This window comes from Nocardia sp. NPDC004068, from assembly GCF_042874315.1.
Classification (GTDB): domain Bacteria; phylum Actinomycetota; class Actinomycetes; order Mycobacteriales; family Mycobacteriaceae; genus Nocardia.
Map to the genome: position 1 here is coordinate 111,098 of NZ_JBIAMW010000008.1, position 57,671 is coordinate 168,768.

Here is a 57,671-nt window from a genome sequence, read left to right on the forward strand (position 1 = left end):
ACGTGTTCGGTTACGGCGGTGGGCAATTCGCCCTGCCCGAGCAGTGGTCCGGGGTGTTCCTTTACTACAACCGTGAGCTGTTCGCGCGGGCGGGTGTGGTCGCGCCGTCGAGTTGGGACGCGGCGTGGAGCTTCGACGAATTCCTCTCGGCCGCAACGGCTCTGACGCGGGGTACCGGACGGGACCGGCAGTGGGGTTTCGTCGACGGGTGGGTGCCCGCCTATTCGGCCGCCTGCTTCGGGATGAACAACGGCGTCGAGTGGTTCACCCCACCGGTCGCGCCGGTGCGCGCGAATGTCGGCGATCCGCGATTCGCGGCCGGGGTGCAGTTCTACGCCGACCTGGCGTTGCGGCACGGCGTCGCGCCGAAAGTCGCGGATCGCCAATCGGTTTCGGCCTACGACCTGTTCGCCAGCGGCCGGGCCGCCATGCTGCTCGGCGGTCACTGGCTGTATTCGGAGTTCGCCGAGCGCGCCGATCTGGACTTCGATGTGACCGTGCTGCCGGTGGGACCGCACGGCGGCCCGTCCGCGATCACCGATGTCGGCTGCACCGGACTGGCCATCGCCGCGGCCAGTCCACGGCGCGAACAGGCTTGGGAATTCGTGAAATTCGCGACCGGGCCGGTTGGGCAGGCGGTCATCGCGGAGTCCGGTTTGTTCGTGCCGGTGCTGCGTTCGGCCATGCGCTCGCCGGGTTTCCTTGCGGCGCATCGGCGTATCCGCAATCTCGCGGTGTTCACCGAAGGTCCGGAGCATTCCCGTCCGCTCGCGGTCACGCCCACGTGGGGCAAGGTGGAGGCGGTGTTGTCGCGGCAGTTCAGTCGGGTGTTGCGCGGCGCGGCTTCCGCGGAGTCGTTGGGGGACAGCGCTTCCGACGTAGACGCGTTGTTGCGGGAGCGAATATGACACCTCGTTCATCGCCGACGGCCTTCCCCCCGGTGCGGGCGCCGGTAGCTCATCGGCGCGCAACGGCGGATGGACCGAGGATGTCGGGGCGGCGGTCCGGCTTGGCGCGGCGGCGTGCCCGGGCCGGGGCGCTTTTCGTGCTGCCGAATATGACGGTCGTCGCGGTGTTCCTGCTGTTCCCGCTCGGCTTCTCGCTGTATCTCAGCTTCCAGCACTGGGATCTGTTCCGGCCCATGCGTTTCGTCGGATTGGGGAACTATCGGGAGTTGCTCGGCGACCCGCTGTTCGTCATCGCGCTGCGCAATACCGCGGTCTTCACCGCGCTGACCCTGGTGCCCACGGTCGCCATCAGCCTCGCCGTGGCGGCGGCGCTGAATCGAAAACTGCCGGGAATCGGGCTGTTTCGCACGCTCGCCTTCCTGCCGCTGGTCGCCTCGACCGTGGCCATGGCGGTGGTGTGGCGGTTCCTGCTCGCCACCGACGAGGGGCCGGTGAACACGATGCTGGGCTGGATCGGTGTGAAACCCGTTCCGTGGCTGAGCGATCCGGCCTGGGCGTTGATCTCGCTGAGCCTGGTCACGGTGTGGAAAAGCGTGCCGTTCGCGACGGTGGTGCTGCTCGCCGCCATGCAGGGCATCCCCGAAACGCTCTACGAGGCGGCGCGTCTCGATGGCGCGGGCGCGTGGCGGCGGTTCCGATCGATCACGGTGCCGCTGGTGCGCGGGGCGCTGTCGTTCGTCTTCGTCATCACGATCATCAACACCGTGCAGGCGTTCGACCAGGCGTACGCGCTGACCGACGGGAACGGCGGACCCGAAACGGGCACCTATGTCCTGGGAATCATGCTGTTCCAGAACGCCTTTCGCTTCTACGAGGTGGGTTACGCGGCCGCGCTGGCATGGGTGATCTTCGCGCTGCTGCTGGTCGCGACGCTGGTGCAGCTGTGGTTGTCGCGCCGGGAGGCCGAACAGTGGTGACCGACCGCGCGATCCTGCGCCGCACCCTGCGCGGGCTGCTCGCCTATGCCGTCCTGGTGCTGATCGCGTGGTGCGCGATCGGGCCGATCCTGTGGGCGCTGTCGACATCCCTGAAAGACGGTGGGCTGCTGAGTGATTCGAGCCCGATCCCGCCGCACTGGTCCAACTACGGCCGCGTCTTCGAGCTGCTTCCGCTCGGCCGGATGCTGCTCAATACCGCGGGCTACGCCGCGTGCGTCACCGCGGGCCAGGTACTGTTCTGCTCCCTGGCCGGATACGCCTTCGCGCGCCTGCGCTTTCCGGGCCGTGACCTGCTGTTCCTCGCCTATCTGACCACGCTGATGGTTCCGCTCACGGTCACCGTCCTGCCGCAGTTCCTGCTCATGCGCGCCCTCGGCTGGGTCGACACCCCCTGGTCGATGATCGTGCCCGGCCTGTTCGGTTCAGCCTTCGGCACCTACCTCATGCGCCAGTTCTTCCGCACGCTCCCCACCGAATTGGAGGAGGCCGCCATCCTCGACGGCTGCACCCCGTGGCAGACCTACTGGCGCGTCCTGCTGCCGCACGCCCGCCCCGCCGTCATGGTCCTGGCCGTCCTCACCTGGATCACCGTCTGGAACGACTTCCTCTGGCCCCTGGTCATGATCCAGCGCAACGACATCGCCACGGTCACGCTCGGCCTGGTTCGCCTCCAAGGCCAGTACCACACCCAATGGCCCCTCCTGATGGCCGCGGCCCTGCTCGTGCTGACCCCGCTACTGATCGTGTACGGATTCGCGCAGAAGGCGTTCGTGCGGGGGATGGCGCAGTCGGGGTTGGGGGGTCGGTGATCAACGGCTCTGGGAGCCGGGCAGATCCGGTAGGTCGGTCGGGTTGGTGCGCAAGGCCGCCTCGTAGCTGAACGCCAGCAGTTCGCGTGCCCGTAGGGTGTCGGGGTGGTCGGGGCCCAGCAGGCGTTCGCGATCGGCGGCGGTGCGGGCGTACGCCTCCACGGCCTCGCGGTAGCGGCCGGTCTCCTGGTAGACGTAGGCGAGGTTGTTGCGGGTGAGCATGGTACTGGGATGGTCCGGGCCGAGGGTGCGTTCGCGGTCGGCGAGGACGCGCTCGTACAGGTCGACGGCCTCGGCGGCGCGGCCGAGGCGCTGATAGGCGTAGGCGAGGTTGTCGCGGGCCTGCACGGTCACCGAATGATCCGCGCCCAGAACGCGTTCGCTGATGTTCAGCGCGCGCTGGTACAACTCCACCGCCTCGGTCATGCGGCCCGCGGCGGCGTGGTCGTCGGCGAGGTTGCCGAGAGCCTCGAGATAGTCGGGATGCTCGGTGCCCAGGGCGCGTTCGCGGGCGGCGAGCACCCGCTCGTCGAGTTCGGTGGCCTCGGGAATGCGGTCGGCCGAACGCAGTGCGGCGGCGAGACATTCGCAGGTGACCAGCGTGTTCGGATGCTCGATGCCGAGCACCCGCTCGCTGTCGAGCATGGTGCGCTGATACAGGTCGATGGCCTCGGACACCCGACCGGCGTCGCGGTAGGCCATGGCGAGATTGTGCCGGGCGGTCAGGGTGTCCTTGTGATCGGAGCCCAGCGCCTGGTCGGTGTCGGTGGCGGTCCGCTCGTAGAGATCGATCGCCTCCTCGATGCGGCCCGCGTGCCGGTAGGTGCGGGCCAGGCTGCCACGGAACGACAGCGTGTCGGCGTCGTGCGGACCGAAGGTGTTCTCGCTGTCGGTGAGGACGCGCTCGTACAGGTCGATCGCCTCGGCGAGCCGACCGGAATCCCGGTACGCGCGAGCGAGATTCCCGGCGGAGACGAGCGTGTCGCGATGCAGCGGGCCGAGGACGCGCTCGCGATCGGCGAGCAGCCGTTCGTAGAGGGCGATGACCTCGCCCTGCCGGTCGGTCGGCTGCGGCGGTTTCTCCTGTTTGGCAACGGGTTTCGTCTCCGCGACCGACGGGGGCGGGAGCTGGCCCGTCGGGCCGAGCGTGAGTTTCAGTGTGTGCGTGGCGCTTTCGGGCGACTCGGGACTGCCCGATCCGGCGACCCACAGCCGTGTCTCGCCCTGCTCGGAGCCGATCACCAGGTGGACGGTCAGTTCGATCGCCTGGGCGTCGAACTGGCGAGACCGGTCGGATTGGATGGGCAGCACATCCAGCTGCCGCGCCAGCGCTGTCAGGGCCCGTGCCAGCGGAACGGGTCGCCGATCCTCCACCGCGACCATCCCCTCTCCGGCGGCCGTCTCGGGCGGGCCGCCCCACCGATCCTAAAGCTCGTTGCGGGAAGTTGTCGGTGTGCCCGCATAAGCTGTGCAGGATATCGAAACACGTTGAAAGGCAACACCCATGAGCAACCCCCGGACTGTCGCCGACCCGGCCGCCGCCCTGGCCCCGGTCTGGCGGGAGGTTCTCATCGGCTCGCACCGCGCGCTCGTCGATGTGGTCTCCGGGATCGGGGGTGACCAGTGGCAACTGCCGACCCCGTGCGCCGACTGGACGGTCACCCAGGTGATTCAGCACGCGGCAGGCGACCAGCGCGCCTACGCCACCGCGCTGGGTGTCGGCACCGGGCCCGACTACGACCCCTTCGCCCCCTCCGGCAGTATCGATGGCCAGCCCGCCACCCTGGTGGCCACCGCCGTCGACGAGGCCGCCGCGGCCTGGGAGCGGGTCACCGACGACACCGCCGCCGTGCCCACCCCGCTCCCGCACGGAGAGCTCCCCGCTCCCGTAGCGGCGGTCATGTGCGGGTTGGATGCGGCCGTCCACGCGTGGGACGTCGCGGTCGCCACCGGGCAGCGTTCCCCGCTCACCGAGGAGATGGCCGAGGCGTTCCTGATCGCCGCGACGGGCCTGGTCGAACCGCTGCGTCAGTGGGGCGCCTACGCCGCCGTCGTGGCGGGCGAGGACACCGACACCGCGGTCCGCCGCCTGCTGCGCTACCTGGGTCGCGATCCTCGCCAGTGACCCCACCCGCGTAGACTCTTGCTCTCGTGAGTCTCACCCTCGGAATCGTCGGCCTCCCCAACGTCGGAAAGTCGACGCTGTTCAACGCGCTGACCAAGAACGACGTGCTGGCCGCGAACTACCCGTTCGCGACCATCGAGCCGAACGTCGGTGTGGTTCCCCTGCCCGACCCGCGCCTCGACAAGCTCGCCGAGATCTTCCACTCCGAGCGCATCGTCCCCGCCACCGTCTCGTTCGTCGACATCGCGGGCATCGTCAAGGGCGCCTCCGAGGGCGCGGGCCTCGGCAACAAGTTCCTCGCCAACATCCGCGAGGCCGACGCCATCTGCCAGGTCGTCCGCGTCTTCGCCGACGACGACGTCGTCCACGTGGACGGCCGGGTGGACCCCGCCGCCGACATCGAGGTCATCGAGACCGAACTGATCCTCGCCGACCTCCAGACCCTGGAGAAGGCCGTGCCCCGGCTGGAGAAGGAAGCCAAGGTCAAGAAGGAGCGCAAACCCGTCTTCGAGGCCGCCAAGGCCGCGCAGGACGTGCTGAACCAGGGCACAACCCTGTTCGCCGCAGGCTCGAAGGTGGACAGCGAACTGCTGAAAGAACTTTCGCTGCTGACGACGAAGCCCTTCCTCTACGTCTTCAACGCCGACGAGTCCGTCCTGTCCGACGACTCGAAGGTCGCCGAACTGAAGGCATCCGTAGCCCCCGCCGACGCCGTCTTCCTCGACGCCAAGGTCGAGGCCGAACTCCTCGAACTCGACGACGAATCCGCCCTGGAACTCCTCGAATCCATCGGCCAAACCGAACCGGGCCTACACGCCCTGGCCCGCGCGGGCTTCCACACCCTCGGCCTCCAGACCTACCTCACTGCGGGCCCGAAGGAGGCCCGAGCCTGGACCATCCACCAAGGCGACACCGCCCCGAAGGCAGCGGGCGTCATCCACACCGACTTCGAGCGCGGGTTCATCAAGGCGGAGATCGTGGCGTACGACGATCTGATCGAGGCGGGGTCGATGGCGGCGGCGAAGGCGGCGGGGAAGGTGCGGATGGAGGGGAAGGATTATGTGATGGCTGATGGGGATGTGGTGGAGTTTCGTAGCGGGTTAGCGTCTGGGAAGAAGTAGGCTGCGCGTATATCGCTGCAGGTAGAGCCTCTACTGAGCGCAGTCGGTGTCCGGGTAGGGCTCAGTGGTTTCGCCAGTGCCTTGCGCTAGCCGTGTCCTTGATCGCGCCGTTCGCATGCCATCTCCCAAGTTGCATGTAACCAGGAATCGACCAGTGCGTGCCGCCCCAATTCCAGCAGCGAGCCGCGCCCCACCGTATCAACATGTACCCGGTAAGTGGACTGTGTTATGTCGGAGCGATCTGGGCACCGAGCTAGCCTCGAGCCACCCACGCACCCCGTCCGCTGCTGCACAGCCCCCCGACGAACCAACGGGTGCACCCACTCGCAGCGACCTAGCGGATCGGAGTGAACCCCGGTGGCCACCGCGTGCTGTCGTCGAATCGCGCCCCATTGAAGGACGCCCCCTGGAGGTTTTCATTCCCCTCGGTCGTCCAGTCCTTCACGAAAACGACGTGGTCGAGTCGAGCTTCCGCATAGCCGGTGTCCTTCAGTTGCGCGCCTCTGAGGTTCGCGCCATCGAAGTAGACATTCCTCATATCCGCGCCCCCAAGGTAGGCGTCGCGAAGATCGGCCGCATTGAAGTTGGCATGCCTCAACCGAGCCTCCTGGAAGTTCGTACGCTGCAAGTTCGCGTCATCCAATCTCGCCGATTGCAGGTCTGCACCCCACAGGGATGCGTCACTCAGATTCGCCTCGCCTAGAGCGGCTTCGGTCAGATCGGCTTGTTCGAGTTCTGCACCAGCCAGGTTGGCGCCCCGGAGCTGAGCCCCTCGCAGGTTCGCATCCCTCAAATAGCCATTCGCGAGGCACGTCTCCGACAGATCGATCTTCTCCGTGCTGTGCGCGCCACGACGACCGATCACAGTCACCACAGCTTGGACATCGATCGGGAGCCGCTGGTCTTTGACCTTGCCGCAATCCGGCCCGATGGGTGAATGGCCTCGAACAAAGGAGCCGAGAACTTCGAAGATCGTTGGCCGATCGGCCGGCGAATCGCTCGCGAGCCGTTCAAGCAGATAGATCCCGCCTAGCCGAACGTCGACGGCGCTGTTCCCCAGCTGTTCTGTGGCCTTCGCGAATCGCTCAGTAGTCGCCGTCTGCCGAGCCAACCCGTATTGATCATTCGTCGCGTGCAGTGACTGGCTGGTGAACCACAGTGCCGCTAGCGCCGCCACCGTGGTCACTATCGATGCCAACTTCGCCCAGCCGCCCCAACCGAACAGCGCACGGGTAGTGCGCCGCATCCGAAAGGGGCGGGTGTTCGGACGGCGGAGCGAGTGGATGCGATTCAGTCGGCGCCGCGCACCAGCAGCCCCCGTTTGAGAAGTCACCGCACGATGGTCCGCCAAAAACGTTGCCGTGCCAACTCTTTCGATACTTGCCCGTGGTTGGGGAGGTGTGTCCTATACAAAGGTTATTCGGCTTCGTAATGTGACCAGAGCGCCGAACAGGGCGTTTGACGTGCAGATATTCGACGGCGCGGTGGTGGAGTTTCGGTTCAACGTGTAGTCGCGGCCGCTCCTACCCAGCGAGGAACTTCGCGATCGTCGCCGTCAGCCCCGCTGGCTGATCCAGCGGGATGCAGGTTCCGCTGTCCGCTATCTCCACCAGCTCGGCCTGGGCGAAGCTGTCCGCCAACCGCCGCCCGTGGTCTCTCGGCATGAGTTTGTCCCGTTCGGCCCAGATTACGAGGACCGGCTTGTCGAAGTCTGCGGCTGCGGCGGCCCAGCGGGACTTGTCCTCTGGCGTGTAGGTGTCGCGTAGGACCTTCGCGAGGTCTCGGCGGATGGCGGGGTCGGTGAAGCGGCGTTGCCAGTCGTCGGCCAGGTCGGTGGGTAGGGGGTGGACCGCGGTGACGTCCGAGGAGGCCGCTCGGCGGCGAATCCAGCTGCTGCGCAGGGCCGTTCCCATGATGTCGAGGGCGAAAGGGATGTGGGCCAGTCGGGCGAAAAGGCGGCCGGGCGCACCCGGAGGATAATTGTCGAACGCCTCGCACGCCGTCAGGACCAAGCGGTCGATGCGGTCCGCGCACCCCTCGGCGAGCATGACCTGGGCTGCGCCCCAATGGTTTTGGATCAGGGTTACCTCGCGCAAATCGAGAGCTTCGAGGAATTCCCCGACCAACCGAGCCAACCCCGCGACGGATAGGTCCGCGTCGGAGTGCATCGGGAGTCGGTGGGCGCCTAGGGGCATGGTCGGTCGTATGCAGCGATAGTCCGACTCCAATCCGGAGACCACCTCGCGCCAGACCCGGCCGTCCTTCATCGCCCCGTGCAGGAAGACCAGCACAGGACCCTCGCCCGAGTCGAGGTATTCGATGGGCCCGGCGGACAGTTCGACGATCTGGGTCGGCATCACACCTCCACAGGGGTGGTCGGTAGGTCGAAGCGCATGGGTTCGATGTTGCGGGAGCGGAGGATTCGCATGGGGGTGTAGCGGAGGATGGCGGTTCGGGTGGCGGCGGCTAGGGGGTTGTGGATTTGTTCGATGCGGCTTAGTTGGCGGGAGCCGGTGACCAGGAGGCGGGCTCGGGGGCGGCGGGTGTTCTCGTAGGTGCGGAGGGCGGTGGTGGGGTCCGGGGTGGTGGCGAGGTGGTGGGCCAGGACGTAGCCGTCCTCGATCGAGGATCCGGCGCCTTGGCTGAGGCTGGTCAGCATGGCGTGGGCGGCGTCGCCGACCAGGGTGACGCGGCCGGTGCCCCACTGGTCCAGGAAGTTCCGGTCCTGGGCGGGGACGCTGACTATCGCGTCGGGAGGGGTTCCGGCGATCACGGCGACGACCTCGTCCGCCCAGCCGTCGAAGGCGGTGACGATGCCCTCCTTGCCGCCGGTGTAGTCGCGAGCGATGTCCGGCGGGACGTTCTTGGTGCCCCACCAGTAGGCGCGGCCGCCGCCGATGTCCATCAGGCCGAAGCGCTGACCGCGGCCCCAATAGTGCCGCGCCGCACCGGTTTCCACGTTCGGATGCGTGAACGGGACCACCGCCAGCCAGCAGACGTACCCGTACTCCCGGACCGGTTCGGGGCCGGTCTGCTGGGCGCGGACGACCGAGCGGATACCGTCCGCGCCGACGAGCACATCGCCGCGGGCGGTGCGGCCGTCGGCGAACTCCGCGGTGACGCCGTCGTCGTCCTGGCGGTAGGAGATCAGCCGGGACCCGAGGTGCAGGGGAGTGTCGCCGATCGCCGCGCGCAGGGCCGTCATGACGTCGGTGCGGGCGAGAGTGACCGCGGGACTGCCCAATTCGCGGGACATGTCCTCGAACGGCAGGGCGCGCAGCTGTCTGCCGTCGGGGCGGTGGATGGTGAACTTCCGGGTCACCCGGCCGGTGGTCGTGAGGTCGATGTCGAGGGCGTGCAGCACCTTGGTGGCGTTGGACAGGATGCCCAGGCCCGTTCCGGTGTCGCGGAATTCCGGTGCGGCCTCGTGGATCTCGGCGTCGATGCCGTGCCGGCGCAGGGCTGCCGCGGTGGTGAGGCCGCCGATTCCGGCCCCGATGATCAGTACGCGCATCAGACGCTCCTCGACAGGATGAGATCGAGCAGGCGGTCCGGCAGCAGCCGGGCCGCCAGCGCGCCGACCGCGACGTCGCGGCCGACGCGGTAGCGGATGCGCGGGCGGCGGGCGGTGAGGGCGTGCTCGATGGCGCGGGCGACGTCGTCGGGAACGGTTCCGCTGGTCGTCGCGGTGGCGGTGTTGGCTTCGGCGAAGGCGGTGAAGCGCTTCCGGTACAGGGCGGCGACCGGTTCGGGGGCCTGGTCGAGGAGGCGGGCGGCCGTGGCGGCCTGTTTGTCCCAGATCGGCGTGGCGATCGCGCCCGGTTCGACGACCGAGACGCTGATCCCGAGCGGCGCCAGCTCCCGGCGCAGCGCGTCCGACAGCCCCTCCTTGCCGAATTGGCTTGCGGCATAGGCGCTCAGGTACGGCAGCGCGACGCGCCCGACGCCGGAGGTGACATTGACGATCCGGCCGCCGGTCGCCGCCGCGCGCAACAGCGGCAGGAACTGCCGGATCATGGCGGCCGGGCCGATCAGATTGACCTCCAGCTGCTGCCGCAGCTCATCGACCGGTACGCATTCCAGCGGCGCGGACACGCTGATCCCGGCGTTGTTCACCAACCCGTGCAGTCCGGCCGCGCCGACGTCCTCGCGAATCCGCTTGTAGGCGTGGACGATCGACTCCTCGTCGGTGACATCGATCAGCACCGGTCGCAGCCGATCCTCCGGCGCGTCGGTCCGTAATCGCTCGGCGGCCCGCTCATCGCGTACGCCCGCGAAGACGGTGAACCCCCGCCGTGCCAGATGCAGCGCGCTCGCCCGGCCGAGGCCGGTGGAACATCCGGTGATCACGACCGCTTTCCCGTTGTCGGCCACGGCTTCTCACTTTCCGCCCGGAACGGGCACGGCGTCGAGTTCGGCGGTCAGCACCCGCAGCGATTCGTCGGCCAGCTCCCGCGCCCGCTCCGGGCCGACCGCATCCTCGATATAGGTGAAGTTCCAGTGCAGCGCACCGTGACCGGTGTTGACGGTGGCGACGAAATAGCCGCTGACCGAGATGCCCGCGATGAACTGCGCGCCGGACAGCTCGTAGTCGCCGACACGGTCGGGGAAGTCGTATCGGCCGATATTGGACAGGCAGATATTGCCGGGGCCGCGGCTGTCCAGCAGGTCGACCGTGCGCGCGCTCGTCGCGACCGATGCGGGGCACAGCACCGGCAGCATGGCGATCTGAGCGAGATGCTGTCGCAGCCGCTTTCGCCGGGACAGACCGCGGTTGAGCCGCCGGGCGACCTCCCAGAAATCCGTACCCGGCCCGTAGCGCGGATACGACGGGACGGTGGCGACGTACGCGCCGACATCGTCCGGACCGACCGGCAATTCGCTACGGAAGTCGATGGGGGAGCCGATCCCGATGCGGCCGGACCGGCCGGGCGCGACGACGGTCCCGTAGGCGTGGGCCAGCGCCGCGACCAGCGCGCCGTGGACGGTGACGCCCTCGGCGCGGCAGCGGGCGGCGAGCGCGGCGAGCAGGTCGGCGTCGAGTTCCCGATGCAGCAGGCGCGACCGTCGCGCGGTGGCCTCGACCGGTCGCTGCGGCGTCAGCCGGTCGGGGCGGGCCGCCAGCGCGACCGTCTGATCGATCAGACCGTTGCCGAGGGCGGCGGCGAGCCCCCACGGGGCACGAAAACCCCTGGGCAGCAGCGCGTCCGGCGCGGGTAGGGCGGGACGCACCCGTGGGGAATCGCCCGCCGCCAGTTCCACCAGCCGCCGCAGGAGGCTCAGCGCCGTCGTCCCGTCGGCGATCACGTGCGAGATCGTCAGGATGAGATCGTGTGTCTCGGTGGCGGTCCCGACCGCGCTGCGGACATCGGTGAGGCGAGCGAGCGGCCGCTCCGTCGACGCCAGCGGCGTCGCCAGTTCGACCTCGTCCACCTCGCGTTCCCAGGTGGTCTCGGCCCCATCCGCGAGGCGCAGCGGTAGGCCGGGCAACGGCGCCGCGACGAATTCCGGCCCGGTCGGCCGATCCGCGATCGCGACCCGCAGCAGCGGATGCTCGCCGACCAGCGCGTCGGCCGCGGCCCGCAGCACGGCCTCGGGCAGCGGACCCCGCAGCCGGACCCGGGCGACCACGTTCAGTGTCGAGAGCTGGTCGCAGATCCGATACCAGCGTTCGCTCGCGCCGAGGGGACGGCGAACCTCGGTGACCATCACGACTCCCTACCAGGGGAACCGTCGACCGGGGCGGGTTCGAGCAGTTCGCTCAGCACCTCCGCCACGGCGGCGATGTGCGGTTCGGTCATCATCGACAGATGGTCGCCGGGGATCTCGCGAATGTCGAGGCCGCGCGGGGCCCAGCGATCCCAGCCGTTGCTCGCACTGCCGAACATGGTGCCCGCCAACCGATGTGCGTGCTCGAGACCGCTGGGCAACCCGTCCCGCGCCCGCAGCAGCGTGACGTCGCGGTCCAGCGGCGACATCCGATAGCCCAGTGTCGCTTCGAAATTGGCGTGGAACACCGCGTAGAGCCGCCGGACCAGCTGCGGGGAGCTGTCCTTGGGCAGGATGCCGTGGTCGACGGCCTGGCGCAGCACCGATTCGAACAGGTGCTCCCGGTCGGTCGCCGAGGTGTCGAAGTCGGTCTCGAGCGCGAGGTCGCCGCGGGCGTAGAAGACGAGTTCGCCGAAGAACCACAGAATGAGATCGCGTTCGGAGATCCGGCCCGGCGGCGTGTCGCCGAGGGCCATGGTGTCCAGCAGGATCAGGCGATCGACCTCGTCCTCCGGCAACTGCCGGGCCATCTCCAGGGCGACGTAGCCGCCGAAGGACCAGCCCGCGATGTGGTACGGGCCGTGCGGCCGGACGCGGCGGATCGCCTCGAGGTACGCGGCGGCCAGATCCGGCACCGAGGTCAGCGGCGTCGTGCCCGGTTCGGCCCCGGCGGCTTGCAACCCGTACACCGCGCGCGTCCCGCCCAGCCGCCGGGCCAGCGGCACATAGCAGATGACATTGCCGCCGATCGGATGGATCAGGAACAGCGGGACGTCGTTGTCGGCACCGCCGCGCAACGGCACCAGCGGGTCGAAGCCGCGGCGCGCGCCGCTGGTCCGCACGATGCGGGCCAGGCCCGCGGCGGTCGGGGCGGCGACGAACGATTCGAGCGGGATCTCGGTGTCGAACCGTTTGGTCAGTGTCATCGCCACCCGCATCGCGCCGATCGAGGTGCCGCCCGCGGCGAAGAAGTCGGTGTCGGCGCCGAACGCCTCGACGCCGACGAATTCGGCCAGCAGCGCGGCGATTTCGCGGACGAGGGCGTCGGCGGGCGGGGTGACGTCCGTCGGTGCGGCGGTGGTGTCGGCGAGCCGCAGCAACGCGGCGTCGTCGCGTTTGCCGCTGGGCGTCAGCGGAAGCTCGTCCACCCGGTGCACCCGGGCGGGGATCATGTGCGGGGGCAGCGTGCGGCGGAGGGCGCTACGGATCTGCTCCGGTTCCGGTGCGGCCGAGGCGGGCACGACGAATGCCTCCAGCACCGCATCGATGCCGTCGAGCCGCCGCGCGAGCACCGCCGCCGCGACCACCCCGTCGATCCGGGCGAGCGCCAGTTCGACCTCGGCACATTCGACCCGGTACCCGCGCACCTTCACCTGGGTGTCGGTGCGCCCGAGACAGACGATCGCGCCGTCGGGCATTCTCAGACCGAGATCGCCTGTGCGATAACGGATTCGGCCGCCGGGCGCGGCGACGAAGCGCTGGGCCGTCAGGTTGGGGCGGTGCTCGTAGCCCTGGGCGAGCCCACTGCCGCCGAGGTAGATCTCGCCGGGCACGCCGGACGCGACCGGGCGCAGGCGATCGTCGAGCAGTTCGATCGTCGCCCCGCCGACCGGGCGGCCGATGGGCGGCAGATCCGGGAAGCGCTCCGGGTCGGACATCGAAAACGCCGCCGCCACATGGCTTTCCGTCGGGCCGTACTGGTTCTCGACCACGACGCCCGGATTCGCGGCGGCGAGCGCCCGGATCTCGGGTGTGATCCGCAGCTGCTCACCGGACGACGCGAGCGCGGTCAGGCCGGTGGGGTAGCGGCCGGTCGCCTGTGCGGCCTCGGCGAAGGCTTGCAGGGCCACATACGGCAGATACAGTCGCGCGATGTCGTTCTCGGCCACCACCCGGACCAGTGCGGCGGGGTCGCGGCGCTGCTCCTCGGTGATCAACCGCATCGTGCCACCGCCCGCCAGCGTGCTGAAGATCTCCTGGAACGAGACGTCGAACGAGAGCGGAGCGAATTGCAGCGTCGTCGCGCCGCGGGCCGAGGTGTACGAATCATTTTGCCAGTCAACCAGATTCGCCAAACCGCGATGTGGCATCGCGACGCCCTTGGGCTCACCGGTGGAACCCGAGGTGAACAGCACGTACGCGACGGACTCCGGATGCGGTGCGGGGAGAACGGCATCGGCGGCGTCCGCGGCGAGCAGTTCGGCCGCGTCGGTCACGATCCGCACCGGCCGCGAGCGCGCGATCATCGCCTCGCGCCGCGCTTGTGGATAACTCGGGTCCAGCGGCACCACGGCGGCCCCCGCCCGCAGCACGCCGAGCACGACGGCGAGCGATTCCACCGCCCGCGGCAGGTGCACGGCCACGCGTGCTCCGGTGGTGACGCCGTCGGCGCGCAACCGCAGCGCCACGCGCTCGGCGGCGCGGTCGAGCGTGCGGTAGTCCCAGCTGGTCGAATCATCCACCACCGCGACCTTGTCCGGGTGCAGCGCCGCGGCCGCCTCCACGAGATGCACCGCGTCCCGGACCCGGGCCGCCTCCACATCGATGGGCCGGTCCGGCCCCCGGACCATGGCCTCGAGCGTGCCGATGAACAGCCGCGCGTACTGCTCGCACTGGGTGCGGCCGAGTGCGTCCCGCCCGGCGCAGATCCGCACCAGGATGTCGTCGGTGCGCGGATCCGTGGCGGCGGTGACCAGCAGCGCGAAGTTGGTCTCCTCGTGGATCCGGAAGTCGGTCAGTGCGAGGTCGCCGCCCTCCCGTGACCCCGAGAACACGTGGTAGTTCACGTAATTGAACGCCGTCTCGAACGGCACCCGGCCCAGATCGGCGATGATGGCGCGCAGCGGATACCGCCGATGCGCGTGACCGTCGCGCTCCTGCCGCGCGATCCGCCGGATGGCGGCGAGCCAGGTTCGGGCGGTGGGATCCAGGCGGGTGGGCAGGGTGTTGAGGAACAGCCCGGCCACCGATTCGCCGCCGGTCCGGGCCGGGCGGGCGTGCGAGACCACGCCGGTGGTGATGTCGTCGGACCCGGACAGGGCCCGTAGCGTCAGGCAATGCGCCGTCAGCAGTACCGATTTCAACGGGACGCGGTGCCGCGCGGCGAAATCGGGCAGCGTCCGGCGCAGCCAACCGGGCAGCACGGCCGTCACCTCGACCGGTCCGGCCGGGCTGGGCGGTTCGTGGGCTCGGGTGCTCGCAAGCGTCGTCGCCGTCGACCCGTCCAGCAGCTCCGACCAGTATCGGCGCGATCGCGCGTCGGCTTCGGCGGCCTGTTCGGCGCGCGCGTACTCGGCCAGCAGCGTCGGCGAATACGGGGTGTCGGCGACGGGTTCGACGTCGTAGCCGAGCCGGAACAGGTAGTCCTGCAACAGTTCTCGCACCAGATTCGCGACACTCCAGCCGTCCAGTACGGCGTGATGGAAGCGCAGGACCAGTTCGAAGCCGTCGTCACCGGGCACGACCTGCATCCGGAACAGCGGTGCCGCGTCGAGCACGTAGTCGTCGAAGTCGAGTTCGTCCTCCGGACCCACCCACAGCGTGTCGGGCACGTCGTGGTGGACGATCTGGATGGGAATCGAACGACCGGTGAGGTCGAAATCGGAGCGCAGCGCGGGCTGACGGCGGACCAGCTGGCGATAGGCGTCGCGAAACGCGTTCTCCCGCCACGGCATTCGCAGCCGGTAGCGGAAAACGTCCTTGTACAGGGTGGATTCCGCGCGTTCCACGCTGTGGTACAGCATGCCCAGCTGAAGGGCCGTCGCGGGGAACGCGTCCTCGACACCGGTGAGCGTGGCCCGATCGATGAGCGGAATCAGTTCCAGCACGGTCGAGACGCCCGTGTCCGGGGCCGGACCGTCGGCCGCCACGGCCGCGGCCAGATCGGCGATGGTCGGGCGGGTGAAGAACCGATCGATGTCGACGCGCAGCCCGCGCTGTTCCGCGGCGCTCCGAAGCCGTAGCGCCAGAATGGAATCGCCGCCGATGGTGAAGAAGTCGTCGTGCACGCCCAGATCGGCGGCGTCGATGCCCAGCACCTCCGCCCACACCGCGGCGACGGCGCGTTCGGTGTCGGTGCGCGGGGCCTCGGAGCGCTCCCGGCGGTGTTCCGGATCGGGCAGCGCCTTGCGATCGACCTTCCCGCTGCGGGTGAGCGGGAGCGCGGCCAGCCGCACGAAATGCGACGGGACCATATACCCGGGCAGGCGCTCGGCGAGGTGGTCGGCCACGGTTGCCGCCGTCGCCTCGCCGGTGTAATAGGCGACCAGAGTCGTCGCGTTTCCGCTGATCCGGGTGTGGACGATTCCCGTACCCACACCGGGGCATTCCCGTAGGGCGTTGTCGATCTCGCCGAGCGTCACGCGGTTGCCGCGGACCTTCACCTGGTCGTCGAGGCGGCCGAGGTATTCGAGGGTGCCGTCCGCGAGCCAGCGGACCAGATCGCCGGTGCGGTAACGTCGCCCGCCGGGGACACGTTCGTCGGCGATGAAGGCGGCGGCGGTGAGGTCGTCGCGGCCGTGATATCCGCGTCCGACACCGACTCCCGCGATATTGAGTTCGCCCGGCACGCCGAGCGGGCAGCGTCGACCGCGGTCGTCGAGCACCAGCAGCGCGATATTGTCGATCGGCCGTCCGATCGGCACCCGCACCGGATCGGCGGTGAGTTCGATATGCGAGACGTCGACGGTCGCCTCGGTGGGTCCGTACAGGTTGATCAGCCGGACGTGCGGCAGGCCGAGGTCGGCGAACACCTGCCGGAAGCGCCGGACCAGGGCGGGGGCGAGCGCCTCACCGCTACAGAACACCAGGCGCAACGAGCCCAGAGCCGTTGCGTCGATGGCGTTTTCGGTGAGGTGGTCCAGGAACGGTCCCAGCATGGACGGCACGAAGTGCAGGACCGAGACGCGGTGGCGCGCGATGGCGTCGGCGATGCGGCGCGGATCCCGTTCGCCGCCGTGCGGCAGCAGGGCGAGCCGCGCGCCGGTCACGGCCCACCACATCAGCTCCCAGACCGAGACGTCGAAGGTGGCGGGCGTCTTCTGGAGGATCACGTCGTCGAGGGTGATCGGGTAGGCGCGCTGCATCCAGGTGAGGCGGTTGACGACCGAAAGATGTTCGATCATCACGCCTTTGGGCACACCGGTCGAGCCGGAGGTGTAGATGATGTAGGCGAGGTCGGTCGGCGACGCGCTGGGCTCGGTACTCGAAATACCGTGTGCGGAACCCGGTTCCACGCGTGCGATGCCGAATTCCGTGGCCAGCTCCTCGAATTCCGTGCCCGCGACGATCACGCGGGCCGCGCAGTCGCGCAGGATCGTGCGAATGCGGGCCGCGGGGAAATCCGGATCGATGGGAACGTAGGCGCCGCCCGCGGCGAGTACGGCGTGCACGGCCACCACCAGATCCGGCGAACGGCGCAGCAGCAACGGCACCGGCTCCGCGCGGCGCAGGCCGGACTCCCGCAAGCGCGTGGCCAGTGCGGCGACCCTATCGCCGAACTCGCGGTAGGTCAGTACCGCGACCGTACCGTCGGCATCCGACCAGGACAGCGCGGGTGCCTGCGGCGTGCTCTCGATCCGCGCGGAGACGAGCCGATCGATCGTCGCCGACTCGTCCAGCGGAGCCGGGGGCGGTCCCTCGAAGGACCGCAACCGGTCCACGTCCGCGGGAGCGAGCGGATCCAGTTCCCGCAGCGGCGTTCCCGGATGCCGCAGGCCCGTGTCGAGCAGCCCGAACACGTGCCGGATCAGGTCGTCGACGGCGAAATCCGCGTCGAACACATCGTCGGCGTAGAACACGTCGACCTCGAAGACGCCCTCCTCCTTCAGTTCCCGGACCACGATGTTCAGCGCGTCCAGCGAGTACCCGGAGGAGAGGATCTCCCGCTCGCTCACACCGACCGAGAGCCGCCCGTTCGGAACCGTCAGATAGGAGTAGGTGACATCGAACAACGCGCCCGTGCCCGACCCCTGTTCGCGCAGCGCCTCCTGGAGATCGCCGAGCGGAAAGCGTTGGTGCGCCTTGATTTCCGCGACCGCTGCCGCCGTCCGGGTGAGCTGTTCGTCGAAGGTCGCGGACTCGTCGATCGGCACCAGCAGCGGCAGCATATTGGTCACATTGCCGACGGTGAGCATGTCCCCGGCGCGCCGGTTGAGCAACGGCACGCCGATCACGATGTCGCCGTCGCGGTGGATACGGCGCAGGTACCAGGCCAGTGCGGTCGTCGTCACGGAGAAGACCGATTTCCCGGTGGCGCGCAGGCGTTTCGCGGCCTCGCGGTCGAAGCGCATCGTGCGCCGCGAGCGGGTGTGGTCGCTCGTGCCGGTGCGGCGCGCGAAGAGGGCGGGGGTGACGTCGGTGAACCGGTCCACCAGGACGTCGCGGTCGCGCCGATAGCGGGCGGAGGAGCGATAGTCGAGATCGGCCTCGATGACGTCGAGGTAGCTCGTCGATGTCGTCGGGATCGGCAGGTCGGTGCCGAGGTATTCCGCGCACAGCTGATACAGGGCGATCGAGAGCGCCCACCCGTCGGCGATCGCGTGGTGGGCGTTGAGATAGAAGACGAAGGATTCGATGTCGTCGACGAGCGCGGCCGGACGGATCAACTGCCCGTCGGGCGGCAGCACCTCGTCGGTCGCCCGTCGCATCCAATCCCGCGCTGCCACACGGGGCTCCGGCTCGGCGAGGAAGTCCACCACCTCGATCTCGTCGATGCCCTCGGCGGGCCGTTGGGTCATCGTGCGGGCATCGATCCGCAGCCGCAACGCGTCGTGCCGGTCCGCCACCGCACGCGCGCAGTCCTGGAGGCGGGGCAGATCCAACGGGGCATCGATGCGCACGTAGCCCGCGAGCTGAGCGAGCGGCAGATCGGGAAACACCGTGTCCACCGTCAGGATGTCCCGCTGATACGGCGTCAGCGGCCAGGCTGTACTCACTTCGGACCCCCCTCTGGGCTTGCGGAATCGATCGCCCCGTGCGGTCACGAAGCGAGGTGGACGTCGAACCGCACAAGCGAGCGTTCCGTGTGTTGTGCTGAGCGACAGGCGAATTCCGCGAGGTTCGCCGCGGGACGTCCCTTACCTCGGACGCGGGCGACATTGCCCGCGCACCTCCGAGGTTCGAACCAATGGCGAGTATGCCATTGGGAGATGTAACAGCATATCGATTCCGCTGTGAGGATTTGCACATGGCCATGTGGTCGGCAATGAAATCTTCAAAGAGCGACCGGTTGGCCGCTTTTCGGGTCCGCTGTGTGAGCAGGCTTTCCGGGACCTTGCCCGGCCTCCTGCCGGGGGATAAGATCCGGTGCGGGCCGATGGTTCTTTCCTGAACACGCTTCCGGCACACGCGGTTCCGGCGTTCCAGCGGGCGGTCGGTCAGTACTACCGTCGTTCGTCGCTGGCTCCGGTCGTGATCACCACTCGCTCGTACCGGCCTTCGATCGGCGCAGCAGATCGAGGGTGGCAGCGGCCATTCGGTCGCGCAGTTGATTCACTCTGGCCGACCACTGGAGGGTGAAGCCCGGGTCTTGTTCGACGTCTGCCCACAGGCTCCGCAGCTGTGGTGGAGTATGGGCGCCCGGCATCCACAGCGGCACAATGTGTTCCAGAACCAGGGCCAGGGTCGTCTCGGGGTGGTGCTCGATGTGGCCGTGATGACCGGGGGCCGACAGCAGTTCGGTGAGAGTCGTCAGGAGCCAGTCGTGCACCGCCAGATCCTCGCAAAAGCGCTGAACGGCAGGAAGTTCCGTTTCGCCGACACGTAACCGCACCGATCGCACCGCGCTGGATTCGAGCGTGAACGCGAAGACGGGTGCCCGCGTTCGGTCCGGAACGACCTCGGCGGCCCAACGCAATTGCGTTTCGGCGGTGCGGAACGGGACGGCATGCGCGAGCCGGTCGTCCATCCGAAGTTCCATGGTCATGCGTCCGCTGATCGCCCCGAGATCCAGGCTGTCGCGAGTGGTCTTCCGAACATGGCCGAGTGCCAGCCTAGCGCCCGCCTCGCTTCCGAGACCGCTCATCGCCTCGACGGTTCCCGCACTGGCCAAGTAGTGCTTCCACGGCCGCTGCGTGCCGCCCTCGGCGGCGATTACCGTTGTCAGAGAGGAGCTTTGCGATATCCGCCCTCCGACAACGAGCGCTCGGGTGAGGACGGTGCCGATGCCGCGGATGGACCGACCGTGGGACACGGGAAGAACGCAGTCCACGCCCTCTACGCGCGGGGCCGAAATGGCCAGCGGCACAGGTCTTTCCCGGGATGTCACGCGGCTGCCGCGGACGATGGTGCTCAGCAGTTCGATCGTCGCCGGGATGTCCAGTACGTTCGGGGACGGGAGCAGACTGGTCCCGACATGACCGAGGACCACCAGCGGAGGGTCGACGGGGTGCCCGGCAGTGGGGCGCACGTCATTGTCCATCGAGCAGGATCACCGACAGCCGCTGGGTGATCTCGGCGGGAATGTGGACCGGAACCGCCTCGAGCGCAGCACGATCGACCATCTTCCGATGAATCTCCCCATCGAGGGCCACGTGATCGAGGATCAGGTGGACGGCATGTTCGATGCCGAGATATCGGCGCGGCAGGATGGACAACGCGCGATACGCGGAGAAGGGCTTGGCGGCGGGATTCAACCGGGTCACTGCGGGCATCGCACTCCAGGTCTCGGGCCAGCCGTCGCCGGGCTTCCACGGGACCGGTTGCGCCACCGCTCGGCCGTGGTCGCGCAGCAGACCCAACCGCAGCATCCGCCACACGGCGGCGAGCAGTGGGCAGGACCAGCGATTGCCCCGATCGTCCTCTCCGGCGAACGTGTCCCAGAGTTGCACGTCCAAGAATATCGAGTGCTCGCGTCGACCGCGTTCGACAGGAGGCCGATAGGTCTTTCTCCGCATCGCGTGGATGGGCTCGTGATCGGACGAGCGGCGGCCGTTGCACAACCAACCGGATTTCACGTCCGGAGGGCGCTGGCCCGTGGATTTCTCCTCGACCGGTTCGGCCACGATGCGTGACGCGACCATTTCGGCCAGCTGTATCGCTGTTGTCGGCAGATTGTCCGCGTATACCGGGGCCGTGCTGCAACCGGCCGCACGGGCGAGGTAGTCGATACGCAGGCCGCAGTCCTCGGCCACACCCAGCAGCTTCTCGAGAATGACGGCCGGTTCGGTATCCGGGCGGAAGAAGTCGTCCATCAAGAAACAGGTGCTCACCCGGGCCTTGTCGCCGAAACGTCGTTTGGTGTCTTCGATATGGAAATCGACGATGGGCGAGACGTTTTCGAATTGCGCGCGGATCTTCTCCTCACCGTTGAGCAGATCGACCATGAAGAGATGGCCGGTCTCGATGGAGAGATGGGAGAGCGGGACCTCCTCTGTTCGGACCTGCTCGGTACTCTCGTGGTATCCGCCGAAGTCGTCCATGGTCACAACCTTTCCCAGACCGCGTCGTCGACGAGCCCCTCGGCCAGCTCGGTGAAGGCCAGCACGATGTCCGCGTTCGCGATCTCCGCCTGCACGTCGGCGTCCAGAATCACCTGTTCTCGCCACTGGAGTACGGGTTCCACGGGTGTCTCGCCGAGCACGACGCTGCTGCCGAGCTCGTGTGCGGCGGCCAGGCGGCGCAACGCGGCATGTTGCTCGTGCAACCAGGCCCACTGCGGTCCGGTGCCGGTGCCGGGGGCGGCGGGAGCCGTGATGGAAGGTACGGCGGTCCGCACGTAGCGAATGGCGCTCTCGAGGCGCGGCCGATCGTGCGTCCAATCCTCGCCCGTGTTCAGCACCCCGTGGGGTCCGTGCACCAGAGCGTGAGCGGCGACGATGTGCTGGCTTGTCCAGCGATGGAAGACCAGCCAGCGCACGACGGTTTCCCGCAATTGCGGCTGGGCCGTCGCGCCCAGGGCGATCTCGAGGGCGGCGGAACGACCCGCGCTGAGGTCGACGAATGTCACATCGAACTCCTGCTCACACGTGACGAGCAATTCGGTGCAGCGTTGAACGACCTCCTCGGTGGCGGGGAATTCGCCGCCACCACGGTCACCCGCGTACAGCACGAGTCTGTACGGATGTCGCGGCGCGCGGAGGCCGTGGCGCCCGGTCTCCTTGCGCACGTCGTGTTTTCCGACCCCACTGCTTTCGCCGAGCAGATAACAGTGCAGGCCGTCGCCCTCATCGGTGCCGCGGTTGATTTCCGCGATTTCGAAGACCGCGCCGGAGGTCGGGGACCCGAAATCGAAATCGAGGTAGGCGACATGGCGACCCGTCAGACTCAACCGATAGGCGATATTGCAGCTGGTGACCGATCGGCCCGTGCCGCCCTTGTCCGAAGTCGAGAAAACGAGCATTCAAACGCCCCTCGCCGCGTCGTTGCCCGCGAACTCCAATTTGTCCAGTCGCCGTAGGGCCTCCGCGCAGATACTGTGCGCGGTTCCGGGACGTTCATTGATGACCGACCGGGCCCGGGCCACTTCCAGGCCGATCTGTTCCAGCGACTGCCGATTGGGCGAGAGGTCCCGTTCGCTGAGCTCGAGCAGGCGCTGGTTGAGCAGATGCTCCGCTTCGGTCAGCAGTTCCAGCGCGCGCATCGCCGAGGCCGCGGACGGCAGCGGCGGCTGCCGGAAGATGGCATCCGCAACCACCAGGCACTCGATGACGCGCTCGGTCAGAGACCACGAGGGCGACTGCGGGCGGGGAGCGGGCATCTGCCGGCCAGGACAGTCGAAAGACGTTGTGTCGGTGGCGAATACGCGTTCCACGTCGTCCCACAGCCCGGCCTCCGGGCCGCTGCGGTAGGCCCGGCTCTCCAGGTGTTCCATCGTGGCCTGGGCCAGGTCGAGCAGCCGGTCGCGGGTGACGAGATCGCTCGACAGCCGGGCGGCCTGCAGGGTTCGCTCGAGAAGTACCGGCTCGTAGTCCGACACCAGCCATTGCAGCACCGGGCCGCCGTCCAGATCCTCGGTTCCCTTCAACAGCAGTCGCACACCGGGCACATGCAGCTGCCGCGCCGGGTCGTCGGTCGTCACCCGCCGGGTGATCCTTCCCCGCCGCGCCAATTCGTCGAAAATGGGCGCGGCTCTGGTGAGGTGTTCATCGCTGGCTTCTCTGTTGAAAAGGTCCTGGATCAAAACCGCCGAAACAGACAGACTGAAGTAGTCCGATTCCTCGCCATCGGAGGTGCGCCACGGAATATCTTCGAGCGGCCAACGGCCGTCGCCGTAGCGGGCCATCGCCGACCAATAGCTCTGGGCCAGTTCCCAGCGTAGCCGCAGCGCGTCGTAAAGGCGTCGTTGTTCCGCATTGAGCGATTCCCGAGTATACGGGTCGGCCAGGTTGTTGATGCAGTCGAGTGCGACCACGGTGAAATATAGCGAGGGGTGGTCGATCGCGAGACCATCCACCTTCGCGATTTCCATATCGCTCGAGACGAATTCGACACGTTCGGCTCGACGCGCGATACCCCAACTCCATCCGCATTCGAACAGCACTCCGGGTTCTCTCAAGTCCTCCTCGGCCGTTTCGCTCAGGGTCAGGTTCTGGCAGAGCCGCATCCGCAGCCGCTCGAGCCGCTTCGCCACACCGTTGACCACGACGTTCGTCGGCACATGGGTTTGATTGAACATCGTCAGCATCGCTCGCCCGGCCGCTGACTCCGGCTCGACGGTATGCACGACGAAACTGCGGATCAGACCCACCATCGCGGTCGTCAACCTGTGATCGAGTCGCGCCTGGAGCGTTTCGATCCGAGACGACACCGAGGGACTCACCGGAGACCGGGAGCCGGTGTTCCGCGCGAATGACCGCAAATACTTCAGTCCGGCGATGCACAGCGTCAGCGATTTCGAATACGACTCGACGACATCCAATTCGAGTTGCCGTGCGGTCGCCGCCCGTGCCTCGCTCGACCGGAGGTACCCGCCCGCCGAGAACACCGGCTGACCGGTGGGCCCTGTGTAGCGGTCGAGGTAATCTTCCAGAATCTCGACGATCTTCGGACTGATGTCCCTGGCGCGTCCGAAAAAGGGCGCCAGCGTGGCGAATACGTCATCCTGAACAGTGTCCGGATCGTCCAGTGCCAACGCTTCGATCTCCGTCGCGGGATACAGCAGGCACAACAACTGCTCGGCGTCGCTGATCGAGTTCGACCCGTCGCAACCGCCCCACGTCCATTCCCCGCCCGAACAGCGGGACGTGAGGAGGGCCCGCCAGATGCCCAGGATCTGTTGCCTCGGTTGGATTCTCATCGACTGCCGTCCCCCTGCATGATCGGCAACTCGCACAGCGGTGATAGGCGTAAGCTAGCACGCTCACCGCCGACCCGCCCGAAACCGCGAAATTCAGCGGCGCAGAGCGGTTTCACCCTCCATATGCCCCAACTTCTCCGGGTTCCGCACCGCGTAGAGCGCCGCGATCCGTCCCTCGTCCAACCGCGCGGTCAGTACCGTGTCCAACTTCCCGCCCAGGTACACCGCGAGCCCGGCTTGCCCGTTGACCACGATGGGGTGCAGCGCGAGGCCGGGGAGGCGCGCGGACTGGCCCAACAGCAGCCGAGCCACCTTGTCCGCGCCGAAGATCGGGCGGGGGATGGTCTGTGCGATGCCGCCGCCGTCGCCGATCAACACCACGTCGGGGGACAGGATGTCCATAAGTCGTTGCAGCTCACCGGTTTCCACGGCGTGTCGGAAGGCGGTGAGGGCGGCGTCGGTCTCTCGCGGGTCGACGGGGGTGCGGGGGCGGCGGGAGGCCACGTGGGTGCGGGCCCGGTGGGCTATCTGGCGGACGGTGGCGGGGGTTTTGTCCACGGCCTCGGCGATGTCGTCGTAGTCCATGGCGAAGACCTCGCGGAGGACGAAGACGGCGCGCTCGGTGGGGGTGAGGGTCTCCAGGACCAGGAGCATGGCGGTGGAGACGCTGTCGACGAGTTCGACGTCGTCGGCGATGTCGGGGGTGGTGAGCAGGGGTTCGGGGAGCCAGGAACCGACGTAGGTCTCCTTGCGGCGGTTGAGGGTTCGCAGCCGGGTGAGGGATTGACGGGTGACGATGCGGACGAGGTAGGCGCGGGGGTCCTGGACGGTGGCGGGGTCGACGGTGGACCAGCGCAGCCAGGTCTCCTGGACGATGTCCTCGGCGTCGGCGGCCGAGCCCAGCATTTCGTAGGCGACCGTGAACAGCAGGTTGCGGTGGGCCACGAAAGGCTCGGTCTCGGGCATCGGTCCTCCAGTGTGGTGCGGGTCATATCGGGCGGGTGTCACGGAAGTCCGCGGCGCGGCGTCTTGATGCGCGTACGAACAACCCGCCAAGGAGTCATCATGAACCTCGCCCTCTGGATCGCCGCGAGCCTCCTCGCCCTCGTCGCGCTGACCGGCGGAATCAGCAAGACGTTCATTCCCAAGGACAAACTCGCCGAGATGCCGAACGGAAGCTGGACCGGGCACGCGAGCGCGGCCTTCGTCAAGACGCTCGGCGTTCTCGAACTGCTGGCGGCGCTCGGATTGATCCTGCCCGCCGCGCTCGACATCGCCCCGGTGCTGGTGCCCGTGACCGCGGTGTGCTGGATCGCGCTCATGATCGGCGCGATGATCACCCACTACCGCATGGGGGACATGAAGGTCATCGGACTGAATCTGGTCTATCTCGCGCTGGCCGTGTTCATCGCGTGGGGTCGATTCGGACCCGAGTCCTTCATCGGCTGAGCGCTTACTGGCATGCTGTCAATATGGCTGACATTCGCCTGGACGTCTCGGACTCCATCGCCACCATCACCCTCGACCGCCCGCGGCAGCTCAACGCCTTCACCACTGCCATGGGGAACGAGCTGATCGACGCCTTCGACCGCTGTGATCACGACGATCGCGTCCGCGCGATCGTCGTGACCGGTTCCGGGCGTGCCTTCTGCGCGGGAGCGGATCTGTCCGGCGGCGCGGAAACCTTTGCGGCCGAGGAGGTTCCGGAGTCGTTCCGGGACGGCGGTGGCGAGGTGGTGCTGCGCATGTTCGACTGCCGCAAGCCGATCATCGCGGCCGTCAACGGTCCGGCCGTGGGCGTCGGCATCACCATGACCCTCGCGGCGGACTTCCGCCTCGCCGTCGACACCGCCCGCATCGGCTTCGTGTTCAACCGGCGCGGCATCGTGCCCGAGTCCTGCTCGAGCTGGTTCCTGCCCCGGCTCGTTCCGATGCAGACCGCGCTGGACTGGGTGTATTCGGGTCGGCTGGTCGAGGCGGCCGAGGCGCGCGAGGCCGGGCTGTTCTACGGGCTGTACCCGGCCGACCGGCTGATGGACGAGGCGCTCGCGCTCGCCCGCCGGATCACCGAACATTCCGCGCCCGTCTCGGTCGGGCTGTCCCGGCAGATGTTGTGGCGCGGGCTCGGCGCGGACCATCCGATGATCTCCCATCGCGTCGAATCCCGCGGGATTCATCGGCGCGGCGCGAGTGCCGATGCGCGCGAAGGGGTTTCGGCGTTCCTGGAGAAGCGGCCCGCGCGCTTCCCCGACAGCGTCGACCGCGACTTCCCCGACATCTTCGGCGCGGATCTCGCGACGCCGCCGTTCCGCGCCGACGGCGTCAGCGCCGGGTGAGCCGGACCACCGGATACTCGCGGTCGGACTTCTGCTGATACTTCCCGTATCGGGGCTGGTCGGCCACGATCGCGGTCCACGCCGCGGCGCGCTCGTCGCCCGCGAGCCGCTCGGGTCGGACCGGGATCGGCTCCTCGCCGTGGAACTGGATCGACACCTGATCCGGATGCGCGGTCAGGTTGAGATACCAGTCCGGATCCCGGTGCCCGCCGCCGGAAGCGACCAGCAGCCAAGCGTTTTCGCCGTCCGCGAACCAGGTCAGCGGGGAGCGCCGGGGCTGGCCGGTGCGGCGGCCCACGGTGTGCAGGATCAGCAGATCCATCCCGAGGTATTTGCCGCCCTTGCGCTCGATCCGCCGGACCGTCCGGGCGTTCATCCGCCGCTGTATCCCCAGCGACAGTTTCCGCAGTGTGCCGCGCTTTCGCTGGTCGTCCGCCATCGCGTCCTCCGATCGGTGTCGTTCGCGTGTGGGATTCACGCTAGGCCGAGCGGGGGAGCGAATCTTCTCGATTCCTGACGGGTCACGGAATCAGAATCGTCTTCCCTGGCAGACGGCCCGCGTCCGCGTCGGCGTGGACCGCGGCGAGTTCGGTCAGCGGGCGTCGGTCGGCGACGTCGAGGCGCAGGTCACCGGCGTCCACGGCGGCGACAAGCTCGGATAGCCGGGCCGCGTCCGGGCGGACGAAGACGCGGGCCGTGCGCACCCGGTCGGTGTCCTCGGCGGCGGGGGTCGTGGTGCTGACGAAGATTCCGCCGTCGGCGGTCAGGGCGACGAGGTCGGCGGTCTCCTCCGGGGTCGTGGGGACGAGGTCGAGCACGACGTCGAAGGGTTGCCCGGGGACCGCGAGCGGCCGGGTCGAGTAGTCGAGATGACCCAGGATCCGGTCGATTCCGTACGCGCGCAAGCGATCCGCGCTGCGCGCGCCCGCGGTTCCGGTGACGATCGCGCCCGCGCGTTTCGCCAGTTGGACCGCGTAACCGCCGACCGCGCTCCCCGCGCCGTTGATCAGGATGGTCTGCCCGGCCTTCAGCTCGGCGTGTTCGAACAGGGCCTGCCAGGCCGTCAGCCCGACCACGGGCAGGCTCGCGGCGTCGGCGAGGGGTGTGGTGTGCGGGGCCGCGGCCAGCGCGTCGGCCGGGGCGAGCACGTACTCGGCCGCCGAACCGTCCCCGGTCATGGGCAACATGGCCACCACGGCGTCCCCGACATTCCAATCACTCACGCCCGCACCGAGTTCCGCGACGGTTCCGGCGACATCGATCCCGGGGGTGCGCGGGAATGTGGTCGGGAAGACCTCGGCCAGGTATCCGGCGCGCAGGGCGGTGTCGACCGGATTGAACGCGCTCGCGGCCACTTTCACCAGGACTTCGCCCGCGCCCGGCGAGGGGCGTGAAACCTCCTCGCGCACAAGGACATCCGTGTCGCCGTAGCGGTGGTAACGCACTGCCTTCATGATGCTCTCCCTGATCCATTTGCTTCGATTTCGAAGCATGTGAAGACCATAACCGCTTCGACTTCGAAGCAATAGGGGAAGTGGCGGTGACCCCGCTCACATCACTTCGATATCGAAGCAACTACGCTGCACACCGTGGCCGAACCCCTCGAACCCGAAGAGTTGCAGACCTATTTCGCGCTGATGGAGGCCGTCAGCCTGTTGCAGCACGCGGTGGAACAGCAGCTCCGGGCGGCCGCCGACCTCAGTTGGGTGCAGTTCCAGCTGCTGGCGCGGCTCGCCGGGTCGTCGGGACGGCTGACCATGACCGAACTGGCCGACGGCGTCGTCTACAGCCGCAGCGGCCTCACCCATCAGGCCGGACTCCTGGAACGGGCGGGCCTGATCACCCGCGCGCCCAGCCCCGACGATCAGCGCGCCACCCTGGTCACCCTCACGGCGGAGGGACGCGGGCTCGTCGAGCGGGCGCTGCCCGGACATGTGGAGGTCGTGCGGCGGATGCTGTTCGATCCGCTGTCGGGGCGCGACATCCGCGCGCTCGGGGCGGTCATGACCCGCGTCCGTGACCATATGCGCGCCCAGCCGCCGCGCTCTGCCGCGACCCGGCGGCGCCGCGCCGCCGAATGATCCTGGGCTGCGGCTACTTTCGCGGATACACGTGGACGATCGAGCCGTCGAGATTCGCGGCCAGATACGCGCCGCCGTAATCGTCGGCCAGGTAGACGCGCAGCGTCGGGCGATTGTCGTTGAAGGTCCACGCCGGGTCGACGATCACATAGCGGTTGGTGGGCTTGGGAATGCCCAGCTGCTGGTCGGCTGCGGCGAAAAGCCCTGGGAGAACGGACCAATCGATGGAGCGGAGCGCGATGGTGGGATCCGACAGCTGACCGCCCGGTCCGGTCCGCGTGGCCTTGCCGTCGCGAAAGGTGAACTCGTCGTACAGTTTCGGCTGCCCCGGCACCGGCGCGCCGGTATTGAGATAGGTCGGATAGATCGTGGTCTCGGTGAATTGCTCTCCCCCCGAAACCTTTTCGAGCGCTGCCACCGCCGTGCGCATCCCGTCCGGACTGTGCAGATCGACCTTCGCGGCGGCGACCGTGGTAGCCGCCACGGGCGGTCCGGGCACGGGAGCCGGGACGGTCCCCCCGAGCACCGAGGGCGTCGCCGGGCCACCGAGGCTCTCGCCCGGCGCGGACGCCGTAGGCCGCAGGACCAGCGCCGCGACGATCACGCCGACACACGCGACGCTCACCAGCCCGGCCGCGATCCACACACCACGCGATCGCGAGGGGACCGCCGACCGGAAACCGTCCGGGGCCGAGCGGGAAGGGTCGAAGCCGGGCGAGCGCGAGTCGGCTCGCGTGGCGGGGGAACCGAACCCGGCCGAATCCCGGCCCGCCCCAGCCGAATACGAGGGCCCGCTGTCGACCGGGGCCGCGGACTCGGCGACCCGGTCGAGCATCCGGTCCAGATCGTCGATGCCGGGGCGGAGGTTCGGGTCGGGCACCAGGAGGGCGTTCAGGACGGGTGCGAGCGGTCCGGCCCGCCGGGCCTGCGGGACTTCGCCTTTGATGACGGCCGCGAGCGTGGTCACCGAGGTCTCCCGGCGCATGGGCTGATAGCCCTCGACGGCCACGAACAGCACCAGGCCGAGCGACCACAGGTCCGAGGCCGGGTGACCCTCGATGCCGTTGAGGCGTTCGGGCGCGACGTACTCCAGCGAACCCACCACGCTGCCGGTGGAGGTGAGGCCGGTCTGCCCGTGCACGGCCGCGATGCCGAAATCGGTGAGCACCGGCGAACCGTCCTCGCGCAGCAGCACATTCGCGGGCTTCACGTCCCGGTGCAGTACGCCGACCGTGTGCGCCGCGCGCAGCGCCGCCAGCACGCCGCGCCCGATCCGGGCGGTCCGCTGCGGCGGCAGCGGACCCGCGGCGAGCAGATCGGACAGCGAGCCGCCGCGCACCAGTTCCATGACGATCCACGGATGCTTCTCGGCGGGCGAGTCGACGATGTGATGGATGGCCACCACATTCGGATGTCCGATCCGGGCCAGGGCCCGGGCCTCGCGCAGCACCCGTTCGCGCTGCTGACGGTCCTGCGGGTCGTCGCGAACCTCCTTGAGCGCCACTTCGCGGTGCAGCGCCACATCGTAGGCGCGCCACACCGTACCCATACCGCCGCTGCCCAGCGGTTCGATCAACTCGAACCGCTGGTCGACCACCGTCCGCCCCGGATTCACCGGGTCAGCTTATGGTTTCGGCGGCCGGGGCGCGAGAGCGCTGTGCGCGGTCCCGCCGACAGGACTCGGCCCGTACCCGAGGGCGCTGTCAACGGGTGCGCAGGCACAGCGTGTAGCTGTTGAGCGCGCCGAGGGAACCGGTGACGGTGACCTCGTAGTAGGCGTCGGTGTCGGGGTAGGAGGTCTCGCACATGGATTGCCCGGAGGCGAACGGCACTCGCCCCAGCACCTCGGCCTCGGCGCGCGGATCGGTGCAGGCCACCACCTCGACGTCGGGATTGTCGTCGTCGGTGCCGGTGTGCGGATGCTTGTTGTACACGCAGTCGCCCGCCTTGGCGGTGGACGGGCCGCTCGACTTGGGCGCCGGGGCGCTCGACCTGGTGGCCGGTGCGGTGGTCGGAGCGTGCCGAGTGGAGGTCGTCCCGGCCGTGAAAGCCGTTGCCGTGTGGTTCGTTCCGGACGACGAGCCGCCCGTCACCGCCGCCGCGACGATCACGCCGACCAGCGCGAGCGGCACCAGCAGCCCGATCATCTGCGGTCGTCTGGTCAGCGGCGCACCGGGGTCCATCGGCTGATAGGGGCTGCCCGGAATCGGGGGTGGCAGGGCGGCGACCTTCGACCGGGCGGGGAGATTGCTCAGCATGGTGATCGGATTGATGACGAACGACAGCAGTCCCCACCAGCCCTGCCACAGGCTGTCCCCGGTCATCCTGCGGAACGTCGCGAGCCCGCAGTCGCGGCAGAACGGCCCGCGCGCCGTGCGGAACTGCATGAGGAAGATCAGCCCGCGATGCGCGCGGAAGTTCACCGGTACGGCCGGGGTGGCCCCGCAGTGCGCGCAGTAGATTCCGTTGGCGGTCGAAGGTGGTTGCGGGACAGGTGGAAAGGACACATTCCCCCCAAATCGTGGTTTGCGATAACGGGACATTGAACCACAGCCGGTACGCCGGCGCGCACTCGAGACTTTGGTCCCTTGTGAGCCGTGTCGACGATCTGTCAGGGTGGGGCTCCGGCTCGAATTGAAAGTTGAACCTCATGTCCGTCCTGTTGTGGGTCGTATTGCCCTACAGCGCCTTTCTGTGTTTCCTACTGGGGCAGGTGTGGCGCTATCGGCACGACCGGTTCGGCGCGCCCGAACTGGGACCCGACGCCGGGCGGCTGGAGCGATTCGGACCGACGGTGTTCCGCCTGGGCGTCGGGGGTGTCGTCGTCGGCCGGGTGCTGGAACTGATCGGGTCGCAGCCGCGGGCGACGGGTTCGCTGCACGGTGTGGCCACGGTCGTCGAACAGGTCGCCCAGCCGCTCGCGGTGCTGGGCGCGCTCATGCTGCTGGTGCCGCCGCTGGTCGGGGCGGTGCCGCGCACGGTGGTGAGCCCGTTGGACCGGATCACCCTGCCCGTCCTCGCGGTCGCCGCGTTCACTCGGGTCGCGGTGAACTTCGCCCCGACCGCCACCGGCGGCGGCTTCCACGCCGCCGACACGCTGTTCGTCTGGGCGCGGTCGCTGTGGGCTCTGCGTCCGGATCCGGACAGTATCGCGCACGCGCCGTTGGTCTTCCAGGCCCGCGGCCTGGCGATCCTGCTGCTGATCGCGATCTGGCCGTACACCCGGCTGGGCGGCACCTTCGCCGGGCCGATCGTCCGTGCCCTGGACCGCCGCAGGACCGCTCTGCGCCAACGTGTTTCGGTGCACGACCCGGTCCGATAGCGAGGTTTGAACAAGCGCTCTCCGGGGTACCCACCGCACCCCCGATCGGGGTCCCGCGACACGCCGGGCGACACTCGAACCGAGCTGCGAAATTCGCTCTGTGCCTGCGGCGTGGTCCGGGCAAGTTCCGTTATCGTTCACCTCACTGTCCGATGCTGCTGCTGGCGCGCCAGGGCTGGTTCGTCGATCCGGAGCGTTGTGGACCGGGTACGGCTCCCTGCCCGAACGTGGCCGAGACCGTCCCGAAAGATCGAGGGAACGTGCCCGCACCCGTTACTCTCACCGGCCGCCGCGTACGGCTGGAAACGCTTGCACCGCATCATGTTCCGGGGCTCGCCGAGGCGGGCGCCGGGGGCCGCGACGCCTATGCCTTCACCCCGGTGCCGCAGGGCCTCGACGAGGCCGCCCACTACGTGTCCCAGGCCGCCGCCGGCCATGCCGCGGGCACCGTGCTGGCCTTCGCCATCGTGTCCAACGCCGACGGCCGCGTGCTGGGATCGACGCGGTTCAGCCGCTTCGACTACTGGCAGGGGCCGCTGGTGTGGCCGATCGTGCACGGCCTGCCCTGCGGCGATCCCGTGCACGCGATCCCCGACGCCGCCGAGATCGGCAACACCTGGCTGTCGGTGCAGGCGCGCGGTTCGGGGGCCAATCTGGAGTCCAAATTCCTGCTGTTGCGGCATGCCTTCGAGGAGTGGCGGGTGCGGCGCATCGCCATGCGCGCCGATGTCCGAAATCTCCGCTCCCGCATAGCGATCGAGCGTCTGGGCGCCACCAGCGACGGCATCCGGCGGGCGCACTCGCGCGGGCTGGACGGCCAGGTGCGCAGCACGGCCTTCTACTCCATCCTCGACGAGGAATGGCCGACGGTGCGCGCCACGATCGAACGGCTGATGTCGTCGAGCAACCGGTTGCTCAACGCCTGAACCGGATCAGCCCGCGGTGACGAAACCGCGGGCGACCAGCCAGTCCCGCGCGACCACGGCCGGTTCGCGGCCGTCGATGTCGACCTGCCGGTTGAGTTCGGTGATCGTTTCGTTGGTCAGCAGCCGCGTGATCGGCGCGAGGACCTCGGCGACCCGCGGATGCGCGTCGGCGAACGCCTTGCGCATGACCAGGGCCGCGTTGTACTTCGGGAAGAAGCCCTGGTCGTCGTCGAGCAGCCGCAGGCCCAGCGCCGGGATGCGGCCGTCGGTGGCGGCGACCGAACCGAACTTGCAGGTCCCGTTGGCGACGGCGGTGAACACCAGCGCGTCCTGCATGATCTGCTTGCGCGCCTTGCCCGTATCGATCCCGTACTTGCGGGCCATGCCGGGGAAACCGTCCTGGCGGACACTGAATTCGGTGCCCAGGCAGGTGTTCGCCGCGCCCGGATCGCTGTTCACCAGCTTCGCGTAGTCCGACAACGTGACCGCCCCGCCCGGGGTGGTCACCAGCGCGTAGGTGTTGTTCATCGGGGCCATATCGGCCCAGGTCATGCCGTGCGCGGCGAGGTCGGCGTCGCGGACGGCCTGAAATTGCTTGTCCGAGTCGGGAATCGGGTTCTCGTTGCCGAGGTAGTTGATCCAGCCGGTGCCGGTGTAGTCGAAGGCCACGTCGACCTGACCGTGCAGCTGGGCGTCGCGCAGACTGTTGGAGCCGGTGATGTCGGTGAGGTCGCGCACCTCGGCCCCGGCGGCGGTGAGCGCGAACTCGATCAGGTAGCCCAGGATGTTCTGTTCGGTGAAGTCCTTGGAGCCCACCGTGATTCGCACGCCCTTCAGATCGGGCACGGGCTGGATCGAGGCGGGCCCGACCCGCAGCGGCACCGCGCCCCCGGCCTCCAAACCGCATCCGGCCAGCAGGCCGAGGATGAGCAGCAGCAGCGGAAGTCGTCTCATCGCAGCCCCCTGGGGCCGAGGAAGCGTTCGGCCAGCGCGCCCAGCCAGTCCACCAGCAGCGCCAGCGCGACCGCCAGCAGCGCCCCCACCCACAGCGTCACATTGTCGCGCAGCTTGTAGCCGGTATCGATGAGGATGCCGAGCCCGCCCGCGCTGACCAGGAACGACAGCGTCGCGGTCCCGACGGCCAGCACCAGCGAGGTGCGCAGCCCGGCGAGGATGTAGGGGACGGCGAGCGGAAATTCGATGCGGCGCAACACCGTTGCCGTCGACATGCCCTGCCCGCGGCCCGCGTCGACCAGCGTCGGATCCACCTGCTGATAACCCAGAATCGTATTGCGCAGCACCGGAAGCAGCGAATAGATCGCGACCGGCCCGACGCCCACCCAGAATCCGGTGGTCTCGGTCCACAGATACGCCAGCACGATCAGGCCGATGGTCGGCGCGGCCATGCCGACATTGGCGATGCCGACGAAAACCGGTGCGAGGGAACGATATCGGGGCCGGGTGAGCAGCGTGCCCAGCGGCACCGCGATCACCACGACGATCACCATGACCGTCAGGGTGATCACCACGTGCTGCCGGGTCGCGGTGGTGATGTTGCTCGCCGACAGGCTGGCCCGCTGGGTGACGGTCAGCTGCCGGTCGAACGCCCACACCAGCACCCCGACCGCCAGCGCCAGGGCCAGCACCGGCTGCGCCAGCAACCGGATCCGTTCCGCGCGCCGTTCGGTGCCCGGTCCCGCCGTGCTCATGGCCGCGACTCCGCGCGCCGTTCGGTGCCCGCCGTGCTCATGGCCGCGACTCCGCGCGCAGCCGGGCCAGATGGGTGACGAGGGTGTCGATGGCGATCAGGCCGAGGTATTCGCCGTCGTCCCCGGTGACCACGGCCTGCGCGGTGGCCTCGGTGAGCATGGTCTCGAGCGCCTCCTGCAACGTGGCGCGGCAGGGCACCGTGCCGGTCACCGGCGAGCCGAGGTCGGTCAGCGAATCCGCGTGCGCGAGTTGCTCTTTCGACACCCAGCGCAGCGGGCGGCCGGACTCGTCGAGGATCAGGCCCCACTCCTGGTCGCCGAGCGCGGCGCGCAGGGTGTCGGCCGGGTCGGTGACGCGGGCGGTGGGGCTGGGGGTGGGCTCGATGTCGGCGACCCGCGCGAGGGTGAGCTGTTTGAGCGCGGCGTCGGTGCCGATGAATCCGGCGACCGTCTCGTCGGCGGGGTCGGCCAGGATCGCGGCCGGGGTGTCGTATTGCAGGACGCGGGAACCCTTGCCCAGCACCGCGATTCGATCACCGAGCTTGACGGCCTCGTTGAAATCGTGGGTGACGAACACGATCGTCTTGTGCAGCTCGGCCTGCAACCGCAGCAGCTCGTCCTGCAACAGCCCGCGGGTGATCGGATCGACCGCGCCGAACGGCTCGTCCATCAACAGCACCGGCGGATCGGCGGCCAGCGCGCGCGCCACGCCGACGCGCTGCTGCTGGCCGCCCGACAGCTGCCGGGGGTAGCGGCCGCGGAACTCGTCCGGGTCGAGCCCGACCAGCGTGAGCATCTCGTCGACGCGGGCCGCGATGCGCTTGCGATCCCAGCCGAGCAGGCCGGGCACCGTGGCGATATTGCGGGCGACGGTCAGGTGCGGGAACAGTCCGGCCTGCTGGATCGAGTAGCCGATGCCGCGGCGCAGCCGGTCCGCGTCCATGCCGGTGATATCGCGCCCGGCGATCGTGATGGTCCCCGAGGTGGGTTCGATGAGCCGGTTGATCATGCGCATGGTGGTCGTCTTGCCGCAGCCGGACGGGCCCACCAGCACCGCGATCTCGCCCGCCGGGACGGTCAGCGAGATGTTGTCGACGGCCGGATCACGTTGTCCCGGATAGCTTTTGGACACCGAGTCCAATACGATCTCGGCCCGCTCGGTATCAGTCACGAATTCCCCTCGGGGTGGTGAGGCGGCCGATCAGCAGCAGCACGCCGTCGAGCAGCAGCGCCAGCACGATGATCAGCAGGGTTCCGGTGAGCGCGTGCGGGACCGCGGTCGGGCTGCCGATCCGCGCCAGCCCGGAGAAGATCAGATTGCCCAGGCCGGGGCCCTTGGCGTACGCGGCCATGGCGAGGATGCCCATGATCATCTGGGTGCTGACCCGGATCCCGGCCAGGATCGACGGCCACGCCAGCGGCAGTTCGATCCGGGCGAGCACGCGCAGCCGGTTCATCCCGACCCCGCGCGCGGCGTCGGCCACGGCCGGATCCACCCCGGCCAGTCCGACGATGGTGTTGCGCAGGATCGGCAGCAGCGCGTACAGCACCAGCACGGTGACCGTCGGCCGCACGCCCAGCCCCAGCACGGGGATGAGCAGGCCGAGCAGCGCGAAGGACGGGACGGTCAGGATGATGCTCGCGGCCGCGGTCGACAGCGCCGAACCCCACGGGCTGCGCTGGACCGCCACGGCGACGAGCACCGCGACGACGGTCGCGATGAGCACCGACTGAACCACCGCGGACACGTGCAGATACGAGTCGGTGAGCAGTTGAATCCGGTGGTCGACAACGAAATTCCACAACGTGTTCAGGTGCCGCCCTCCCACCTTCTCGGCGTCCGCGCGGGGTGAGTGTATCGGCGTCGGGCCCGTCGGCGCGGCATTTCGGGTGGTTTGTGGCGTGCCGGGTGCCGCCGGTGCCGACCTTTGGCCAAAATCACCACTACGAACCGGCGGCCGTTGCGGGTAAGGTCGTTGCGGTCGTCTGCGAAACGTATCCGCCCCGGCGGTGGATATCTCGACTGGCGGGGGAGGGCGCCACGCGCGCCGAGCCCTACGATGAACCCGGCGGTGCCCGGCAGCGCCGCCGTCGCGGTCCCTGTCCTGCTGCCCCCTCATCGGCAGGACGGGGATCTGCATCGTGCAGGGCCCTATTCCGATACAGCGAGGTTGTTCCGAACTCATGGCGTGGATCGACTACGGCGAATTCGGTGAGCGTTTCGTACGCCACGCGGTGACACCCGCGCGCATCGAGGCCGCGGTCTCCGGAATAGCCGGGGACGGAATGACTCTCGGGCCGTTCTCCCTCGGACCCGCCGGACTGGCCGGACTGGTCGCCGAGGGCAAGATCGGCGCGCCCGTCATCGCCCGCAGCGGTCCCGACGTCACCTTCGAGGTGCGGGTCCCGGTGAGCATGCATGTCACCGTCACCCTGGGCGGGCAGCGATTACGGCTCGAGGCCGTGGTCGAGATCGATCTCACGCTGCACGCGCGGACGGCGGATCCGCTGCTGGTCGTGATCGATATCCGCCGAATCCGCTCGCGCGACGTGAGTTTCGTGATGCGCGCCCAGGCCGTCGGCGCGGCATTCGAGGTACTGCTCGATCCGATCGCGGTCCTGATGCAGCGCGAGGTGGCCAACCGGCTCAACGCCGCCATCGCCGATCCGGCGGCGCGGCGCGGGCGAGTGTTCGACGTCGAGGCCATCATGAACGGCACACGCTCCGAACATCGTTCGGCCGAGCGGTTCGAGTGGATCGACTACGAGGAGTTCGGCCGCCGGTTCTTCCCGCGCATCGTCACCGCCGACCGGGTGCGGGAGGTGGTGCGCGGCATGGCCGGACGGCCGATCGAGGTGGGACCCATCCAGGCCGGACCGCGCGAGGCGGCGACGGTCGAGGTCACCGGCGTCATCCGAGTGCCCCGGGTGACGCCGCGGCCCGGCGACGATCCGGTGACATTCGATCTGGTGGTGCCGGTCGAGCTGAACGTCGTCGTGGATGTCTTGAAGGCCAACCGCTATCGCGCCGACGTGGAGATCCCCTTGGCCCTCGTCGCCCGCGCCGCCGACCCGCTGCTCATAGTCATAGACGCGGAACCCCCTGCGGCCGAGCACATTTCGGTGATCATGGAGGCCGAGGGCTGGCGCGCCAAGGCGCTCGGCGCGGTCGGGGGGATTCGCAAGCAGATCGCGGCGCAGGTGGCCCGGGTGGTGCGGAAGGAACTGGCGGATCCGAAGGGGCGGACGATCGATGTGGCGGCTCGGCTGGACAAGTTGGTGTAGCGCAACCCCTGTGACTCGTGATGCCGCTGAGCCCCCTGAGCCTGGCGGTTCTGCTGTGCATGTGGTGAAATGAGGCGACGTTCGAGGCTCCCGGCGCGCGGATGGCATCTGTGATGCCGTCGGGGAAGGTGCGCCGGGTTTTTCCTGTGGTGGGTTCCGCGTGGAGGAGGTCGTCGATGCGTTCCGGGTCGTTGTCGCGGCGGGCGTTGTTGGGGGGTGCGGCGGGGGTTGTCGTGGGGGCGGCGGTGGCGCCTCGGGCGTGGGGGGTGGGACGGGCTCGGCTGGGGACGTTGGTGGACTACGCGGGTGGGGTGCCCGCGGCGGAGGCGATCAAGGCGGCGGGGCACGCGGGGGCGATTCGGTATGTGTCGGATCGGCGACCGGGGGCGGAGTGGATGGTGGGGAAGCCCTTGCTGGCGAGGGAGGCCGACGCGCTGCACGAGGCCGGGTTGAGCATCGTGTCGTGTTATCAGTTCGGGAAGGGGCCGACCGCGGATTGGCGGGGTGGGCTCGAGGCCGGGAAGAAGCACGCGGATCGGGCGTTGCAGCTGCATCGGGAGGCGGGTGGGCCCGACGGGGTGCCGATCTACGCGTCCATCGATGACAATCCCTCGGCCGCGGACTTCGCGGCGATGATCGCCCCGTATCTGCTGGGATGGCAGTCGGTCGTCGGCAACGAGAACCTCGGGGTCTACGCCAACTCGCCCACCATCGACCTGGCGTCCGTCGCGGGCCTGGGTTCCTGGTTCTGGCAACACAATTGGGGCACCCCGGCGGGATTCGTACACCCCGAGGCCCACCTACACCAGTTCGAGATCGACGACCGGACCGTCGACGGCGTGGGCGTGGATGTGAACGCCATCCTCGCCCCGGAGTACGGGCAGTGGTGAGCGCGCCCGCCACCTGAGGGGCCGCTGGTGCGGCCATGGTGCATCGACCCTACGTCTGGCAGTGACAGGTCGGATCCTTGCTCAGATCCGGCTCGTCCGGCATGACCCGTAGCGCGGGCCGGGCCTCGGGCGCCGCGCGCTCGCCCATCCAGGACAGCAGGGACCAGCGCGACAACCCGGAGAACGCCGAACCCACACTGAAGAACGACCCGGCCGAGCAGATCGACAGCACCGAACCGACGCTGCCGATCGACAGGATGGAGTAGGCCGAGCCGATCGACAGGATCGAGCCCTCCGACCGGATCGACAGAATGGACCGGTGGGAGCGGCTCGACAGCACCGAACGGGTGCGACGCGCTGGTACTGCTGACCGTTCGATCTGATCGACAGTCGCCATGAATAGGGGTCTACCACAGCCCCGGACCGATCCGGTGCGGATTTCCCCGAGTGTCGCGTATGGGCCGCTTGCCGGACCTCAGCGGCCGACGGTGAAGAAGCCCAGCGTCGGCAGGAACGAGCAGGTGATCGGCGCCTGATCCGCGGCGGGCTGAGTCGTCAGCGAACCGGACACCACGGCCACCACGCGACCCGCGCCGGTGTCGGCGATCGCGGACAGCGTCGCCGGGCCGTCGGGGTTGATGTGCGCGGCATCGGTCAGCGGCAGCGTGCCGCCCCGGCCGGAGTCGAGGTTGTACCACTGCACCACCAGCGGCGGATTCTGCTGCGGGACAAGACCTTTGGTGCCCAGCGCGGTGAACACGAAACCGGCCTGACCGGCCGCCGGACCCGGCGGGGGCAGCTCGGCGGGACCGGGCACGGCCAGCGCGGTGCCGACCGAGTCGGCGCCCGGGCCGATGCAGCCGCGGCCGATGCTCGGGTAGAGGAACTGCGCGATGGCCGGGCCGTCCTGCGGGATGTCCGGGCCGCCGCCGTTGCTGCCGCTGAGGAACGCGATGATGGCCTGCAACGTCGTCTTGATCTGCGGCGGAATGCCGGGGCTGTTGAGCAGGTTCTGCGCCTGATCGAGGATGGTCTGCTGACCGGGCGAGGCGATATTGCCCGCCTGTGCGGCCGCGCCCACGATGGCGGGCGCGAGGTTGGCGAGCACGTCGACCGGGACGCCCTCGGGCACCAGCGGAACGGTCGCGGACGTCTGCGGCTTCGGGGCCGGGGCTGCGACCGCCATCGATGACGCGGTCAGTGTCGCACCGGCCGTCAAGGCCACCACTGACAATGCGAACCGCGTTCCTCTGCTGCGAAGCACTGGTGTAGCCGTCCTTACCTCGGGTACCACAACGTCGGCGATGCTGGGCGCATCGTTGCGCGTCACTCTAGGGATCGAGTCCAGCGTTGTACAGCCATGGTGTGATCTTGCCTGCACTTGCCGCTCCGGTCGGCGAACCGGCCGGTGCGTCGTCAGAAGATACCCCTGATTAATCTTGTCCAGGCCCGGCACCCGACCCGAAAGCTTGCGCGCCGTGACTCGAAATCCGCGATCGGCCCTCGGCGGACGCCGGTTGGCCGTCGCCGCACTGGGCCTGTCGGTGCTGATCCGACTGCTGTGGATGGCCACCCCCAACGGGATGAACCTCGTCGATCTGCACGTGTACGTAGGGGGTGCGGCCGATCTGGGCACCGGGCACCTCTACGACTTCACCTACGCGGAGAAGACGCCGGACTTCCCGCTGCCGTTCACCTATCCGCCGTTCGCGGCCGTGGTGTTCTATCCGCTGCACTATCTGCCGTTCACGGCGGTGGCGGTCGGCTGGCTGCTGTTGATCGTGGCGGCGCTGTACGCGGTGGTGCGGCTGAGCCTGTCGCTGCTGCTCGGCGCGGCCGCGCGCGAAAGTCGTTGGCGCACCGCGGCGATCGGCTGGACCGCGGTCGGCATGTGGCTCGAGCCGGTGCGCACGACCATCGACTACGGGCAGGTCAACGTGTTCCTGGTGCTCGCCGGGATGCTCGCCGCCTACTCCGCGCGGTGGTGGGTGTCGGGTCTGCTGGTGGGCGTGGCCGCCGGGGTGAAGCTGACCCCGGCCGTCACCGGCCTCTATCTCGCCGGGCGCCAGCGCTGGGCGGCGGCGGTGTGCTCGGCGGTGGTGTTCGCCGCGACCGTGGGCCTGAGCTTCCTGCTCTCGGCGGAGGAGACGCGCACCTACTTCGGCCCGCTGCTGGGCGACGCGAATCGGATCGGGCCCGTGGGTTCGGTGTGGAATCAGTCGCTGCGCGGGGCGTTCACCCGGCTGCTCGGGCACGACGCGGGCTCGCCGTGGGAACTGGCCGGGCATCGAATCCCGTTCGGGCCCTGGTGGCTCGGGGCCGTGCTGGTGATCGCGGTGCTCGCGGTCCTGGCCTGGCGGGCGCTGGCCTTCGACGATCGGCTGGGCACGCTGCTGGTGGTGCAGCTGTTCGGGCTGATGGTCTCGCCGATCTCGTGGTCGCATCACTTCGTGTGGCTGCTGCCGCTGATCCTGTGGCTGCTGTACGGGCCGTTGCGCGCGGCCGCGGGCGCCCGGGTCCTGGCGGGGTACTGGTTGATCACCACTCTGGTCGGCGTGCCCTGGATCCTGTCGTTCTTCCAGCCCACCATCTGGACGATCTCCCGGCCGGGCATTCTGTCGTGGCTGGGCGCGGTCGACGTGATCGGCGTGGTCGCGCTGTTCGTGTGGATCATCCGGGTCGGCCCCCGGCACGAGAGGGCCGAGCCCGTCAACTCCGCGCGGCCAGCCGATCGATCTCCCGCGCCAGATCCACATCCAGCCGCGTGAGCCCATCGGCGTCGTGGGTGGACAGCGTGAAAGTGACCCGGCGCCAACGGATATCGATATCGGGATGATGGTTGGCCGCCTCCGCGGCCTCGGCGACCCGGCCCACCAGGTCGATTCCGGCCAGGAAGCTCGGGGCCTCGACCGTGCGGGTGATGGAGTCGCCCGTGCGGGTCCACTCGGGCAGCCCGGTGAGGGCGGTGGCGATCTCGTCGTCGGTGAGTCGTGGAGTACCCATATCTCCGGTGTACCCACTGTCCGGACCGACACCGGAATTGGTCGTCCCCGGTATTTCGGTACTGTGTAGCTGGCCGCATGCCCGGTGAGTTCCTACCGCACCTGTCTTGCTCGTCCCCTCTACGGCGAGGGTCGGCCGAACCACATCATTCAGCAGGAGGATTCAAACGTGTCGTCTGTCGAGTTCCGTAACGTGGCCATCGTTGCGCACGTCGACCACGGCAAGACGACGCTGGTCGATGCCATGCTCAGGCAGTCCGGTGCGTTCGCCGAGCGGGCCGAACCGGTCGACCGGGTGATGGATTCCGGCGATCTCGAGCGCGAGAAGGGCATCACCATTCTCGCCAAGAACACCGCCGTGCACCGGCACAACCCCGACGGCAGCGTCACCGTGATCAATGTCATCGACACCCCCGGCCACGCCGACTTCGGCGGCGAGGTCGAGCGCGGACTGTCGATGGTCGACGGTGTCGTGCTGCTGGTCGACGCCTCCGAGGGCCCGCTGCCGCAGACCCGGTTCGTGCTGCGCAAGGCGCTGGCCGCGTCGCTGCCGGTGATCCTGGTGGTCAACAAGACCGACCGGCCCGACGCCCGCATCGCCGAGGTCGTCGAGGAGAGCCACGACCTGCTGCTGGATCTGGCGTCCGACCTCGACGACGAGGCCGCCGAGGCCGCCGAACTCGCGCTGGATCTGCCGGTGCTCTACGCCTCCGGCCGCGAGGGCAAGGCGTCCACCGAACGGCCCGAGAACGGGCACGCTCCCGACGCGGAGAACCTCGACGCGCTGTTCGAGATCCTGCTCAACTACATCCCCGCCCCGAAGGGCGACGCCGCCGCCCCGTTGCAGGCGCACGTCACCAACCTCGACGCCTCGCCGTTCCTGGGCCGGTTGGCGCTGCTGCGCATCCACAACGGCACCCTGCGCAAGGGTCAGAACGTGGCGTGGATGAGCGCCGAGGGCGTCAAGCCGGTCAAGATCACCGAGCTGCTCAAAACCGTTGGCGTGGAACGCAATCCGGCGGAGGAGGCGGTCGCGGGCGATATCGTCGCGGTCGCGGGCATCCCGGACATCATGATCGGTGACACGCTCGCCGATCCGGAGAACCCGGTCGCGTTGCCGCGCATCACCGTCGATCAGCCCGCCATCTCGGTGACGGTCGGCATCAACACCTCCCCGCTCGCCGGGCGCAACGGCGGCACCAAACTGACCGCCCGCATGGTGAAGGCGCGGCTGGATCAGGAACTGGTCGGCAACGTGTCGCTGCGGGTGCTCAACACCGAACGCCCCGACACCTGGGAGGTGCAGGGCCGCGGTGAGCTGGCGCTGGCCATCCTGGTGGAGACCATGCGCCGCGAGGGTTTCGAGCTGACCGTGGGCAAGCCGCAGGTGGTCACCCGCACCGTCGACGGTAAAGTGCACGAGCCCTTCGAGGAGCTCACCATCGACGTGCCCGAGGAGTACCTGGGCGCGGTCACCCAGCTGCTGGCCGCGCGCAAGGGCAAGATGGTGCAGATGACCAACCACGGATCCGGTTGGGTCCGAATGGAATTCATCGTGCCCTCGCGCGGGCTGATCGGGTTCCGCACCGACTTCCTCACCGAGACCCGCGGCACCGGCATCGCCAACGCCGTCTCGCACGGATACGCGCCGTGGGCCGGGGAGATCCGCGCCCGGCACACCGGGTCGCTGGTGTCCGACCGCGCGGGCAGCGTCACCGGGTACGCCATGCTCCAGCTCGCCGACCGCGGCACCTTCTTCGTCGAGCCCGGCGCGGAGACCTACGAGGGCATGGTGGTGGGCATCAACCCGCGCGCCGAGGACCTCGACATCAATGTCACCCGCGAGAAGAAGCTGACCAATATGCGCAGCGCGACCGGTGACGTGCTCGAGACGCTGGCCCGCCCGCTGGTGCTGGATCTCGAGGGCGCCCTGGAGTTCTGCGCGGGCGACGAGTGCGTCGAGGTCGGTCCGAACGTCGTCCGCGTCCGCAAGGTCATCCTGAGCGCCACCGAGCGCGCCCGCGACCTGTCCCGCCGCAAGGCCCGCGACCGCGCCGCCCAGAACGCGTAGGCCCCTCCGGGTCCCTCAGGTCCCTCCCCGGGCCCGGCGGAACGACGAATGCGGGTCCGGGTCCCTCCCCGGGCCCGGCGGAACGACGAATGCAGGACGGTAGAGTGCCCAGCGTGATGCCGGGGGCAGTGAGACACGCGACGGCGCGTGTAGTGGTGGTGCTGGCGACCCTCGTGACGGTGGTCGCCGGGTGTACCGCGAATCCGCCGCCGCCCATCGAGAGCACCGACAGCCCGAAGACGACCCCGGCCAAACCCACCAAGAGCACGGTGGTGGTGGCCGTGGACGACATCGGGATCGGATTCAATCCGCATCTGCGGTCCAATCAGTCGCCCGCGACCAATGCCGTTGCGTCGCTGGTGTTTCCGAGCCCGTTCAAGCCGGTGCCCGCGCCCAACGCGCCGGGCGCGACGGAGTGGGTGCCCGACACCGCGCTGATGGCCTCGGCCGATGTGACCGCGCAGGAGCCGTTCACGATCACCTACAAGATCCTCAACCAGGCGTCGTGGTCGGACGGGGCGCCAATCGCGGCGGAGGATTTCCGGTATCTGTGGCAGCAGATGATCACGCAGCCGGGCGTGGTGGATCCGGCGGGCTATCGGCTGATCGCCGACATCGCCTCCTCCGACGGCGGCAAGACCGTGACCGTCACCATGAACGCGCCCTATCCGGCGTGGCGGGAGCTGTTCACCGATCTGCTGCCCTCGCATCTGCTCAAGGATCAGCCGGGCGGATTCCAGCGGGCGCTGGCCGTGGAGCGCGGGCTGATCAATCAGAATCCCATCTCGGGCGGGCAGTTCCGGGTCACCCAGGCCGACTCGGGCCGGGAGGAGATCCTGCTCGATCGCAACGATCGCTACTGGGGTACGCCCGCGGTACCGGATCAGATCCTGATGCGCCGGGGCGGGACCGCCGCACAGCTGGCCGAGTCGCTGCGCGCGGGGGACGCGCAACTGGCGCTCGCGCACGGGGGAGCGGCGTTGCAGGCGCAGCTGGCCGCGATCCCGGCCGTGCGCACCGCGGTGATGGCCCAGGCGCGCGAGATGCAGCTGGCCCTCAACGCCCGCACGGGTGAGCTGGCCGATCCGCGGGTGCGCCGGGCCGTGCTGGCGCTGCTGGATCCGGCGCTGCTCGCGACCGTCGGGGCGCAGACCGGGGCGTGGGTGGAACCCGCTCGCGCCCAGACGCTTTCGCCGTCGGATCCGGGCTATGTGGCGACCGCGCCGCCGCGACCGTCGGCGGACGAGGCGTACGCGCTGCTGGCGCAGGCCGGATTCGGGCGCGCTCCCGAACAGCCGCAAGGCAATTCGCCGACCTCGCCCGCTCCGCAGCCGCGCCCGATCGCCAAGAACGGCAAGACGCTCACGGTGCGGATCGGGGCCGTCGACAAGGATCCGACGACGCTCGCCGTGGCCAGCACCGCCGCGGACCAGTTGCGCAGCGCGGGCGTCGACGCCAGCGTGCGCAGCCTGCCCGCCGACGAGCTGTACGGCAAGAATCTGCTCGACGGCAGCGTGGACGCGATCGTCGGCTGGGAACGCTCCGGGCAGGACGCCTCGACGCTGCTGGCCTCCCGCTACGGCTGCCCGCCGCCGCCCCCGGCCACGCCCGAGGAGGACACCGCCCAGCTGGACGCGATGCGCAAGGCGCCCAGCAATGTGTCCGGGGTGTGCGATCCGGCGTTGCAGGCGCAGATCGACAACGGGTTGCGCGGCATCGATGTGCCCCGGACCCTCGCCGACGCCGAGCCGAAGCTGTGGGAGCTGGCGACCGTGCTGCCGATCGTGCAGGACAGCGGGGTCGCCGCGGTCAGTTCGCGGATGGACGGGGTGTCGCTGAGCGGCTCGACCCAGATCGGGATGTTCGCCGGGGCGGCCACCTGGCGGCGGTTGTCGTGACGACCGGTGGCATCGTCCTCGTCCACGCGCACCCCGACGACGAGACCATCGTCACCGGCGGGACCATCGCGCACTATCGCCGCCGCGGCGTCCCCGTGACGGTCGTGACGTGCACCCTCGGCGAGGAGGGCGAGGTCATCGGGGCCCGGTGGGCGCGCCTGGTGAGCGCCGAGGCCGATCAGCTCGGCGGCTACCGGATCGGCGAACTCGACCGCGCCCTGGCCGAATTGGGCGCGGGCCCACCGCATTTCCTCGGTGGCGCGGGGCGCTGGCGCGACTCCGGCATGACCGGCACGACCGCGGATCCGCAACCGATGGAACCCCTCCATCCGCGCGCGTTCGTGAAGTCCGGGGACGCCGCGGTCGACGAACTCGTGCGCGTCCTGCTGGATCTGCGCCCCCGCGTGGTGGTCGGCTACGACCCCCGCGGCGGCTACGGCCACCCCGACCACCGCCACGCCCACCGCATCACCATGGCCGCCGTCGACGCCGCCGCCGAAAACGGTTGGGCCACACCGAAGGTCTACTGGACCGTCACCGACGCCACCGTCCTGCGCCGCCACACCGAGGCGCTGGCCCGCCGCACGGTCGACCGACTCCCCGGCGCGCTCCCGTCCGGCTGGCGACTCCCCGCCGAAGGCGAATTACCTTGTGTCGCCAGCGATTCGGTAACCACCACCATCGACGTCTCCGACGTCCTCCCCGCCAAACGCGCCGCCCTGCGCGCCCACGCCACCCAGGTCACCGTCGCCCCCTCGGGCCGCGAATTCGCGCTGTCCAACAACATCGCCCAGCCGATCCTCCCCGAGGAGCACTACCTGCTCGTCCGCGGCCGCCTGGGCCCGGTTGCCGCCGACGGCCGCGAGGACGACCTCCTGGCGGGCCTGCCCGACTAAAGTCCCCCCTCATGACCGAGCTGACCAGCTGCCGCCCCAACCTCGAGGTCCACGACCTGGAACCCACGGTCACCCACCTCACCGCGATCCTCGGTTTCGAGCTCGAACTGCTCGAGCCCGAAATGGGCCTGGCCCTACTCCACCGCGACACGGTGGGCCTGGCCGTCGTCCGCACGACGAACCCAGCGGTCAACGAGACCACCGCCTGCTATATCGGCGTCAGGGGTGTCGACGAGTTCTACCGACACTGCCGTTCGCAGGGGGCGATCATTTCGGTGGATTTGACCGATCACCCTTGGGGGCTACGGGATTTCGTGGTGGAGATCCCGGGCGGACATCGCTTGGCCTTCGGCGAGCGGATCGCCGCGACCGGGGCTGATACCGGCGGCATAGACTGATCACCATGTACAACTGGGCCCTGCAGGATGCCATTGCGGCGTTCGTTCAAAGCCAGCAGCCGTATTGGCAGGCGCAGCATGAGCTTTATCTGGCGGTGTTGCACGGGTTCGTGGAGATGCAGAGTCAGGTGTTGACGCTGCTCGGCTTTCCGCCGGTGCCGTGACGGCCGCGGCTGTCGGACGCGCCGGGGTGGCGGCGCGGGGGCCGGTGTGGGGGGTGGTCGGGGCGCTGGTGGCGGGGGTGTTGGTGGTCGACGGGGTGTTGTCGCTGGCGCTCGAGGTGTTGTATCTGCCGATGTATGTGGGGGCGACGCCGGTGCCGGTCACGGCGGCGGTGGCCGCGGTGGTGAATGTGTTGCTGGTCGCCGGAATGGGGGTTGTGGCGTCGCGGCCCGCGGCGTTGGGGTTGCCGTTGATCGCGTGGCTGCTGGGGTATTTGATCTGTTCGACCGCGGGGCCGGGTGGGGACGTGCTGTTGCCGGCGGACTGGACGGCATTGTTGCTGTTGGCTTGCGGTCTGATCCCCGCGGGGTTCTATCTGTTCCGGCGTGCGTTTCCGGCTCGGGGGTGAGGGCGGTCCCGCGACGGCGGTTCTTCATTAGCCGTTCGTGTGCTGTTGGTTCGCCGCGAATTCGGCTGGACCGCAATTCGATTCGGCGTGGCCGAGCCGTGTCACGAATATGCGCTATGTGTAGTTGAAATGGGATGTTTTCGTTACTCTCTCTCGCTGTACGGGTGAACCGCACTTCGGGCAGCGCGAGGAGGTCGGGCGGTGCAATGGGCAGGACTGCGCCGAGATGGGGTGCGGGGTCGGGTGAGTGTGCGCGTGCGGTTGCTCGCGATCGTGCTCATCTCCAGCATCACACTGTTGGCGATCGGCGTCGGCGCGGCGGCGTATCTGGTCAAATCGGGCCGCGAGGCCAAGGACTGGGCCGAGCTGGCCAGTAGTACGACCGCTCCCGCGATCGCGATGGTGCAGGGCTTCGAGGAGGAGCGCCGCCTGTCGATGCTGTATCTGGCGGGGGATCCGGACGCCCAGCGGCTGCTCGTCCCGGCCCGGCAGAAGTCCGACGAGGCGCTGGCCTTGGTGATCGCCCGCGGCGACGCCGCGCGAAAGTTGAACCCCGCCAACGCCAAATCCGATATCGAGGGCTACAACAAGCTGTTCAACGCGGTCCCGCAGGTGCGCGCCGGCGTGGACGCCCGACAGGCCCCGCCGGAACAGATCTTCGGCTTCTACACCCAGGTGATCGGGACGATCATCGCGGCGTCCATGCTGGCCGCCCGCGTCGCCCCGGACGCCGCGGTCGCGGTCGAACTGGGATACGGCGTGGATCCGTTGCGCGCGGGCGAGGCGCTCTCGATCGCCGACTCCCTCGGCGCGGTGGGCCTGACCCTGGGCGAGCTGACCCCGCAGCAGCTCGTCGAATTCAACGCGCACGTCGGCGAATTCCGCGGCGAGATGGCCTATTCGGCGGCCACGCTGAAGGGACAGCGCCTCGACGAGCTGAAGACGCTGATGGCCTCCCCCGACTACCAGAACGTGATCGCCATGCAAGACGCGATCATGCTGCGCGGCCCCGTCACCCCCGAGACGAGCGACACGTCCTCCCGTTCGACGCGCGACGCCCGGCCCGCCACCGCGACGGTCCCGCTGCCGAGCACGACCGCGGCCTGGCAGGACGCGTCGGTCCGCGTGACCCAGCGCCTGCTGAAGCTGTGGGAAGACCAGAGCCAGGACGCGCACGTCGTCGCCCGGCAGCAGGGCGACGACACCGAACGGCGCTCGCTGCTCGGCGGCGCGGCCGTGCTCGCGATCTCGCTGCTGGCGTTCGTGCTCGCGCTGCTGCTGGCCAACCGGTTCATCGGCCGCATGCGCCGATTGCGCGGCGAGACACTGGAATTGGCCGACGAGCGGCTGCCGGATCTGATGCGCCGCCTCGGCGAGGGCAAACCGATCGACGTGACCGAGGAGGGTTCCCGGCTGGACTTCGGTTCCGACGAACTGGGCCAGGTCGCGAGCGCGTTCAACCGCGCCCACGTCGCGGCCGTCTCGGCCGCGGTCGCCGAGGCCAAGACCCGCACCGGCGTCAACGCGGTCTTCCTCAACATCGCCCACCGCAGCCAGGTCGTGGTGCACCGCCAGCTGGCGCTGCTCGATCAGGCCGAGCGCCGCGAGGAGAACTCCGATCAGCTCGAATTGCTGTTCCAGCTCGACCATCTCGCGACCCGCGCCCGCCGCAACGCCGAGAACCTGATCATCCTCGGCGGCGAGCAGCCGGGCCGCCGCTGGCGCAAACCGGTGCGGTTGGTGGATCTGGTGCGCGGCGCGGTCGCGGAGAGCCTCGACTACACCCGCATCCAGACCGGCCGCCTGCCGGAGGTCGCGGTGATCAGCAGCGCGGTCGCCGACCTCATCCACCTGCTGGCCGAGCTCATGGACAACGCCACCGCCTTCTCCCCGCCGCAGGCGCGGGTGGAGGTGACCGGCGCGATCGTCGGCCGCGGCGTCGCGGTCGAGATCATCGACCAGGGCCTGGGCATGTCCGAGACCGAGTTCGCCGAGCGCAACGACCTGCTCGCCAACCCGCCGGACTTCAGCGTCGCGGCGCTGTCCAGCAACACCCGCCTCGGCCTGTTCGTCGTCGGGAAACTGGCCAACCGCCACGGGATTTCGGTGAAGCTGGGCGAATCCGACTACGGCGGCGTGCGGGCCGTGGTGGTCGTCCCGACCGCCCTGCTGGCCACCGACGCGACCCCCGAGGAACCCGAGCGGCAGCCCGTCGCGATCCCCGACCGGCAGCCCGCCGCGCTCGCGGCCGCGCCCGAGCGATTCGGGCGGGCCGAGCGCCCCGAGCGGATCGAACGCGTGGAACGGGCCGAACCCGCCCCCGAACCGGTGGCGCACCGCTCGGCCTGGTTCACCCCCGCCTCGGAATCCGGCGGTTTCCCGGCGGTCCCGAAGGGCTTGGCGGACAATGGGTTCCACGCCGCCCCGCCGCCCCCGGCGCCGGTGGTCAAGCCGCCGCTGCCGCGTCGGCAGCGGCAGTCGGTCACCGCGACCGACGAGCCGCCAGCGGTCGCGCCCGCGCGCCAGCGCAGCGCCGACCAGGCGCGCTCCCTGATGAGCGCGATCGAGCACGGAACCCGGGAGGGCCGCCGCTCGCGCGCCGAATCCGATTCCAGCGCAACATCTTTCACCCGACGAGAAGGCGACGATGACTACTTCCCAGCGAACTGACCTCGGCTGGCTGCTCGACGATCTGATCAACGGGCTGTCCGGCGCCGAGTCCGCGGTGCTGTTGTCGACCGACGGACTGCTACTGGGCCGGTCCCGCGGGCTGGAACAGTCCGAGGCCGAACGCTTCTCGGCGATGGCCTCGGCCCTGCACAGCCTGGCGCGCAGTGCCGGTCACCATTTCAAGGCCGGTGGCGTGTGCCAGACGGTGATCGAACTCGATCATGCGGTGCTGTTCATCACCTCGGCGGGCGCCAACGCGTGCCTGGCCCTGCTGGCCGCCGAGAACGCCGATATGGGCATGGTGGCCTACGAGATGAATCAGACCGTGCAGCGGGTCGGTTCGCATCTCGGCGTCGATCCGCGCCCGCAACAGACCCGGCCGACACCACAGCCATGAACGACGAACGCGAATCCTGGTACGAGGAGGACGCCGGGCCCCTGGTCCGGCTCTATGCCGTCACGCGCGGCCGGGGTCGCGTCGCGCGTCCGGAACTGAATATGGCGACGCTGGTCGTCGACGCCCATCGCGGCGCGGCGCTGCGCCGCACCGAGCCCGAGTACATCGCGATCGTCGAGCTGTGCCGGACCCCGCAGTCGGTGGCGGAGGTCTCCGCCCGTCTCCGGCTGCCGCTGACCCTCACCAAGGTGCTCATCGGTGATCTGATCGACGACGGCCGCCTCGTCTACCGGGCGCCGCACACCACCGTGACCGTCGAATCCGAACTGAGCCTGCTCCAGGCCGTCCTCGAGGGCATCCGCGCCCTCTGAAGAAGAATCGGGCCCCGTTTGTGGGGACGAGGCCCGGAGACGTCCGCGCGACCGACTCAGATCAACTGGGAGACAAGCCGTTTGGCGTTCATGTAACCGATGGCCTCGATGGAGACCATCGGGTTGACGCCCGAGGAGGTCGGGAAGCAGGAGGCGTCGGCGACGACGATATTGGGGACCTCCCAGGTGGCCCCGTCGGGGTTGGTGGCCGACATCTCGGCGTTGCCGCCCATCCGGGCCGAGCCCATGATGTGCAGGGCGCCCAGCGAGCACCGGCCGGGACCGTAGCCCGCGGCCTCGCAGGCGGCGGAGAACTCGGCGTGCGACCCCGTGCGGCCGGGCTCGTAGGAGATGCCCGCCTGATGGCCGGAGAAGATCCGCGTGGCGCCCGCGGCCTCCAGAATGCTTGCGGCGCCCTGGATTCCGGTGTGCAGATGCGCGGCGTCGTAATCCGACAGCCGGTACTTGACCACCGGCTCACCGGCCTTGTCGACGGTGACCTGGCCCGGATCGCGGTCGCGGGTGATGATGCCGATGGCGTTCGTGCGCCCGAAGTTCGACATCACCTCGCGGTGGCTCTCCGCCCCGCGCCAGCTCATGAAGCCGATCGCCGCGCCCGGATGCAGCGGCCCGGTCTCGTAGATGACGCCGTAGCCGTTGCCGTCCAGATCCGCGTGCCGGCGGCAGATGCGGCCCTGCAACGGGCCCTCCCAGGGCCGGATCTCCTCGTCGAACAGGCCGAAGACCGCGGCGGCGGGATGCAGGCGCAGGTACCTGCCGATGTTGTCGTTGCGCAGACCCGATCGCCGCAGCAGCGCGGGAGTCTGCAACGCGCCCGCGGACACCACGACCGCGCGCGCCCGCACCTTGATCTCGACGCCGGTGGAGGTGCGCGCCGAAACACCGTGCGCGCGACCGTGATGCACGTCGATCTCGCGCACGTCGGCGTCGACCACCAGGCGCGCGCCCCGCTCGGCGGCGTCGGCCAGCCAGGTCTTGACGACCGACTGCTTGGCTCCCATCCGGCAGCCGGAACCGCAACGGCCGCACTCGATTCCGGCGTCGCAGGCGTCGGAGACGTTGCGCGGCAACGGGCTGACCTCCCAGCCCAGCGCCTGCGCGCCGCGCTCGAGCACGCTGTCGCGCAGCGACAGCGGTGAGCGGGTGTCGGTGACGCGCAATCGTCGCTGCACCGCGTCGAGGGCCTCGTCGAACTCGTCCTTGGCGAACTGCTCCGCGCCCAGGTCCGCCCATTCGGCGCGCACGGCGTCGGGGGTGGGCAGCGAGGTGCTCCAGTTGACCACGGTGCCGCCGCCCAGGCACGATCCGGCGACCAGGGTGATCTGCCCCTCGGCCGAACTCGCCCCCGGGGCATAGAGTTTCTGGAGTGCGGGCAGTTCGCCCGCTCCGAAATCACGGTCGTCGTAATAGTTCCCGCGTTCGAGCACGATGACGTCGAGTCCGGCCTCCGCGAGTACCGCCGCCGCGGCGCCGCCGCCCGCTCCCGAACCGACGATGACGACATCACAGTTCAGCGTCGTCTTCTCGGTGAAACGCAGCGGATTCAGCGCCGGTTCCGGCGCGGTGGGCAGGGGTCCGGTCGGCGCGGGATAACCCATTCGCTCCCACAGCGGATTCACGCCGGTGGGTCCGGGAGTCACGTTGTAGGACAGCAGCGCGGCCGATTTCAGCGCCTGGAAGATCGAGCGGACGGGAGCCAGTTTCGAATCGCCGAGGCGGAGCAGCGCGCGTTCGCGTTCGGCCTGCGACAGCGACGAGAACCGCCGCGGCCCGCTGCCGGTGAGCAGACCGGTGATGCGAGAGTCCCACAGCCCCAACAACATTGCGAGCTGTTTCTTGTCCGCCTCCCGGGGGCTGCGGCTCAGCAGGTCGAAGACGGTGTCCACCGCTCCGAGTTCGCTCGCGGGCGGCAGCGTCGCACCGTCGCCGGGAACGAACGTATCGCAGATCATGCTCAGCGCGGCGCGCTGTTCGGCCGTAGGCTCCATGAGAAAAATCACCCTTCGTGATGCCTGCTGTGTTCTATCACGAAGGGGGAATTCGCGCTCACTAACGAGATTCCTTGCAGCCGAAACGGCCGAAATAATATAAGAATCCGCGCTTACTTCAGCGGTGTCCGCGCAGGCCGGGCGTGACCGCGTCGAGGACCTCCCACGCGCGCTCGATCGGAATGTCGACGAGGTGGTAGCGCTTCTTTCCCGCGGCGGTTGCCGCGGTGACCGTGGCCAGACCCGCGCGACGCTGGAAAAACGTCTGCCGGACCGTCCAGCCGATGATCCCCGGGGCCTCGAGACAGTCGCGATCGCGATCCAGCGAACCGTGCCGGGTGATGAGCCAGATAGGGGTTGCGGGCAGCACCGCGTGCCCCAGCCCCCGGTACCGGTCCTCGGCCAGCAGGGCCGCGCCGACCGCGAGCAGCGCGAGCACCGGCCACGTCCAGTACGGAACCGCCACGCCCGCAAGCGAACTCGCGACGGCCGCGACCGCGAGCAGCGCGACCGGCGACAGCGCCCGTACGTACCGCCGCCGCCGGGCGCGCGGGCCGTGCCGGAGCAACTCCACCCGGGCGGGCGCGGCGGCGGCGTCGTGGCGTCCGCGCGAGGCGAGCAACCGGGCGAGGGTGCGTTCGACCGCCGCCCGGGGGGCCTGCGGCAACAGCTTGCGGCGCGCGTCGGTGCCGGTCATGACGGCCTCGAGTTCGGCGCCCCCGGCCAGCCGCAGCAGCAGCGGCTCGTTGACCGTCGCGCCGCGCAGGCGGGCCAGATCGAGGGTGGTCTGCCGGGTGGTGAACAGCCCGTGCCGAATGTGCAGGGTCTTGCCGTCGTCGAGTACGCGCAGCCCGTGATACGTGGTCAGGTAGTGCGCGCACGCCGCGACCGCGGTGACCGCGATCAGCACGGCGATGCCGATCAGCACCAGCAGCGCGAGGAACACCGCGCCGTGGTCGCCGAGGTCCCGCACGGTCCGCGAGTCCACGACCACTTGCGCCACACCGTATTTGAACGCCAGGCCCACGATCGGCCCGACGATGGCCAGCCCGGTCAGCGACAGCGGCGCGTACCGCACCCAGGACGGCCGCCACTCGGCGATGTCCACGCCCTCGTCCGTCGTCGGCGCGGCGACGTGTCCGGTGTCCTCGGCCTCGGCTCCCTCGGCCAGCAGCAGCGCCCGCAGTTCGGGCACCCGCCGCGCGTCGAGCCCGTCGAGATGGAACCGCTCCTCCCGGTCGGCCCGCTGCCCGGTGCCGATGGTGAGCACGGCCAGCCCGAGCACCCGATGCAGCGGATCGGCGTGCACGTCCACCGACCGGATGCGCGAGCGCGGCACGGTCAGCGTCCGCCGCCGCAACAGACCGCGCCGCAACTGAACGTGCTCCGCCCCGATCCGATACGTGGTCGTGAACCAACGCCCCACCGCCAGAACGACGATCACCCCCAACCCCACCAACCCCCACAGCGGATTGTCGCTCCGACTCCCCACCACGACCGTCACCACCAGCACCGGAATGTACCGAACCGCCTCCCGCACCGGATGCACCAACAACATCCGACCATCCAGCCGCCGCCACGGCCCCTCGACGCCCCGCGCCTCGGTCACGCATCCCCCCGATATGTGCTGGCCCCTTGGGCCACGCGGTCTTTCGAGTGTGTCGCGGCTCGTCCGGTCATGCGGCGTTCCCCCGATGTGTCCCGTTGGCGCACGCGGTCTTTCGTGTATGCGGCGGCCCTCCTGATCACGCGTCCCCGCGATATGTGGCGGCCCGTCGGGTCACTCGGCCCGTCGTGTGTGGTGGCGCTTCCGGTCGATGCGCGGCGGCCCCTTTCGCCCACGTGGCCTTTCGTGTGTGCGGCGGCCCTTCCGGTCATGTGGCGTCCCCTCGATGGGCGGCGGCCACCTCGGTCAGGCGGGCGACCGTGCGTTCGGCGATCGGGAGGTCGAGGGCGGTGATGCGGACCGCGCCTGCCGAGGATGCGGTGGTGACCGTGACGGTGGCGAGGCCCAGGAGGCGTTCGAGGGGGCCGCGTTCGGTGTCGACGGTTTGGACTCGGGTGATGGGGGCGACGCGGCTCTCCTGGGTGAGCCAGCCGGTGCGGGTGTAGACGGCCTCGTCGGTGATCTCCCAGCGGTGCACGGCGTAGCGCCACAACGGCACCCCGACGCAGACGAACAGGGCGGCCGCCAGGGTGATCACCACGGCGGTCGCCTGGATCGCCCGGTGCCGCGCGTCGAACACGATCCAGATCGCCTCGCCGAGCAGCACGATCGCCCAGACGAACGCGGGACCGATCGCCCACAGCAGTTTCGCCCGCGGGCTGGGACGCCACGCGGGCGCCGCCATGATCGGTTCGGTCATGTCGCCCATGGTTTCACGAACGGCCGGTCGCGCAAGTGTCGTCGCGGGCCGGAATAGTGTGGTCGGCGGCGAGGTTGTCCTCGCTCACAGGCACTGGAAGGAGACCGTCCGGATGGGTAGCGCATGATCGACGGAGTGACCGAACTGCCGAACCCGAGCATTCCTTCCCCGCCGCCGACGGCGTCGGCGATGCGCCGGGCCCTGCGCCGCGCACGCGACGGGGTGACGCTGAACGCGGACGAGGCCACCGTGCTGCTGCACGCCCGCGGCGAGGATCTGGCCGAACTGAGCCGCAGCGCCGCCCGCGTGCGCGACGCCGCGCTGGAGTCGGCGGGCCGGGCGGGGGTGGTCACCTATTCCAAGAACGTCTTCATCCCGCTGACCCATCTGTGTCGCGACAAGTGCCACTACTGCACATTCGTGACCGTGCCCGGCAAGCTGCGCGCCGAGGGCCGCGGCATGTACCTCGAACCCGACGAGGTGCTCGAGATCGCCCGCCGCGGCGCCGAACTGGGTTGCAAGGAAGCGCTTTTCACCCTCGGCGATCGTCCCGAGGACCGCTGGCCCGAGGCCGCGCAGTGGCTCGACGAGCGCGGCTACGACTCCACCCTCGACTATCTGCGGGCCGTGTCGATCCTGGTGCTCGAGGAGACGGGCCTGCTCCCGCACCTGAATCCGGGCGTCATGTCCTGGGCGGAGATCGCGCGGCTCAAGCCGGTGTCGCAGTCCATGGGTCTGATGCTGGAGACCACCGCGACCCGGTTGTTCACCGACAAGGGCGAATGTCATTACGGCAGTCCGGACAAGGATCCGGCGGTGCGGTTGCGCGCCATCACCGACGCGGGCCGGTTGTCGGTGCCGTTCACCACCGGCATCCTGGTCGGCATCGGCGAGACGCTGCGCGAGCGGGCCGAGTCCATTCTCGCGATTCGCAAGCAGCACAAGGCGTTCGGGCACATCCAGGAAGTCATCGTGCAGAACTTCCGGGCCAAGCGGGACACCGTCATGCGCGACGCCCCCGACGCCGACATCGAGGAGTTCCTGGCCACCGTGGCGGTGAGCCGCCTGCTGCTGCCGCCGGACGTCGCGGTGCAGGCGCCGCCGAACCTGGTGTCGCACAGCGAATGTCACGCCCTGCTCGCCGCCGGTATCGACGACTGGGGCGGGGTGTCGCCGGTGACCCCCGACCACGTGAATCCCGAACGCCCCTGGCCGAATCTGGACACCCTCGCCGAGATCACCGAGGCCGCGGGTTTCCGCCTGGCCGAACGCACCTCGGCCCACCCGCGTTACGTCCGGGCCGGGAACCCGTGGGTGGATCCGCGGATCGGGGCGCACGTGGCCGCCGTATCGGACGCGCGCACGGGCCTGGCGAATCCGGACGCCGTCGTGCGTGGCCTGCCCTGGCAGGAGCCCGACGAGTCCTGGGAGTCGGCGGGCCGGATCGATCTGAACACCGCGATCGACACCGACGGCCGAAACACCGAGTCCCGCAGCGATTCCGGGCTCGGCGACGAGGTGCTGGGCGCGTTCGGCGACTGGGAGACCATTCGCGAACAGGTGCGGGAGCTGGCCGCGTCGGCGCCCGAGCGGTTCGACGCCGACGTGCTCTCGGCGCTGCGCGCGGCCGAACGCGATCCGGCCGGGCTGACCGACGAGCAGTATCTGGCGCTGGCCACCGCGGACGGCGCGGAGCTGGAAGCCGTTGCGGCCCTTGCCGATCAGCTGCGCCGTGACGCCGTCGGCGACGACGTCACCTACGTGGTGAACCGCAACATCAACTTCACCAACATCTGCTACACCGGCTGCCGGTTCTGCGCGTTCGCCCAGCGCAAGGGTGACGCGGACGCGTTCACCCTGAGCACCGACGAGGTCGCCGACCGCGCCTGGGAGGCGCACGTCGAGGGCGCGACCGAGGTGTGCATGCAGGGCGGCATCGATCCGGATCTGCCCGTCACCGGGTACGCCGATCTGGTGCGGGCGGTGAAGAAGCGGGTGCCGTCGATGCACGTGCACGCCTTCAGCCCGATGGAGATCGTCAACGGCGCCTCGCGCGGCGGGGAGAGCGTGCGCGACTGGCTCGCGGCGCTGAAGGAGGCCGGGCTCGGGTCGATTCCGGGCACGGCCGCGGAGATCCTCGACGACGAGGTGCGCTGGGTCCTCACCAAGGGCAAGCTGCCCGCCTCCGCCTGGATCGAGGTCATCAGCACCGCCCACGAACTCGGCATCCCGTCCAGCTCCACGATGATGTACGGGCATGTGGACAGCCCCCGGCACTGGGTCGGGCACCTGCGGGTGCTGCGCGAAATCCAGGACCGCACCGGCGGTTTCACCGAATTCGTGCCGCTGCCGTTCGTCCACCAGAGCGCCCCGCTCTACCTCGCGGGCGCGTCCCGCCCGGGACCCACCAACCGCGACAATCGCGCGGTGCACGCCCTGGCCCGGATCATGCTGCACGGCCGGATCGCCAACATCCAGACCAGCTGGGTCAAACTCGGCGTCACCGGC

The 57,671-nt window shown here is 69.2% G+C and carries 49 protein-coding genes (2 of these 49 running past the window's edge); 23 read left to right on the forward strand and 26 right to left on the reverse strand.

Translation table 11 applies throughout. The annotated features are described in order from the left end of the window. The 3 genes from ACFYTQ_RS21270 to ACFYTQ_RS21280 all read left to right on the forward strand — a co-directional run. On the forward strand, window positions 1-908 hold the 3' portion of the coding sequence (locus tag ACFYTQ_RS21270; RefSeq protein WP_387363416.1) for an ABC transporter substrate-binding protein. Its footprint begins 415 nt before the window's first position; 908 of the gene's 1,323 nt are visible here — the last part of the coding sequence; the start codon falls outside the window, past its left edge; it ends in the stop codon at window positions 906-908. Window positions 909-988: 80 nt separating this feature from the next. Continuing rightward, entirely contained in the window at window positions 989-1,885 is an 897-nt protein-coding gene (locus ACFYTQ_RS21275; RefSeq protein ID WP_387363419.1) for a carbohydrate ABC transporter permease, read from the forward strand. Further along, a complete protein-coding gene (locus ACFYTQ_RS21280) occupies window positions 1,879-2,715 on the forward strand; it encodes a carbohydrate ABC transporter permease (protein ID WP_387363422.1) in 837 nt (278 codons plus the stop codon). Before ACFYTQ_RS21275 ends, ACFYTQ_RS21280 begins: the two co-directional genes overlap by 7 nt. On the opposite strand, the gene ACFYTQ_RS21285 is transcribed toward ACFYTQ_RS21280, so the two are convergent. Then, on the reverse strand, window positions 2,716-4,098 hold the full coding sequence (locus ACFYTQ_RS21285; RefSeq protein ID WP_387363425.1) for a tetratricopeptide repeat protein: 1,383 nt from the start codon (window positions 4,096-4,098) through the stop codon (window positions 2,716-2,718). It lies immediately after the preceding gene. A 121-nt stretch (window positions 4,099-4,219) separates the two neighbouring features. Here ACFYTQ_RS21285 and ACFYTQ_RS21290 point away from each other — a divergent pair, with 121 nt between their 5' ends. Both ACFYTQ_RS21290 and ychF read left to right on the forward strand, forming a co-directional pair. Further along, a complete protein-coding gene (locus ACFYTQ_RS21290; protein WP_387363428.1) occupies window positions 4,220-4,840 on the forward strand; it encodes a TIGR03086 family metal-binding protein in 621 nt (206 codons plus the stop codon). Window positions 4,841-4,866: 26 nt separating this feature from the next. Further along, window positions 4,867-5,961: a redox-regulated ATPase YchF gene (ychF, locus tag ACFYTQ_RS21295; RefSeq protein ID WP_387363431.1), complete on the forward strand. Its 1,095-nt coding sequence runs from the start codon at window positions 4,867-4,869 to the stop codon at window positions 5,959-5,961. Window positions 5,962-6,295: 334 nt separating this feature from the next. Here ychF and ACFYTQ_RS21300 read toward each other — a convergent pair whose 3' ends face one another. From ACFYTQ_RS21300 to ACFYTQ_RS21350, 11 genes are all read right to left on the reverse strand, one after another. Next, a complete protein-coding gene (locus ACFYTQ_RS21300; protein ID WP_387363434.1) occupies window positions 6,296-7,294 on the reverse strand; it encodes a pentapeptide repeat-containing protein in 999 nt (332 codons plus the stop codon). 190 nt (window positions 7,295-7,484) lie between these two features. Next, window positions 7,485-8,318 (reverse strand): alpha/beta fold hydrolase, encoded by an 834-nt coding sequence (locus ACFYTQ_RS21305; protein ID WP_387363437.1) that lies wholly within the window; start codon window positions 8,316-8,318, stop codon window positions 7,485-7,487. Continuing rightward, window positions 8,318-9,475, reverse strand: coding sequence for an FAD-dependent monooxygenase (locus ACFYTQ_RS21310; protein ID WP_387363440.1), 1,158 nt, complete (start codon window positions 9,473-9,475; stop codon window positions 8,318-8,320). Before ACFYTQ_RS21310 ends, ACFYTQ_RS21305 begins: the two co-directional genes overlap by 1 nt. After that, on the reverse strand, window positions 9,475-10,335 hold the full coding sequence (locus ACFYTQ_RS21315) for an SDR family NAD(P)-dependent oxidoreductase (protein ID WP_387363443.1): 861 nt from the start codon (window positions 10,333-10,335) through the stop codon (window positions 9,475-9,477). The genes ACFYTQ_RS21310 and ACFYTQ_RS21315 overlap by 1 nt, the downstream gene beginning before the upstream one ends. 6 nt (window positions 10,336-10,341) lie before the next feature. Then, the gene (locus tag ACFYTQ_RS21320; protein ID WP_387363446.1) at window positions 10,342-11,670 is read right to left on the reverse strand and encodes a hypothetical protein; all 1,329 of its coding nucleotides are present in this window, start codon (window positions 11,668-11,670) and stop codon (window positions 10,342-10,344) included. Continuing rightward, window positions 11,670-18,665: an amino acid adenylation domain-containing protein gene (locus ACFYTQ_RS21325; RefSeq protein WP_387363449.1), complete on the reverse strand. Its 6,996-nt coding sequence runs from the start codon at window positions 18,663-18,665 to the stop codon at window positions 11,670-11,672. Before ACFYTQ_RS21325 ends, ACFYTQ_RS21320 begins: the two co-directional genes overlap by 1 nt. A gap of 479 nt (window positions 18,666-19,144) precedes the next feature. Continuing rightward, the gene (locus ACFYTQ_RS21330) at window positions 19,145-20,149 is read right to left on the reverse strand and encodes an SCO2521 family protein (RefSeq protein ID WP_387363452.1); all 1,005 of its coding nucleotides are present in this window, start codon (window positions 20,147-20,149) and stop codon (window positions 19,145-19,147) included. After that, on the reverse strand, window positions 20,139-21,149 hold the full coding sequence (locus tag ACFYTQ_RS21335; protein WP_387363455.1) for an SCO2522 family protein: 1,011 nt from the start codon (window positions 21,147-21,149) through the stop codon (window positions 20,139-20,141). Before ACFYTQ_RS21335 ends, ACFYTQ_RS21330 begins: the two co-directional genes overlap by 11 nt. A 2-nt stretch (window positions 21,150-21,151) precedes the next feature. Beyond that, on the reverse strand, window positions 21,152-22,069 hold the full coding sequence (locus tag ACFYTQ_RS21340) for an SCO2523 family variant P-loop protein (RefSeq protein WP_387363458.1): 918 nt from the start codon (window positions 22,067-22,069) through the stop codon (window positions 21,152-21,154). After that, a complete protein-coding gene (locus ACFYTQ_RS21345) occupies window positions 22,070-23,965 on the reverse strand; it encodes an SCO2524 family protein (protein WP_387363461.1) in 1,896 nt (631 codons plus the stop codon). Between the two features lie 93 nt (window positions 23,966-24,058). Continuing rightward, the gene (locus ACFYTQ_RS21350) at window positions 24,059-24,931 is read right to left on the reverse strand and encodes an RNA polymerase sigma-70 factor (protein ID WP_387363464.1); all 873 of its coding nucleotides are present in this window, start codon (window positions 24,929-24,931) and stop codon (window positions 24,059-24,061) included. Window positions 24,932-25,030: 99 nt separating this feature from the next. On the opposite strand from ACFYTQ_RS21350, the gene ACFYTQ_RS21355 reads away from it, so the two are divergent. Together ACFYTQ_RS21355 and ACFYTQ_RS21360 are read left to right on the forward strand one after the other, a co-directional pair. Next, the gene (locus ACFYTQ_RS21355; protein WP_387363467.1) at window positions 25,031-25,414 is read left to right on the forward strand and encodes a DoxX family protein; all 384 of its coding nucleotides are present in this window, start codon (window positions 25,031-25,033) and stop codon (window positions 25,412-25,414) included. Between the two features lie 23 nt (window positions 25,415-25,437). Further along, window positions 25,438-26,301: a crotonase/enoyl-CoA hydratase family protein gene (locus ACFYTQ_RS21360; protein ID WP_387363470.1), complete on the forward strand. Its 864-nt coding sequence runs from the start codon at window positions 25,438-25,440 to the stop codon at window positions 26,299-26,301. On the opposite strand, the gene ACFYTQ_RS21365 is transcribed toward ACFYTQ_RS21360, so the two are convergent. Beyond that, entirely contained in the window at window positions 26,288-26,740 is a 453-nt protein-coding gene (locus ACFYTQ_RS21365) for a nitroreductase family deazaflavin-dependent oxidoreductase (protein WP_387363473.1), read from the reverse strand. The two genes, ACFYTQ_RS21360 and ACFYTQ_RS21365, sit on opposite strands and share 14 nt — an antisense overlap. Window positions 26,741-26,822: 82 nt before the next feature. After that, on the reverse strand, window positions 26,823-27,755 hold the full coding sequence (locus ACFYTQ_RS21370) for an NADP-dependent oxidoreductase (protein WP_387363474.1): 933 nt from the start codon (window positions 27,753-27,755) through the stop codon (window positions 26,823-26,825). A 135-nt stretch (window positions 27,756-27,890) separates the two neighbouring features. Between ACFYTQ_RS21370 and ACFYTQ_RS21375 the strand changes: the two genes are divergently transcribed. Next, entirely contained in the window at window positions 27,891-28,382 is a 492-nt protein-coding gene (locus tag ACFYTQ_RS21375; RefSeq protein WP_387363476.1) for a MarR family winged helix-turn-helix transcriptional regulator, read from the forward strand. Between the two features lie 13 nt (window positions 28,383-28,395). Here the strand turns inward: ACFYTQ_RS21375 and ACFYTQ_RS21380 are convergent, their stop codons facing one another. Both ACFYTQ_RS21380 and ACFYTQ_RS21385 read right to left on the reverse strand, forming a co-directional pair. After that, a complete protein-coding gene (locus ACFYTQ_RS21380) occupies window positions 28,396-29,997 on the reverse strand; it encodes a serine/threonine-protein kinase (protein ID WP_387363478.1) in 1,602 nt (533 codons plus the stop codon). Window positions 29,998-30,085: 88 nt separating this feature from the next. Beyond that, window positions 30,086-30,889, reverse strand: a complete 804-nt coding sequence (locus ACFYTQ_RS21385; RefSeq protein WP_387363481.1) for a hypothetical protein — start codon at window positions 30,887-30,889, stop codon at window positions 30,086-30,088. 143 nt (window positions 30,890-31,032) lie between these two features. Here ACFYTQ_RS21385 and ACFYTQ_RS21390 point away from each other — a divergent pair, with 143 nt between their 5' ends. Together ACFYTQ_RS21390 and ACFYTQ_RS21395 are read left to right on the forward strand one after the other, a co-directional pair. Continuing rightward, entirely contained in the window at window positions 31,033-31,704 is a 672-nt protein-coding gene (locus ACFYTQ_RS21390; protein ID WP_387363483.1) for a respiratory nitrate reductase subunit gamma, read from the forward strand. 260 nt (window positions 31,705-31,964) lie between these two features. Further along, on the forward strand, window positions 31,965-32,630 hold the full coding sequence (locus ACFYTQ_RS21395) for a GNAT family N-acetyltransferase (RefSeq protein WP_387363486.1): 666 nt from the start codon (window positions 31,965-31,967) through the stop codon (window positions 32,628-32,630). A 6-nt stretch (window positions 32,631-32,636) separates the two neighbouring features. On the opposite strand, the gene ACFYTQ_RS21400 is transcribed toward ACFYTQ_RS21395, so the two are convergent. From ACFYTQ_RS21400 to ACFYTQ_RS21415, 4 genes are read right to left on the reverse strand one after another with little or no spacing between them, the layout of a single operon-like run. After that, the gene (locus tag ACFYTQ_RS21400; RefSeq protein WP_387363488.1) at window positions 32,637-33,584 is read right to left on the reverse strand and encodes a glycine betaine ABC transporter substrate-binding protein; all 948 of its coding nucleotides are present in this window, start codon (window positions 33,582-33,584) and stop codon (window positions 32,637-32,639) included. Continuing rightward, complete coding sequence (locus tag ACFYTQ_RS21405) at window positions 33,581-34,339, reverse strand: ABC transporter permease (protein WP_387363491.1); 759 nt, start codon at window positions 34,337-34,339, stop codon at window positions 33,581-33,583. Before ACFYTQ_RS21405 ends, ACFYTQ_RS21400 begins: the two co-directional genes overlap by 4 nt. 37 nt (window positions 34,340-34,376) lie before the next feature. Next, a complete protein-coding gene (locus ACFYTQ_RS21410) occupies window positions 34,377-35,510 on the reverse strand; it encodes an ABC transporter ATP-binding protein (RefSeq protein WP_387363494.1) in 1,134 nt (377 codons plus the stop codon). Then, window positions 35,503-36,153 (reverse strand): ABC transporter permease, encoded by a 651-nt coding sequence (locus ACFYTQ_RS21415; RefSeq protein ID WP_387364244.1) that lies wholly within the window; start codon window positions 36,151-36,153, stop codon window positions 35,503-35,505. The genes ACFYTQ_RS21410 and ACFYTQ_RS21415 overlap by 8 nt, the downstream gene beginning before the upstream one ends. 370 nt (window positions 36,154-36,523) lie before the next feature. Here ACFYTQ_RS21415 and ACFYTQ_RS21420 point away from each other — a divergent pair, with 370 nt between their 5' ends. Together ACFYTQ_RS21420 and ACFYTQ_RS21425 are read left to right on the forward strand one after the other, a co-directional pair. After that, window positions 36,524-37,624, forward strand: coding sequence for a hypothetical protein (locus ACFYTQ_RS21420; RefSeq protein WP_387363497.1), 1,101 nt, complete (start codon window positions 36,524-36,526; stop codon window positions 37,622-37,624). Between the two features lie 176 nt (window positions 37,625-37,800). Further along, window positions 37,801-38,514 (forward strand): DUF1906 domain-containing protein, encoded by a 714-nt coding sequence (locus ACFYTQ_RS21425; RefSeq protein ID WP_387363500.1) that lies wholly within the window; start codon window positions 37,801-37,803, stop codon window positions 38,512-38,514. Between the two features lie 49 nt (window positions 38,515-38,563). On the opposite strand, the gene ACFYTQ_RS21430 is transcribed toward ACFYTQ_RS21425, so the two are convergent. Further along, the gene (locus ACFYTQ_RS21430) at window positions 38,564-38,911 is read right to left on the reverse strand and encodes a hypothetical protein (protein ID WP_387363503.1); all 348 of its coding nucleotides are present in this window, start codon (window positions 38,909-38,911) and stop codon (window positions 38,564-38,566) included. Between the two features lie 78 nt (window positions 38,912-38,989). Then, window positions 38,990-39,778 carry a hypothetical protein gene (locus tag ACFYTQ_RS21435; protein WP_387363506.1) on the reverse strand — a complete coding sequence of 263 codons (789 nt, stop codon included), beginning with the start codon at window positions 39,776-39,778 and terminating at the stop codon, window positions 38,990-38,992. A 205-nt stretch (window positions 39,779-39,983) separates the two neighbouring features. Here ACFYTQ_RS21435 and ACFYTQ_RS21440 point away from each other — a divergent pair, with 205 nt between their 5' ends. Further along, on the forward strand, window positions 39,984-41,282 hold the full coding sequence (locus tag ACFYTQ_RS21440; protein WP_387363509.1) for a mannosyltransferase: 1,299 nt from the start codon (window positions 39,984-39,986) through the stop codon (window positions 41,280-41,282). Here the strand turns inward: ACFYTQ_RS21440 and ACFYTQ_RS21445 are convergent. Next, window positions 41,224-41,517 (reverse strand): 4a-hydroxytetrahydrobiopterin dehydratase, encoded by a 294-nt coding sequence (locus ACFYTQ_RS21445; protein ID WP_387363512.1) that lies wholly within the window; start codon window positions 41,515-41,517, stop codon window positions 41,224-41,226. The two genes, ACFYTQ_RS21440 and ACFYTQ_RS21445, sit on opposite strands and share 59 nt — an antisense overlap. Window positions 41,518-41,685: 168 nt before the next feature. Here ACFYTQ_RS21445 and typA point away from each other — a divergent pair, with 168 nt between their 5' ends. From typA to ACFYTQ_RS21490, 9 genes are all read left to right on the forward strand, one after another. Continuing rightward, window positions 41,686-43,587, forward strand: a complete 1,902-nt coding sequence (gene typA, locus ACFYTQ_RS21450; RefSeq protein ID WP_387363515.1) for a translational GTPase TypA — start codon at window positions 41,686-41,688, stop codon at window positions 43,585-43,587. 116 nt (window positions 43,588-43,703) lie between these two features. Beyond that, window positions 43,704-45,485 carry an ABC transporter family substrate-binding protein gene (locus tag ACFYTQ_RS21455; protein ID WP_387363517.1) on the forward strand — a complete coding sequence of 594 codons (1,782 nt, stop codon included), beginning with the start codon at window positions 43,704-43,706 and terminating at the stop codon, window positions 45,483-45,485. After that, window positions 45,482-46,381: an N-acetyl-1-D-myo-inositol-2-amino-2-deoxy-alpha-D-glucopyranoside deacetylase gene (mshB, locus tag ACFYTQ_RS21460; protein WP_387363520.1), complete on the forward strand. Its 900-nt coding sequence runs from the start codon at window positions 45,482-45,484 to the stop codon at window positions 46,379-46,381. Before ACFYTQ_RS21455 ends, mshB begins: the two co-directional genes overlap by 4 nt. Window positions 46,382-46,392: 11 nt before the next feature. Next, window positions 46,393-46,779: a VOC family protein gene (locus ACFYTQ_RS21465; RefSeq protein ID WP_387363523.1), complete on the forward strand. Its 387-nt coding sequence runs from the start codon at window positions 46,393-46,395 to the stop codon at window positions 46,777-46,779. 5 nt (window positions 46,780-46,784) lie between these two features. Further along, complete coding sequence (locus ACFYTQ_RS21470; protein WP_387363526.1) at window positions 46,785-46,943, forward strand: hypothetical protein; 159 nt, start codon at window positions 46,785-46,787, stop codon at window positions 46,941-46,943. Further along, complete coding sequence (locus ACFYTQ_RS21475) at window positions 46,940-47,350, forward strand: hypothetical protein (RefSeq protein ID WP_387363528.1); 411 nt, start codon at window positions 46,940-46,942, stop codon at window positions 47,348-47,350. The genes ACFYTQ_RS21470 and ACFYTQ_RS21475 overlap by 4 nt, the downstream gene beginning before the upstream one ends. A 201-nt stretch (window positions 47,351-47,551) precedes the next feature. Continuing rightward, window positions 47,552-50,020, forward strand: a complete 2,469-nt coding sequence (locus ACFYTQ_RS21480) for a nitrate- and nitrite sensing domain-containing protein (protein ID WP_387363531.1) — start codon at window positions 47,552-47,554, stop codon at window positions 50,018-50,020. Continuing rightward, entirely contained in the window at window positions 49,998-50,417 is a 420-nt protein-coding gene (locus ACFYTQ_RS21485) for a roadblock/LC7 domain-containing protein (protein ID WP_387363534.1), read from the forward strand. Before ACFYTQ_RS21480 ends, ACFYTQ_RS21485 begins: the two co-directional genes overlap by 23 nt. Then, entirely contained in the window at window positions 50,414-50,788 is a 375-nt protein-coding gene (locus tag ACFYTQ_RS21490) for a DUF742 domain-containing protein (RefSeq protein WP_387363536.1), read from the forward strand. The genes ACFYTQ_RS21485 and ACFYTQ_RS21490 overlap by 4 nt, the downstream gene beginning before the upstream one ends. A gap of 56 nt (window positions 50,789-50,844) precedes the next feature. Here ACFYTQ_RS21490 and ACFYTQ_RS21495 read toward each other — a convergent pair whose 3' ends face one another. The 3 genes from ACFYTQ_RS21495 to ACFYTQ_RS21505 all read right to left on the reverse strand — a co-directional run bounded on the left by ACFYTQ_RS21495 (window position 50,845) and on the right by ACFYTQ_RS21505 (window position 55,172). Further along, the gene (locus ACFYTQ_RS21495; protein WP_387363538.1) at window positions 50,845-52,797 is read right to left on the reverse strand and encodes an FAD-dependent oxidoreductase; all 1,953 of its coding nucleotides are present in this window, start codon (window positions 52,795-52,797) and stop codon (window positions 50,845-50,847) included. Window positions 52,798-52,915: 118 nt separating this feature from the next. After that, the gene (locus tag ACFYTQ_RS21500; RefSeq protein WP_387363540.1) at window positions 52,916-54,406 is read right to left on the reverse strand and encodes a PH domain-containing protein; all 1,491 of its coding nucleotides are present in this window, start codon (window positions 54,404-54,406) and stop codon (window positions 52,916-52,918) included. 265 nt (window positions 54,407-54,671) lie between these two features. Next, window positions 54,672-55,172, reverse strand: a complete 501-nt coding sequence (locus tag ACFYTQ_RS21505) for a PH domain-containing protein (RefSeq protein WP_387363543.1) — start codon at window positions 55,170-55,172, stop codon at window positions 54,672-54,674. Window positions 55,173-55,286: 114 nt separating this feature from the next. Here ACFYTQ_RS21505 and ACFYTQ_RS21510 point away from each other — a divergent pair, with 114 nt between their 5' ends. After that, window positions 55,287-57,671, forward strand: the 5' portion of a protein-coding gene (locus ACFYTQ_RS21510; RefSeq protein WP_387363546.1) for a bifunctional FO biosynthesis protein CofGH. 216 nt of this gene lie beyond the right edge of the window; the window shows 2,385 of its 2,601 coding nt (coding positions 1-2,385); its start codon is at window positions 55,287-55,289; its stop codon lies off the right edge, out of view.

What these genes read in the sequence shown, in the direction of transcription:
- ACFYTQ_RS21275 (WP_387363419.1), top strand. Translation starts at nt 989, where the DNA reads ATGTCGGGGCGGCGGTCCGGCTTGGCGCGGCGGCGTGCCCGGGCCGGG.
- ACFYTQ_RS21285 (WP_387363425.1), bottom strand. Translation starts at nt 4,098, where the DNA reads ATGGTCGCGGTGGAGGATCGGCGACCCGTTCCGCTGGCACGGGCCCTG.
- ACFYTQ_RS21290 (WP_387363428.1), top strand. Translation starts at nt 4,220, where the DNA reads ATGAGCAACCCCCGGACTGTCGCCGACCCGGCCGCCGCCCTGGCCCCG.
- ACFYTQ_RS21305 (WP_387363437.1), bottom strand. Translation starts at nt 8,318, where the DNA reads ATGCCGACCCAGATCGTCGAACTGTCCGCCGGGCCCATCGAATACCTC.
- ACFYTQ_RS21310 (WP_387363440.1), bottom strand. Translation starts at nt 9,475, where the DNA reads ATGCGCGTACTGATCATCGGGGCCGGAATCGGCGGCCTCACCACCGCG.
- ACFYTQ_RS21320 (WP_387363446.1), bottom strand. Translation starts at nt 11,670, where the DNA reads ATGGTCACCGAGGTTCGCCGTCCCCTCGGCGCGAGCGAACGCTGGTAT.
- ACFYTQ_RS21330 (WP_387363452.1), bottom strand. Translation starts at nt 20,149, where the DNA reads ATGGACAATGACGTGCGCCCCACTGCCGGGCACCCCGTCGACCCTCCG.
- ACFYTQ_RS21335 (WP_387363455.1), bottom strand. Translation starts at nt 21,149, where the DNA reads ATGGACGACTTCGGCGGATACCACGAGAGTACCGAGCAGGTCCGAACA.
- ACFYTQ_RS21340 (WP_387363458.1), bottom strand. Translation starts at nt 22,069, where the DNA reads ATGCTCGTTTTCTCGACTTCGGACAAGGGCGGCACGGGCCGATCGGTC.
- ACFYTQ_RS21345 (WP_387363461.1), bottom strand. Translation starts at nt 23,965, where the DNA reads ATGAGAATCCAACCGAGGCAACAGATCCTGGGCATCTGGCGGGCCCTC.
- ACFYTQ_RS21350 (WP_387363464.1), bottom strand. Translation starts at nt 24,931, where the DNA reads ATGCCCGAGACCGAGCCTTTCGTGGCCCACCGCAACCTGCTGTTCACG.
- ACFYTQ_RS21355 (WP_387363467.1), top strand. Translation starts at nt 25,031, where the DNA reads ATGAACCTCGCCCTCTGGATCGCCGCGAGCCTCCTCGCCCTCGTCGCG.
- ACFYTQ_RS21360 (WP_387363470.1), top strand. Translation starts at nt 25,438, where the DNA reads ATGGCTGACATTCGCCTGGACGTCTCGGACTCCATCGCCACCATCACC.
- ACFYTQ_RS21365 (WP_387363473.1), bottom strand. Translation starts at nt 26,740, where the DNA reads ATGGCGGACGACCAGCGAAAGCGCGGCACACTGCGGAAACTGTCGCTG.
- ACFYTQ_RS21370 (WP_387363474.1), bottom strand. Translation starts at nt 27,755, where the DNA reads ATGAAGGCAGTGCGTTACCACCGCTACGGCGACACGGATGTCCTTGTG.
- ACFYTQ_RS21390 (WP_387363483.1), top strand. Translation starts at nt 31,033, where the DNA reads ATGTCCGTCCTGTTGTGGGTCGTATTGCCCTACAGCGCCTTTCTGTGT.
- ACFYTQ_RS21400 (WP_387363488.1), bottom strand. Translation starts at nt 33,584, where the DNA reads ATGAGACGACTTCCGCTGCTGCTGCTCATCCTCGGCCTGCTGGCCGGA.
- ACFYTQ_RS21405 (WP_387363491.1), bottom strand. Translation starts at nt 34,339, where the DNA reads ATGAGCACGGCGGGACCGGGCACCGAACGGCGCGCGGAACGGATCCGG.
- ACFYTQ_RS21420 (WP_387363497.1), top strand. Translation starts at nt 36,524, where the DNA reads ATGGCGTGGATCGACTACGGCGAATTCGGTGAGCGTTTCGTACGCCAC.
- ACFYTQ_RS21425 (WP_387363500.1), top strand. Translation starts at nt 37,801, where the DNA reads ATGCGTTCCGGGTCGTTGTCGCGGCGGGCGTTGTTGGGGGGTGCGGCG.
- ACFYTQ_RS21430 (WP_387363503.1), bottom strand. Translation starts at nt 38,911, where the DNA reads ATGGCGACTGTCGATCAGATCGAACGGTCAGCAGTACCAGCGCGTCGC.
- ACFYTQ_RS21445 (WP_387363512.1), bottom strand. Translation starts at nt 41,517, where the DNA reads ATGGGTACTCCACGACTCACCGACGACGAGATCGCCACCGCCCTCACC.
- ACFYTQ_RS21455 (WP_387363517.1), top strand. Translation starts at nt 43,704, where the DNA reads ATGCCGGGGGCAGTGAGACACGCGACGGCGCGTGTAGTGGTGGTGCTG.
- ACFYTQ_RS21465 (WP_387363523.1), top strand. Translation starts at nt 46,393, where the DNA reads ATGACCGAGCTGACCAGCTGCCGCCCCAACCTCGAGGTCCACGACCTG.
- ACFYTQ_RS21470 (WP_387363526.1), top strand. Translation starts at nt 46,785, where the DNA reads ATGTACAACTGGGCCCTGCAGGATGCCATTGCGGCGTTCGTTCAAAGC.
- ACFYTQ_RS21485 (WP_387363534.1), top strand. Translation starts at nt 49,998, where the DNA reads ATGACTACTTCCCAGCGAACTGACCTCGGCTGGCTGCTCGACGATCTG.
- ACFYTQ_RS21490 (WP_387363536.1), top strand. Translation starts at nt 50,414, where the DNA reads ATGAACGACGAACGCGAATCCTGGTACGAGGAGGACGCCGGGCCCCTG.
- ACFYTQ_RS21495 (WP_387363538.1), bottom strand. Translation starts at nt 52,797, where the DNA reads ATGGAGCCTACGGCCGAACAGCGCGCCGCGCTGAGCATGATCTGCGAT.
- ACFYTQ_RS21505 (WP_387363543.1), bottom strand. Translation starts at nt 55,172, where the DNA reads ATGGGCGACATGACCGAACCGATCATGGCGGCGCCCGCGTGGCGTCCC.